The sequence below is a fragment of the Sodalis sp. RH19 genome (genome assembly GCF_047324215.1).
In the GTDB taxonomy this organism is placed as follows: domain Bacteria; phylum Pseudomonadota; class Gammaproteobacteria; order Enterobacterales; family Enterobacteriaceae; genus Acerihabitans.
In genome coordinates this window covers 344,215-401,696 of the sequence record NZ_CP178734.1, presented here as the reverse complement: position 1 = coordinate 401,696, position 57,482 = coordinate 344,215, and the positions used below count along the sequence as shown (strand labels likewise).

Below are 57,482 nucleotides of genomic sequence, written 5' to 3'. Positions count from 1 at the left end.
TGAAAATGGCCATTTCCCAGGGTTCGTCGCCGACGATGCATTCGATGTTGTCGATGGTGACCAGCGCCAGTTGCTCCATGCCGTCCATCACCTCCGGCACAAACCAGGTGCGCTTATCCAGCGGCACATACCCCACCGCCTCCCCCCGTTGGGAAAGTTCGGCGCAGGCGGCGTGCATCAGATGGCTGCGGCCTCCCCCCTTGCGTGACCAAAAGTAAAGGTAGCTGCCGTGTTCCTGCGCCAGCATGCTGTGCAGCGCCGCCAGCAACGACCTGTTTTCGCCCGGATAAAAGCTGGCGAAAGTTTCATCGTCGGGGAGATAAAGCGGTAAGGAAAGCTGTGCCGGCGTGTTCAGAAAGACCTCTATGCATACGGGCGGGAACCGATCTAGTTTATCATAGAATGGCCGCGGCGGCGTATTGCTTCACCGCCGGGCACCGGCCGCGGGTTATCCGTACACCCGTGGGCGCGAGGTTATTTTTCGGCGGATTCGGGAGCCGGGAGTTCGGTCGCCTCGATAATCACTTCTTCGCCGCGCACCAGGGTAATGACCCGGAACAGCAGGCTCAGGCCGATACCCACCACGGTGGCCAGCGCCATGCCTTTCAGTTCGGCGGCGCCCAGATGGATTTTGGCGCCGCTGACGCCGATGATAAGGATAACCGAGGTCAGGATCAGATTTTGCGGTTTATTATAATCCACCTTCGATTCGATCAGCACCCGGATGCCCGAGGCGGCAATCACCCCGTAGAGCAGCAGGGAAACGCCGCCCATTACCGGCACCGGCACCGCCTGGATGGCCGCCGCCAGCTTGCCGACGCAGGAAAGCAGGATGGCGAGGATAGCCGCGCCGCCGATAACCCAGGTACTGTAGACCTTGGTAATGGCCATCACGCCGATATTCTCGCCGTAGGTGGTATTGGGCGTCGATCCAAAAAATCCGGACAGCATGGTGGAAAAACCGTTGGCGAACAGCGAGCGATGCAGGCCGGGATCGCGCAACAGATCTTTTTTGACGATATTGGCCGTCACCACCAGGTGGCCGACGTGTTCGGCTATCACCACCAGCGCCGCCGGCAGGATGGTCAGGATGCCGATCCACTCAAAGCGCGGGGTATAAAAGGTCGGCAGCGCGAACCAATGGGCGGCGGCGACCGGGGATAAATCCACCACGCCCATCGCCCAGGCCAGCGCGTAGCCCACCAGCACCCCGATCAGGATCGGGATAATGGCCAGGAAGCCGCGAAACAGCACCGATCCCAGCACGGTAACACCCAGGGTCACCAGGGAAATAATAATGGTGGAACTCGCCACCGGCGCGCCTTCCGTCGGCAGCAGCCCCGCCATATTGGCCGCGACGCCGGCCAGTTCCAGGCCGATTACCGAGACGATGGCGCCCATGGCGGCCGGCGGAAACACCACGTCAATCCAGCCGATACCGGCGACCTTGACGATCAGCGCCACCACGCAAAACAGCGCGCCGCAGGCGATAAAGCCGCCCAGCGCCGCTTCATAGCCCAGCGGCAGCAACAACAGCACCGGCGATATAAAGGCAAAACTGGAACCCAGGTACGCCGGGATCTTGCCCTTGCAGATAAACAGGTACAGCAAGGTGCCGATGCCGTTAAACAGCAGGACGGTGGCCGGATTGATTTTAAATAAAATCGGCACCAGCACCGTGGCGCCGAACATGGCGAACAGATGCTGAAAGCTGAGCGGGATGGTTTGCAGTAGTGGCGGGCGTTCATCAACACCGATGGCGCGACGGGTCATGTTGAGTTTCCTTAAAGTGAGAAGCAAAAAAAAGCCGGCCTGCCGGCCGGCTTGATTTTATTTGGTGCCAAAGAGTTTATCGCCCGCATCGCCGAGGCCCGGCATAATATAGCCGTGCTCGTTAAGCCCCTTGTCGATGGCCGCGGTATACAGCTCGACGTCGGGATGGGCTTTTTCCAGCGCCGCGATACCTTCGGGCGCCGCCACCAGGACCAATATCTTGATACTCTTGCAGCCAGCCTTCTTCAGTAGGTCGATGGTGGCGATCATCGAGCCGCCGGTGGCCAGCATCGGATCGACCACCAGCGCCATGCGCTCGTCGATGCTCGAGGCCAGCTTCTGGAAATAAGGCACCGGCTCCAGGGTGGTTTCATCGCGATACATGCCGACCACGCTGATACGCGCGCTGGGCACGTTTTCCAGCACGCCGTCCATCATGCCCAGGCCCGCGCGCAGGATAGGCACCACGGTGATCTTCTTGCCCTTGATTTGTTCAATTTCCACCGGACCGCACCATCCCTCGATGGTGACCTTTTCAGTTTCCAGATCGGCGGTTGCTACGTAGGTCAGTAAACTTCCCACTTCAGAGGCCAATTCACGAAAACGCTTGGTGCTGATATCATTTTCACGCATCAAACCTAATTTATGTTTCACAAGCGGGTGCTTTACCTCAACGATCTTCATCATTATTCTCCCCAAGTAGCATTAATTGCGCAAAAAAATCGCGAGATTATAACCCCTTTTATTTACTGCGCCATACGAAAATAGCTGATCCTGATCAACCGTTAAGCGAAATAAAGGCTGGACAACAAAAGCCGGGAGGGCGTTTGACATCACCACTCGCAAACGATTGCCCACGCTGTTAGAATTGCCTGCGCCAGAATACAAGCCAACATACCATCTCCGTGGGGATCTTGCAGTGACCGATAAAACCTCTCTCAGCTATAAAGACGCAGGCGTGGATATTGATGCCGGCAACGCCTTAGTAGACCGCATCAAAGGTGTGGTGAAACAGACAAAACGTCCGGAAGTCATGGGCGGGCTGGGTGGGTTCGGCGCGCTATGCGCCCTGCCGCAGAAATACCGCGAACCCATCCTGGTATCCGGCACCGACGGCGTCGGCACCAAGCTGCGTCTGGCGATGGATTTAAAACGTCACGATACCATCGGCATCGATCTGGTGGCGATGTGTGTCAACGATCTGGTGGTGCAGGGCGCCGAGCCGCTGTTCTTCCTGGACTATTTCGCCACCGGCAAACTGGATGTGGATACCGCGGCGGCGGTGATTACCGGCATTGCCGAAGGCTGTAAACAGTCCGGCTGCGCCCTGGTCGGCGGCGAAACGGCGGAAATGCCCGGCATGTATCATGGCGAGGATTATGACGTGGCGGGTTTTTGCGTCGGCGTGGTGGAAAAATCGGAAATCATCGATGGCAGCAAGGTACAGGCCGGTGATACTCTGCTGGCCCTGGCCTCAAGCGGCCCGCACTCCAACGGGTATTCCCTGGTGCGTAAGATCCTTGAGTTCAGCCAGACCGACCCGCTCACCACCCAACTGGACGGCAAGCCCCTGGCCGATCACCTGCTTGAGCCGACGCGCATTTATGTTAAGGCGCTGCTGGAGCTTATCGCGCAAACCGAGATCCACGCCATCGCCCACCTCACCGGCGGCGGTTTTTGGGAAAACATCCCCCGGGTATTGCCGGCGGACACGCAGGCGGTCATCGACGAGGGCAGTTGGCAATGGCCGGCGGTATTCGGCTGGCTGCAGCAGGCCGGCAACGTCAGCCGCCATGAAATGTACCGCACCTTTAACTGCGGCGTCGGCATGATTGTCGTGGTGCCTGCGCACAGCGCCGATCGGGCGCTGTCGTTGCTGGCTGGCCTGGGCGAGACCGCCTGGAAGCTGGGCGAGATCCAGGCGCTGGCCGGCGGCGAACGGGTCATTATCCGTTAATGAAAAAGCTGGTGGTGCTGATCTCGGGCGAGGGCAGCAATCTGCAGGCGGTGATCGACGCCTGCCGGCAGGAAAGAATGCCGGCACGGGTCGCGGCGGTCTTCAGCAACCGGGCCGACGCGTTAGGACTCAGGCGCGCCGCCCGCGCCGATGTGCCCGCCCGCGCGCTGCTGCCCGGCGACTATCCCGACCGCGCGTCCTTCGACCGCGCCCTATGCGAGGCCATCGACCGCTATCAGCCGGACGCGGTGATCCTGGCCGGTTATATGCGCATCCTGTCGCCGGACTTTGTCAGCCATTACGCGGGACGGATGCTGAATATCCACCCTTCCCTGCTTCCCTTGTATCCGGGCCTGCATACCCATCGTCAGGCGTTGGCCAACGGCGATCGCGAACACGGCACCTCGGTGCATTTCGTGACGGAACAGCTGGACGGCGGCCCGGTCATCCTGCAGGCGAAAGTGCCGGTCTTCCCCGGCGACACCGAGGCCGACCTGATCGCCCGGATTAAAACCCAGGAGCATGACATCTACCCACTGGTGATAAGCTGGCTGCTGGACGGCCGGCTTACGCTGCGGGAAGGCGCCGCCTGGCTGGACGGCGCGCCCCTGCCGCCGGCGGGATACGCGGCGGAATAAACGCCGCCGCGCCGCGCCATAACGCCGTCGGCAGCCACGGCGCCCGGCCGGTAATGACGTTCACTGGGCGCCGACGCCCTTCGCCGGTAACATGGCCAGGCGAATTAGCGCAGGCGGCCGGTAATATATTCTTCGGTCTTACGCTGCGCGGGCGAGGTGAACAGCCGATCGGTGCCGGCGTATTCCACCAGCCTGCCCTGATGGATAAAGGCGGTATAATCCGATACCCGTGCGGCCTGCTGCATATTGTGGGTCACCAGCACCAGGGTGAAATGCGCTTTCAGCGAAATCATCAGTTCCTCGATGGTCAGCGTGGTGATGGGATCAAGCGCCGAGGTCGGTTCATCCAGCAGCAATACTTCCGGTTCAATGGCTATCGCCCTGGCGATGACCAGCCGCTGCTGCTGGCCGTTGGACAAGCGGAACGCATTCTCCTTCAGCCGATCTTTTACTTCATGCCATAGCGCCGCCGCGCGCAGCGCCTGCTCGGCCGCGTCGTCCAGCACCCGCCGGTCGCGAATGCCCAGCAGGCGCAGGCCGTATACCACGTTATCGTAGATGGATTTCGGAAAGGGATTGGGCCGCTGGAACACCATGCCCACCCGCCGCCGGAGCGCCACCACATCCTGCCGCGCGTCGTTGACATCCCGCCCCGACAGGCGCACCGCGCCTTCGACGCGGCAATCATCGTTCAAATCGTTCATGCGGTTAAAACAGCGCAGCAAGGTCGATTTGCCGCAGCCGGAGGGACCGATCAGCGCGGTAATACGCTGCCGCGGGATCCGCAGGGTGATATCCTCAAGCACCGTACGGCCGCCGTAGGAGACGCTAAGATGCTCGGTCTCCAGGACAGTCTGCTGCGGGGTAAAGCGCTGGACATCCGGCATCTGCGCAAAGAGATCGGGGGTTAGCAGGGACATAAATCACACTCCATTAAAGCGCCAGCGCGCGGTATTTTTCCCGCAGGCGGTGACGCAGGCCGATGGCCGCCAGGTTCAGCCCCACCACGATCACCACCAGCAACAGCGCCGTGGCGAAGACCAAAGGACCCGCCGCGTCGCTATCGGGACTTTGCAGCGCCATATCGTAAATCTGGAAGCCCAGATGCATAAATTTCCGCTCGGCGTGCAGATAGGGAAACACCCCGTCCAGCGGCAGCAGCGGCGCGGATTTAATGACCCCGACCAGCATCAACGGCGCGGTCTCGCCCGCCGCCCGCGCCACCGCCAGGATAAGCCCGGTGATCATCGCCGGGGCCGCGCCCGGCAGCACGACGCGCCACAGCGTTTCCGCCCGGGTGGCCCCCAGCGCCAGCGACCCATGGCGCAGCGACGGCGGAATGCGCGCCAGGCCTTCCTCGGTGGCGACGATCACCACCGGCAACGTCAGCAGGGCCAGCGTCAGCGCGGCCCACAGCAGCCCGGGGGTGCCGAAGGTCGGATTGGGCAACGCATCGGCATAAAACAGTTGGTCCAGCGTACCGCCAAGCACATAGACAAAAAAGCCCAGGCCGAACACGCCATACACAATAGAGGGCACCCCCGCCAGGTTGCCCACCGCAATACGGATTAGCCGGGTCAGCCAGCCGGACTTGGCATATTCATGCAGATACACCGCCGCCATCACCCCGAGCGGCATCACCATCACCGACATCAGCATCACCAGCAGCAGCGTGCCGACAATGGCCGGGAAAACCCCGGCCTGCGCCGGATAGTCATTGGCGTCGCGGGCGACAAAATGACCGATTTGCGTGGCCCAAAGCCTGACTTTTGCCATAAATCCCATTGCGTTGGGATACCAGGCGCGCTCGATTTCCCGCAGCGGTATCTCGCGGGTGGCGCCCCGGGCGTCACGCAGCAGCACCCGATCGCGGTCCATCTCTTTATCAATATCCGCCGCCTGGCGGGAGAGACTCTGCGCCTGGTGTTCGAGCTCACCCTGGCCGGCGCGGTACAGCGCCTGGTTGAGCGGCGTCCATAGCCCGTCTTTTTCCCATTGCTGCCGCCGGGCGGCTAACCGTTCGGCGCGCTGGCCAAGGTCGGCCTGCATCCTGGCGCGCAGTCCCGCGGCCAGCCGGCGCTGCGTGGCCATTGACGCCAGCCGCTGTTGCAGCGCCCGCGGCATATCGTCGGCGGTCAGGGGTTGCCCGTCCTCGGTCATGCCCTGCAGGAAACCATACTCCCTGCCATAGCCGCTGCGTTCCAGCACCACCAGATCCGGCGGGCGGGAGCGCGCCACCACCCGATCCGCCCGCACCCGATAAAAATCCCGGGCGGCTGAGGCGCCGCCGGTGCGGATAATATAAAATTTATCCCCCTCGCCGCCGGGCGGCGCGGCGCGTTTTTCGGCGTAGATTTCGCCGATCCACGTGTCCGGCTGGCCGGACGCCGTCTCCAATTGCAATTGATATACCGGCTGCGGCCAGAACAGGCGCATGCCCTGCAGGCTGAGCAACGCCACCAGCATCAGCATGGCCAGCAGGCTGACGCTGACCGAACCGGCCGTCAGCCAGACCCATGGGCGGCCGGATTGGAACCAGTGCTTCATCCCGTCTCCCCGTCCTGTTGGCGGTAATGGGCGCGCAGGCGCAGGCGCAGCGCTTCGGCCAGGGTGTTTATCAGGAACGTAAAGATAAACAGCACCAGGGCTGTCAGCAGCAATAACCGATAGTGCCCGCTGTTAAGCGACGCCTCGGGTATCTCGATGGCGATATTGGCCGCCAGCGCGCGCAGCCCCTGGAACACGTTGCCGTCCACGCGCGCCATGTTGCCGCTGGCCATCAGCACGATCATCGTCTCGCCGGTGGCGCGTCCGAGTCCCAGGATAAACGCCGAAAACAGGCCGGCGCCGGCGGACGGCAGGGTGACCCCCAGCAGCGTTTGCCAGGGGGTTGCGCCCAGCGCCAGCGATCCCTGGATCAACCGCGCCGGCACGTTGAACAGCGCGTCCTCCGCCAGAGAAAACATCACCGGCACCAGGGCGAAACCCATGGCGGTGCCGACCACCAGCGCGTTCAGCGGGTTAAAATCGTCTCCCAGCCAACCCGACAGGGGCTGGCCGAACAACGCCGCATCGATCCAGGGCGAAAGGCGGCACGCCAGCCAAACCACCAGCGCCACCACGGGCAGCAGCAGCAGACAGTCCCAGCCCGCGGAAAACCGGGCGCCGAGGCGGGCGGGCAACCGGCTGACCCCCCAGCCGGTCGCCAGTATCGCCAGCGGCAGCAAGAGCGGCAGCAGCAAAATGCCGCTCAGCACCCGGCTATAGTAGGGCGCCAGCCACAGAGCGGCGATCAGGCCGATAACGACGCTTGGCACCGCCCCCATGATTTCCATGGCCGGCTTGATCCACCGCCGCAGCGCCGGCGCCATAAACCAGGCGGTATACATTGCCGCCGCCAGCGCCAGCGGGGTGGCGAACAGCATGGCGTAACCGGCGGCCTTCAGGGTGCCGGCCAGCAGCGGCACCAGGCTGAATTTGCCGCCGTCCAGGCCGCCGGCGGCGGTGGATTGCCAGACCCAGGCCGGCGCGGGATAGTGGTGATAGGCTATTTTTTGCGTCAGCGTGCGCCAGCTGATATCGGGGAAGGCGGTATCGAGCCGCCAGATGCGCCAGCCGCCGGCATCCAGGGTGACGATGGCCTCATCCGCCCCGCCGCCGGGGCTGGGGCCGGGCTCACCGATTATCGGACTGAATACCGCGCGCAGGGCGGGCGCCAAACGCGTCTGCAGCAGGGGGACCTCCTGGCGGGCGCTGAACAGGGAGAACGTACCGTCCGGGGCCAGCACGCCGAACACCGCGCGCTGCGCCGACGCCAGGATCTGCGCGCCGGGCGGCAGCGGGGCGGCAAATTCCCGAATGCGCGCCAAATGATGTCCTTTATCATCGCTGACATCGAACCACAGGGCGAGCCGCTGGCCGGCGGCGCGCACCAGCAGGGAGCCGTCCGCGGGCAGCAGGGTAACCTGCGCCGGGCCCGCTGGCGCCAGCGCCTGCCGCTGGCGCAGCTGGATTTGACCGTCGTCGTTGAGCCGGTAGATGCTCAGCAGGTTTTCGGCCCGCAGATACAGCAGGCGGCCGTCCGGCGACAGCAGCACCTCATCGACGGTGCCGTCGTCCGGGGTCAGTTCGCTACGCGTCAAGCCGTCTGGCCCCAGGCGGGCGACCAGAATCCGGCCGGATGCCAGCTGCGCCGCCATGACCGCCTGCTTTTCCGCCGGCTGCGCCAGCGCCGCATGACGCAGCGGCTGGCCGTCGCCGCTTAACGGCAGCGGGTTTTCCCCGAACGGAAATACCCAGGAGAGCGCGGCGGCGCGGCCGTTCGGCTGCGCCAGACGGGCGTTGCCGCGGCGGTCAAGCAAGAGGTACAGCGGCTGGCCGCCGCTGGCCGCCGCCAGTCCGGCAAAATCCGCCATCAGGCCGGCCGCGGACGGCGCCGCGCCGCGCCGCGGCAGCAGATGTCCCTGCCCGCGCCCATCAATAACATAAGCGCTGGACAGGGAGGCGTCGATACCCATGGCCTGAATGGCGGCCACGCCAGCGCCGTCCGGCGGCGCGGCCGCCTGATCCCTTACCGCCTGACTCCAGGGGACGGCGCCAAGCGGCGTGACCGAGGGGGAACGAAACAGCGGCAATACCGCGTACAGCAGATAAAAAAACATGACCAACAGCGTTAACAGCACCAATGCCCCGCCGCCGCTGACGAGGCCGCGCGTCACGCGGTCGCTCCATCGACGGTAGGCGGCGGTTTTCGTATTGGATAGCCGTTTTATTGTCATATTCCTCTGTTATATAGAGTCAACCCTATGGTCGGTACTGATTAAGGAAGCCTATGTTGCCTGTAAGATATTAAGATGACAATCTTAAGAAGGTTGTTCTGATGGACTTTGCTCCCGTGGGGGCGATAATACTCTTAATACAGGATCCCCCCTTCCTGAACAAATTAACGGAGTGGCAATGGGTCAGGAAAAGCTTTACAGCGAAAAAGAACTGAGTTGGTTATCGTTTAATGAACGTGTTTTGCAGGAAGCCGCGGACAAATCCAATCCTCTCATTGAGCGGATGCGGTTTTTAGGCATTTATTCCAACAACCTGGACGAGTTTTATAAAGTCAGGTTCGCGGAATTAAAACGGCGCATCCTGATAAGCGAAGAACAAGGATCCAAGGTAACATCGCGCCATCTGCTCAATAAAATCCAGGCCAAGGTGCTCAATGCCGAGCAGGAGTTCGATAATCTCTATAACGATCTGCTGCTGGAAATGGCGCGCAACCAGATATTCCTGATTAACGAACGGCAATTATCCCCCAATCAGCAGGAGTGGCTGCGCGTATATTTCAAACAGCAGCTGCGCCAGCATATTACGCCGATCCTCATCCAGCATGACACGAATCTGGTGCAATTCCTAAAGGATGACTATACCTATCTGGCGGTGGAGATTATCCGCGGCCAGGAGACCAACTACGCCCTGCTGGAAATTCCGGCCGATAAAGTGCCGCGTTTTATCAATCTGCCCGCCGAGCCGCCACGCCGTCGCAAACCAATGATTTTGCTTGATAATATCCTGCGCTATTGTCTTGACGATATTTTTATCGGCTTTTTTGACTACGATACCCTGAACGCCTACTCCATGAAAATGACCCGTGACGCGGAGTATGACCTGGTCACGGAAATGGAGTCGAGCCTGCTGGAGCTGATGTCGTCAAGCCTTAAGCAGCGCCTGACCGCGGAGCCGGTACGGTTTGTCTACCAGCGCGATATGCCCAACAGCATGGTGGAAATGCTCAAGGATAAGCTGGGTATTTCATCCTATGACTCGGTCATCCCGGGCGGCCGTTACCATAATTTCAAGGATTTTATTACCTTCCCCAACGTCGGCAAGGCCAACCTGGTGAATAAACCGTTGCCGCGCCTGCGCCATACGTGGTTCGAACACTTCCGCAACGGATTCGACGCCATCCGGGAACGGGATATATTGCTGTATTACCCTTATCATACCTTCGAGCACGTCCTGGAGTTGTTGCGCCAGGCGTCCTTCGACCCCAACGTGCTGTCGATTAAAATCAATATTTACCGGGTGGCGAAAGATTCGCGCATTATCGACGCCATGATCCATGCCGCCCATAACGGCAAAAAAGTCACCGTGGTGGTGGAGTTGCAGGCGCGCTTTGATGAAGAAGCCAATATCCACTGGGCAAAACGGCTGACCGAGGCCGGCGTCCATGTGATTTTCTCCGCCCCTGGGCTTAAGATCCACGCCAAGCTGTTCCTGATATCGCGCATGGAAGGCGAGGAGATCATGCGCTATGCGCATATCGGCACCGGCAACTTCAATGAAAAAACCGCTCGCCTCTACACCGATTATTCTCTGATTACCGCCGACCCGCGCATTACCAACGAAGTGCGGCGGGTGTTTAATTTTATCGAAAATCCTTATCGTCCGGTCAGCTTCGATTATCTGATGGTATCGCCCCAGAATTCGCGCCATATGCTGTACCAGATGATCGATCAGGAAATCGCCAATGCCCAGGCCGGGCTTGCCTCGGGCATTACGCTTAAAATTAACAACCTGGTGGATCAGGGGCTTATCGACCGGCTGTACGCGGCCTCCGGCGTGGGGGTGCGCATCCGTATCCTGGTGCGCAGCATGTGCTCGCTGATCCCCAACCTGCCGGGCATCAGCGACAATATCCAGGTAACCAGCATCGTCGATCGGTACCTGGAGCACGATCGGGTCTATGTCTTTGAAAACGGCGGTGATAAAAAGGTATTCCTCTCCTCCGCCGACTGGATGACCCGCAATATCGATTACCGTATCGAAGTGGCGGTGGCGCTGCTGGACCCGCGCCTCAAGCAGCAGGTTCTGGATATTCTGGCATTACTGTTCAGCGATACGGTAAAAGCGCGCTATATTGATGCCGCCCTCAGTAATCGCTATGTCCCGCGCGGCAATCGTCGTAAGGTACGTGCGCAGATAGCCATCTATGATTATATTAAGCGACTTGAGCAATCCGGAGATCAGGCCTGACGTATGCCATTAAATAACTTAACCACGCCCAAACCCGAAGAATTCGCGGCCATCGATCTGGGATCGAACAGCTTCCATATGGTGGTCGCCCGGGTGGTCAACGGCGCGTTGCAAGTGCTGAGCCGGCTAAAGCAGCGGGTGCACCTGGCCGACGGGCTGGATGCCAATAATGTGTTAAGCGACGAGGCCATAGAGCGCGGGATAAACTGCCTGGCGCTGTTTGCCGAGCGCCTGCAGGGGTTTTCCCCGCTGCGGGTGACCATTGTCGGCACCCATGCCCTGCGCGAGGCGGTGAATGCCGAAAAGTTTCTCACCCTGGCGGCGCAGGTGATCCCTTACCCGATTGAAATTATTTCCGGCCATGAGGAAGCGCGGCTGATTTTTATGGGCGTGGAGCATACCCAATCCGAAAAAGGCCGCAAGCTGGTGATTGATATCGGCGGCGGCTCGACTGAGCTGGTGATTGGCGAAAATTTCGAGCCTATCCTGGTGGAAAGCCGCAGGATGGGGTGCGTGAGTTTCGGCAATCTGTTTTTCCCCGGCGGCGTCATCAGCCCGGCGCATTTCCGACGGGCCCGCCTCGCGGCGGCGCAAAAAGTGGAAACCCTGGCCTGGCAATACCGCATTCTCGGCTGGCAGGTGGCCCTGGGCGCGTCCGGCACCATCAAGGCGGCCTGTGAAGTGCTGCTGGCGCTGGGCGAAAAGGACGGCGCCATTACGCCTGAGCGTTTGCAACTGCTGCATGACAAAATCATGAAGTTTAAAAATTTCAGCGCCCTGAACCTGCCGGGACTGTCCGAGGAGCGAAAGAGCGTGTTCGTGCCCGGCCTGGCGATTCTGTGCGGCGTGGTGGATGCCCTGGCCATCAGTGAATTACAGCTTTCCGACTGCGCCCTGCGCGAAGGGGTGCTGTATGAGATGGAAGGCCGCTTCCGGCATCAGGATATTCGCTCGCGCACCGCCAGAAGCCTGGCGGAACACTACAATATCGACAGCGATCAGGCCAAACGCGTCTGCGACACCACCGACCATCTGTATCAGCAATGGTGCCGGCAGAACGAGGATTTGCAAAACCCGCAGCTGGAAGCGCTGTTGATCTGGGCCGCGCAGTTGCATGAAGTGGGCCTGGGTATTAACCATAGCGGTTTGCAGCGTCATTCGGCCTATATATTGCAGCAGACCAATATGCCGGGATTTAACCAGGAACAGCAGCTGTTGCTGGCGACATTGGTGCGTTTTCACCGCAAGGGCATCAAGCTCGACGACATGCCGCGCCTGACGCTGTTCAAGAAAAAGCATTTTCTGCCCTGCCTGCAGCTACTGCGGCTGGCCGTATTGCTGAATAACCAGCGCCAGGCCACTTCGCCGACGCAGCTGCGGCTGCTGACCCACGAGCATCATTGGACGCTGGTGTTCCCGGCCGGTTTTTTCGCCCAGAACAATCTGGTGCAGCTGGATCTGGAACGGGAGCAAGCATACTGGGCGGAAGTTCCCGGCTGGCGCCTTGATATCACCGAGGAAGCCGAGGCGGTGAGTTAACCGCGGCGCGCAGAGGCTCCCGGCGTAGGGGGCCATGGCGCGCTATGGCTTACGCCCCCAGGCCATTGTTACCGCCCCAGGCTCATGTGCGGCTTGTGTGCGGTTTGACATGGATGTATAACATTCCTATGACTGAAAAGCGTCCGGAGATCATACAATCGCTTCCCCAATGCGGTTATAATGACAACCGATGCCGTTATCCCATAACCTTGAAAGGACCCCTTTAGTGAAGTTGGCCTATCCTATGCGCAGACGACGAACCTCGGTGCGAATGACTCGCTGGATCCTGTTTATCAGCTTTATTTTTTTATTCGCCCGTCTGATCTTCGCCACACTTGGCGCCTGGGACCATCACCAGGATACCCTGTCGGAACCGGCCGGCCAGATCATCAATGTCGACAATAGCCACGACGATTAATCCCGCCCCCGCCGCCGTTCGCGTGTAGTCGGCTGTAAGCTGTTCCGGCACAGGCCCGCGCAATCCGCTGCGCCGCGACCGTTTTCCCCGTCGCTTTTATCGCGTCCGATCCTTCCCGCGCCCCGCTGTGCTATCTATACTGCTTGCGACGGTAACCGATTTATCCGCCCGCAGCCCATAGTCAAACACGGGGAACGCACGCTATGCCCGCCATCAAACAACACTCCCTGGAACTGACCGGCCTGCGCCGTCAGGTACTGGGTTTACTGCTGTCCAACCGGGCGCTGGTCGACAGCATCCTGGGAAGGCCGGCGCGCGATACCTCGGTCGCTCCCCAGCTCATTTCCGACCAGACCGGCCGGCTGGTGGCGATTCAACGGCACCTGCACGCGGCGGATCTGGCGGATTTGCTGGAAAGCCTGCCCCATGATGAGCGGCTGGCGCTCTGGCGGCTGGTGGGCAACGATAAGCGCGGCAAAACGCTGGTGGAAGCCTCTGAAAGCGTCTGGGAAAGCCTGATCGCCGGAATGAGCAACCGCGATATCCTCAATGCCATCAGGCCGCTGGATGTCGACGAGCAGGCCTACCTGGCCCGCTATCTGCCGCGGGATCTGGTCGGCCGCATGCTGACGTCCCTGGAACCGCACCAGCGCGCCCAGGTACGGGCAATGATGAATTTTGACCGGGATAGCGTTGGCCATCATATGGATTTCGAACTGGCGGCGATTCGTCCCGACGTAACGCTCGCCACGGTGCAACGCTACCTGCGCTTACGCAAAACGCTGCCGGCCAATACCGATAAACTCTTTGTCGTCGATCGCCACAATCTGCTGGTGGGGGAACTGGCCCTGTCCACGCTGCTGCTTAAGCCGCTGCAGAAAAAGGTCCTTGAGGTCATGGATCCCAATCCCACTACCTTTCATCCGGAAGATCGGGCGGAGGACGCGGCCGGCGCGTTTGAACGTTACGATTTGATTACCGCGCCGGTGGTCGATGTCAAAGGCAAGCTGATGGGCAGGCTGAGCATCGAACATATGGTCGATCTGTTTTTTGAGGAAAACGACAGCAACCTGCGTAACCTGGGTGGTTTAAGCCCCGCCGAGGATATTTTCGCCCCGGTGAGCAAAACGGTGCGCACCCGCTGGGCGTGGCTGGCGGTCAACCTGTGCACCGCGTTTATCGCCTCCAGGGTGATCGGACTGTTTGAAGGCACGATATCGCAACTGGTGTCGCTGGCGGCCCTGATGCCCATCGTCGCCGGCATCGGCGGCAATACCGGTAATCAAACCATCACCATGATTGTCCGCGCGCTGGCGCTGCATCAGTTGGAAAAAGGCAACGCGGTGTTTTTACTGCTGCGGGAATTGGGCGTGGCGTTGATCAACGGCCTGGTCTGGGGCGGCATTATGGGCATCGTCACCTGGCTGCTCTATCGCGACGCGGGCCTTGGCGGCGTCATGATGCTGGCCATGCTGCTTAACCTGGTGCTGGCGTCATTGATGGGGGTGCTGATTCCGCTCACCATGGTACGCTTCGGCCAGGATCCGGCGGTGGGATCAAGCGTGATGATTACCGCCGTGACCGATACCGGCGGTTTTTTTATTTTTCTCGGGCTGGCGACGCTGTTTTTAATGCATTAATACGCCCTTTTTCTGACCTCGGCGCGGTGCAAGGCGCAGACCACCAGACCTATTATGTCCTTTGCTTATGTATAAACGGCCAAAACACACTTTTATGCGGTTTCTGGACTATTCTAACTATAAGAAAGCCTAGGATTCTATTATGCATGCCAACGACGCAGCTTCCGCTTATAAGGTTAAAAAAACAGGGATATTTATTGCGGCGGTAGCGTTGCTGGTTTTCATCTTGTCCATGGCTTGCCTGCGCCTCAATCATTACGCCGAACCCTTGTCGCCCTTATGGCTTGTCACCGCCGTTATGCTGTCGGTGCTGTTTTCCTGCCCGTGGCGCCGCTGGCCGGCGATGATACTGTGCTGCGCACTGGCGGTCATTGCCGCCCATAGGCTGATGGCGGAGGATATGCCGGCCGCATTGCCCCTGATCGGCATTTCCTTTGCCGAGGCCGCCTGCGGCGCCTGGCTGCTGAAATGGACGTTAGATCCCCTCGATCCGCTGGACGGCATCGTGCCCTGGATGAAGTTTTTCCTGATTGCGGTTCTCCTGATCCCCTTTCTCGGCGCGCTGGCCGCGGGTTTCCTTGCCGCGCCCGCCCATATCGGTTTCATGGCGTTCGCGCCGCAGTGGTTTACCGCCGAGGCCATCGGCATCCTGGCGCTGACGCCGGTGGGCATGCTCTGCCGGCACCAGACGCTGCCGCTGATGCTAAAACAGCGGTCCTGGCTGGAACTGCTGCTGATGATCCTGCTGACGCTGGTCATCAGCTATTTTGCCCTGCGGTTTTTACCCTTCCCCTTTACCATTATTATTCTGCCGCTGCTGATGGGCGCCATACGCTTGCCGCGTTTTGAGGCCTTCGGCCTGTTTTTAGTCACCACCCTGGCATTATTCATTACGCTGGGTTCCGGGTTTATCAAGGTGGGTTTACCCACCAGCAATCACCTCGCCATTTTATTGCATATACCGCTGTTGATGATCCTGATCCCCGCCAATGCGATGGCCATGGTCATGTACGCCTTTCGCCTGGAACGCGGCCATATCATGCAAAGCGAGACCCGTTTTCGCAACGCCATGGAGTATTCCGCCATCGGCATGGCCTTGGTCTCGCTGGAAGGCACCTGGATGCAGGTGAATAAAGCGCTGTGCCGGTTCCTCGGCTATGAGGCCGCCGAACTGAAGAAGCTCAGTTTCCAGGAGATCACCTATCCGGCCGATCTCAGTTCCGATCTTATCCAACTCAACGATCTGGTTAACGGCCATATTGATAGCTATACGCTGGAAAAACGCTATATCCGCGGCGATGGGGAAATTGTCTGGGCGCTGCTGGCGGTATCCGTGGTGCGCGACCAGAAGAGCAAGCCGCTCTATTTTATTTCCCAAATAGAAGATATCAGCGAAATCAAACACAACAATATTATCAACCAGCGCCTGATGGAGCGCATTACCCTGGCCAACGAGGCGGGCGGCGTCGGTATCTGGGAGTGGGATGTCGAGGCGAAAATCATGAGCTGGGATAAGCGCATGATGGAAATTTACGCCATGCAATCCGGCGAAACCGTCAGCTATGACTATTGGCTGGCGCGCATTATCGATGAAGACCGGCCTTTGGCCCTGCAAACCCTGAACGAATCCCTGGAGGAAAATAAGCCGTTCCTGCTGACATTCCGCATTCGCCATCCCGGCGGGGAAATCCGCCATATCCGCGCCTACGCCAATATGCTGATGGATGAGAACGACCGGGTGGTGCGCATGCTGGGCGTCAATCTGGATATGACCAGCGAGGTCCGCCTCCGGGAGGCCCTGCACGAGGAAAAGGAACGGCTGCATATTACCCTCGATTCCATCGGCGACGCGGTGATTTCCGTAGACCAGGGGATGCGCGTCAATTTCATGAACCCGGTGGCGGAAAAGATGACCGGCTGGCGCCAGGAGAAAGCCCATGGCCGGCATATCGACAGCATTATGCATATCAGCCTCGGCGTCGATGGCCCGCGGGTGGGCATGTCGATGGACGATGTCAATACCGGGCCCCACGAGGGGTTGACCCTGCGCCAGGATCTGGTGCTCAACAACCGCAAAGGCACGCTGTTCGATATTCATTACAGCGCCACGCCGCTCAAGAACCTGAAGGGGGAAATCCTGGGCGCGGTGCTGGTTATCAAGGATGTCAGCGAGTCGCGCCAGTTGCTGTTGCAGCTCAGTTACAATGCGTCCCATGATGTCTTGACCGGCCTGCCGAACCGGGCCAGTTTCAAACAGCATCTTGATGCCGCGCTCCTGACGGCAACGCGCGAAAAACGCCGTCACGCCCTGGTCTTTATCGATCTGGACCGGTTCAAACAGATTAACGACACGGCCGGACACGCGGCGGGCGACGCCTTGCTGCTGGAGCTCGGCCTGCTGATGCAGGACAATATCCGGCAGTATGATTGCCTGGCGCGACTCGGCGGCGACGAGTTCGGCCTGCTCCTCACCGATTGTCCCTTACCCGAGGCACAGGGTCTGGCCCAGCGCGTCATCGATGCGGTTAACGCCTACCGCTTTTATTGGCAGGAGCAATTATTCCGTATCGGCGGCAGCGCCGGCGTCACGCTGATATCGGCGGATAATTGCGATCCCAAGGAAGTCATGGCCCAGGCCGACAGCGCCTGCTATGCGGCAAAACATAGCGGCCGCGGCCAGGTATTGTTATACGAGGCGCGGCAGGATCCCGCCGGCCCCGCGTCGGTAACACAGGATATCCTGAGCCGCGAGCGGCTGCTTGATATGATGGATAACGAGAGTCTCCACGTGCAGATCGAGGCGGTCGCGCCGCCCGATGCCAGGCTTGAGGTGGGTTTCTACCTGATAAGTTTCGTCATCCAGGGCCGGGACGCATTACTGGTCAGCCAGGAAGACTTTATGCGCGCGGCGCGGGCGCGTCATTTATCGCTGGCGGTGGATCGCTGGCTGCTAGGTCAGATCTTCACCGTCCATGGCGCCGCCATCGCCGCCCAGGGGATTTGCCTGGTACTCCCCCTGTCCATGGCAGGGCTGGCCGACGCAGACATGATGGATGAGCTGCTGTCTCTCGGCGAGCGCCATCCTTTACTGAACGCGCGCCGGCTGATTATCAGTCTCGACGGCGAGGATTTCATGGCCGCTTATCCCGCCGCCGGGCTGGCCGCGGACCGATTGCGCCAGTACGGCTACCCCATCATGCTTAATCAGTTCGGCGCCGATTTAGGCGCGTTTAACAAGCTGAAAGCGGGGCATATCGATTATATCAGGCTGCCTGACCCGTTTATCGCCAATGTTCATTGCAGCCAGATGGACGATATTATGGTCAGGGTGATCCACGGCCATATCCATCGCCTGCGGGCGCGCTCCCTGGCCGGTCCCGCCAACCAGCCCGCCACGCTCGCCGCCCTTGCCGCCATCGGCGTCGATTTCGCCGCCGGCGAAACCGTAGGCCAGAGCCTGCCGCTGTCCACCCTATTGAATAAAGGCTATTTCACTGTTCAATAATCGTCGCGCGCCGTTGCCTGCTCCCCGACATTGCTGTAAAGTTCCCCGCCTCATCGGCATGGGGAGGCAGCGATGTTTATTGGTTTTGACTACGGTACCGCGAACTGCTCGGTCGCGGTGATGGACGGCGACCGGCCGCGCTTATTGCCGCTGGACGGCGCGTCGCCCTATATGGCCTCTATGCTTTGCGCGCCGACGCGCGAGGCTGTCAGCGAATACCTGCATCAGTTCTGGCAGGTGCCCACCGGCAGTGATGAAAATCAACGGCTGCTGCGCCGGGCGATTAACGCCAACCGGGAAGAAGATATCGTCCTGACGGAGCAAAGCCTGCAGTTCGGCAGGCAGGCGCTGGCAAATTATATTGCCGATCCCGAAGAGGTTTATTTCGTCAAATCGCCTAAATCCTTCCTGGGCGCCAACGGTCTCAAGCCGCAGCAGATTGCGCTGTTCGAGGATCTGGTCTGCGCCATGATGCGTTATATCAAACGCCAGGCCGAGGCGGCCTTGTCCACGCCCATTACCCAGGCCATGATTGGCCGGCCGGTCAATTTCCAGGGCACCGGCGGCGAGGAAGCCAACCGTCAGGCCCAGGATATTTTGCAGCGGGCCGCCTCACGCGCCGGGTTTACCGATATCGACTTCCAGTTCGAGCCGGTGGCCGCGGGGCTGGATTTCGAAGCCACCCTCGATCGGGAAAAAATTGTCCTGGTGGTGGATATCGGCGGCGGCACCACCGACTGCTCGCTGCTGCTGATGGGGCCGGAATGGCTGAAGCAGCGGGATCGCCGGCAAAGCCTGCTGGGGCACAGCGGCTGCCGCGTCGGCGGCAACGATCTGGATATCATGCTCGCGTTTAAATCGCTGATGCCGGAGCTGGGCCTGGGCGGCATGACGGAAAAAGGCCTGGCGCTGCCCGCCCTGCCGTTCTGGCAGGCGGTGGCGATTAACGATATCCCGGCGCAGGGTGATTTTTACAGCAGCAATAACGGCCGGTTCCTGCGTGAACTGATCCGCGACGCCGCCGATCCCGAACGCGTCGGCGCCTTACTGCAGGTCTACCGGCAGCGGTTAAGCTATCGCCTGGTGAAGAGCGCGGAAGAGAGCAAAATCGCCCTGTCCAGCGAACCGGCGACCCGGGCGGGCCTGGAGTTTATCCGCCCCGGCATGCAGGTGCCCATCTGCCAGGCGGAACTGGAGGAGGCCATCAGGGCGCCGCTGGGCCGGATCCGGCAACAGGTGGACGACGTGCTGGCGCAGGGCGCCGCGCCGCGGCCGGATGTGGTCTATCTCACCGGCGGCAGCGCCCGCTCGCCGCTGTTGCGCCAGGCGCTTGAGCGCAGCCTGCCGGACATTCCGATCGCCGGCGGCGATGATTTCGGCTCGGTCACCGCCGGACTGGCGCGCTGGGCGCAGCGCCAGTTCATCGCCTGAAGCCGGGCGGCGGCCTTAGCGCCTGGCCGGCGGCTTAGCGCGGCAACCCGCCGTCGGTTTCCAGCAGGCCCTGGCGGATGATAAAGGCGATGAGCGTATCCAGGCCGTCGCCGGTTTTCAGGTTGGTGAACGCCCATGGGCGCGCTGGCCGCATCCGGTTGGTATCGCGCTCCATCACCTCCAGCGAGGCGCCGACGTAGGGCGCCAGATCGATTTTATTGATCACCAGGAAATCGGATTTGGTAATGCCCGGCCCGCCTTTGCGCGGGATCTTCTCCCCTTCCGCCACGTCAATCACGTAAACGGTCAGATCGGCCAGCTCCGGACTGAAGGTCGCGCTCAGGTTATCGCCGCCGCTTTCGATGAAAATAATGTCCAGATTGCCGAATTTGCGCGCCAGATCCTCCACCGCCGCCAGGTTCATGGACGCATCCTCGCGAATGGCGGTATGCGGGCAGCCGCCGGTTTCCACACCGACGATGCGATCGGCCGCCAGCGCGCCCGCCTCGGTGAGAATGCGCTGATCCTCCCTGGTATAAATATCGTTGGTCACCACCGCCAGTTGGTAGCGATCGCGCAGCGATTTACATAGCACCTCCAGCAGCGCGGTCTTGCCGGAACCCACCGGACCGCCGACGCCGACGCGTAAGGGTTGTTTATATTCTTGCATCTTAACTCCCGGATAACATCGCAAAATAGCGCATCGTCCCATGGCCCGTCCCGTGCCCAGGCCAGGGAGCGAAGCGTCCGCCGCTTGCGCCCGATAATGACATCATCAGGAACGAAACAGGCGTGAATACTGGGTTTCATGGCGGGACGACGCAATGGCCTGCAGCGGAAAACTGCCGCCCAGCGCATCGTCCTCCAGCCGCCCGGCGCGGGCGAATGCCGCCGGCAGCAGCGCGGACAGCTCACGTAACAGGCTTTGCGCCTTCTGCTGGCCGAACGGCACCAGCTTCAGCCCCGCCATGACGCCGCTTTCCAGCACGCTGTAGCCGTAGCCCATGGCCAGCGCCTCCAGAGGAATCGCCCATTGCCAGCCCAGCCAGGCCATACCCGCCAATTGGCTCTGGCGCAGCGCCGGCAGCCATGCGCCGTCCAGCGGCAGGTCCGGCCATTCCAGGATCAGCCGGCTTAACGCCTGGCCCCGCTGCTGTTCTTCGCGCCTGAGCTCGCAGGTCTCGCGCGCGGCCAGCAGAAAATCGCTCCAGCGGGCAAATTGTCCGCTGTCATCCGCCGCGCAGGCCCGGTACAGGCGGATCAATACCGGCCAGTCCAGGCCGCCTAAGGTGTCGGCGATAATCTGCCGCTGCCAGTCGGCAAAGGCGTCGCCTGACATAACCCAGCCCGCCTCCACCGCCCATTCCAGCCCCTGCGAATAGGTAAAGCCGCCCACCGGCAGGCTGGGGCTGATAAGCTGCATCAGGCGCAGCAGCGCGGTTTGCTCCAGCATATCAGTGCGGATGATGATGGCCATGGGGCGCGCTCTGGTACGCCCCGGCCTCGGGTTCGAACGCCGCCTGCTCGGTCCTGACCGCCGCGCCCAATCCCATCACCATGGCGTCCAGCACATGATCGTGCTGATAGCGCACCCAATCGCGCTCGATCTGCAACGGCACATGGCGGTTGCCCAGGTGATAGCAGACCCGCGCCAGCAGCAGCGTATCGCGCGCATACACCGTGGAGACGGTTTCAGGCGCGGCAATCACCCGCACGACTTCGTCGCCGTCTTCGGTGGCAAGCACGTCCCCGCCGCGGATCACTTGCCCGCGCGGCAACAGCAGGCCGGCCTCGCGGCCGTCGTCCAGCCGCACCTGGGCCCGGCTCTTGATGCGTGTATCCAGATCCAGCGTCACGGTGGCGGTAGCCGCCAAAGCCTTATCAAGGTGTTTCGTTAAAACAATCATCCTGATTCCCGACTCGGTTAAAAAAGAAAATAGCGCTGCGCCATCGGTAAAATATCGGCGGGCTCGCAGGTCAGGAGTTCGCCGTCGGCCCGGACCTGATAGGTCTGCGCGTCCACCTCGATGGTAGGCTGCCAGTGATTATGGATCATATCGGCCTTCCTGACGTGGCGGCAGTGCCTGACCTCGCCCAGCAGGCTTTGCAGGCCCAGCCGGCCGGCCAGGCCGTTGCCGTATGCCGCCTGGGACAAAAACGTCATGCGCGTGGCATGGCGCGCGCCGCCGAGCGCGCCGAACATCGGGCGGTAGTGGACCGGCTGCGGCGTGGGAATCGACGCGTTGGCATCGCCCATCGGCGCCATGGCGATCATGCCGCCCTTAATGATAAGCGCCGGCTTGACGCCGAAAAACGCCGGCGACCACAGCACCAGATCCGCCAGCTTGCCGCGCTCGATGGAGCCAACCTCATGGGATATGCCGTGGGTGATGGCCGGGTTGATGGTGTATTTGGCGATATAGCGCTTGACCCGGAAATTGTCGTTGCGCTCACCGTCCGGCGCGAGCGGGCCGCGCTGCACCTTCATTTTATGCGCCGCCTGCCAGGTGCGCAGGATCACCTCGCCCACCCGGCCCATCGCCTGCGAGTCGGACGACAGCATGGAGAAGGCGCCCAAATCGTGCAGGATATCCTCGGCGGCGATGGTTTCACGCCGGATGCGCGATTCGGCGAACGCCACGTCCTCGGCGATGCCGGCGTCAAGATGGTGGCAGACCATCAGCATATCCAGATGCTCGTCGATGGTGTTCACCGTATAAGGCATGGTGGGGTTGGTGGATGAGGGCAGGATGTTCGCGTGGCCGCACACCTTGATGATATCCGGCGCATGGCCGCCCCCCGCCCCTTCGGTATGATAGGTATGGATGGTGCGATCGCCGATGGCGGCCAGCGTATCCTCGACAAATCCCGCTTCGTTCAGGGTGTCGGTATGGATAGCCACCTGCACATCATACTTATCCGCCACGCCCAGGCAGCAATCGATGGCCGCCGGCGTGGTGCCCCAGTCCTCATGCAGCTTCAGGCCGATGGCCCCGGCTTCCACCTGTTCGGCCAGCGCTGCCGGCTGCGACGCGTTGCCCTTACCGGTAAAACCGATATTGACCGGCAGGGTTTCCGCCGCCTGCAGCATGCGCGCCAGATACCAGGGACCGGGGGTGCAGGTGGTGGCGTTGGTGCCCGCCGCGGGCCCGGTGCCGCCGCCGATCATGGTCGTTACGCCGGCGCAGATGGCTTCTTCCACCTGCTGCGGGCAGATAAAATGAATATGCGCGTCGATACCGCCGGCGGTGACGATTTTGCCCTCCGCCGCCACCACTTCAGTGCCGGGACCGATGGGGATGGTCACCCCGGGCTGGATGTCCGGATTGCCCGCCTTGCCGATGCCGACGATCCGTCCGTCCTTAACCCCGATATCCGCTTTAACGATACCCCAGTGATCGATAATCAGGGCGTTGGTCAGCACCAGATCGACACAAAACGCCGACGTCATCTGCCCCTGCCCCATGCCATCGCGGATCACTTTGCCGCCGCCGAACTTTACCTCTTCGCCATACAGGGTAAAGTCCTTTTCCACCTCGATCCACAGCTCGGTATCCGCCAGCCGCAGCCGGTCGCCCACCGTGGGGCCGAACATTTCCGCGTAGGCGCGGCGGGAAATTTTGCTCATGACGATGACTCCAGCTTGCCCATGATCTCGCCGCGAAAGCCGTAGACTTCGCGTTTGCCCGCATAGGCCACCAGGGTAACGTCCCGGGACTGCCCCGGCTCGAAGCGCACCGCCGTGCCGGCGGCGATATCCAGCCTGAACCCGCGCGCCGCCGCGCGATCGAACTTCAGCGCCGGATTAACTTCGAAAAAATGGTAATGCGATCCCACCTGTACCGGCCGGTCGCCATGGTTGGCGACGGTAACCGTCACGCGATCGCGGTCGGTGTTAAGCTCGATATCGCCCTCGGCGATACACATTTCACCAGGTATCATAACGCCTCGCTGCTTGTCAGATTATCGGATCGTGGACCGTCACCAGTTTGGTGCCGTCGGGGAAGGTCGCTTCCACCTGCACGTCGGGGATCATTTCCGGCACCCCTTCCATCACGTCATCGCGGGTTAATACCTCGCGGCCCAGGCTCATCAGTTCGGCCACCGTCAGCCCGTCGCGCGCGCCCTCCAAGATCGCGGCGCTTATCAGCGCCACCGCCTCCGGATAATTCAGCTTCAGCCCACGGGCCTGCCGCCGTTCCGCCAGAAGGGCGGCGGTAAACAGCAACAGCTTGTCTTTTTCTCTTGGCGACAATTCCATTCTTCAACTCCTCAGGTTGCCCAGATACGCGGGGGCGACGCTTCCAGCCCCAGCATCCCGGGCCGTAAACAGGCCCAGATCCGGTGCAGCAGATGCTGCAGCCGCTGGTTATCATTATCCAGCACCCGTACGACCAGCAATGAATCCAGCAGGCTGGCGCCGGCCGCCGGCGCATGGGCGGCGTCGAGCAGCAGACGCACCTCGGCCAGCATCTTCTCGGTGACGGGGGTGGCATAAAAGGTCGCGCTTAGCGGATGGCCGCCCAGTTTTTCCAGCCGGCCCGCGCTGATGCGCAACCGCTCGAACAGGCCCGGCGATCCCGGCAGGATAATGCGCAGGGACGCATCCAGGCTACCGGAGGTAAAGGCTTCGCCGGCCGCCGGCCGGCCAAGGCACAGGGTTTCAAAGCCCAGCAGGCGCGCGCCGGGGGCCAGCCGGAACTCGGTATCGATAGCCACCCTGGCGGCCGGGAACAGGATATTATCCTGCGGCAGCCATTCAAGTATGCTGTCCTCGCCGAGCGAAAATCGCTGCGACACCCGGGCCAGCTGGCCCGCGCTGCGGTAAAATTTGGTGGCGCCCGGCATGGTCAGCAGCGCATGACTCTGCGCCGCCATGGCGACCGATAATTCAAGCCGGTCGCCGCCGACCACGCCGCCCGGCGGATGCAGCAAATAGACGTGGGGGTGATCGGCCTGGGGATAAAACGCCCGCTGCACCCGGTAGGGTCCGCTATGCCGCCGGGTCGTCAGCAACGTCCGGCCGTGGCGCCGCTCGAATCCCAGCGCGAGCTTACCCAGCCAGCCCGCGGGCGGCGGCACGGGTAGAACAGTGTCGTTTGTCATAGCACCCTACTGCACGGCATACCATGGCCTTGTAGTGACAGGCCATGAGATAACAAGTCCAAAGCCTTTCCGTAGCAATATTTAAGCCAATTCTCAACCGGGGATTACCTGTGCTCACGCCCTCATGGCGCACCATATTGGTGCCATGCCTGCACCCCAACCGGTAACAGCGATAAAAATGCGCCATGCCGGTGCGCAAGGGTGAACGCGTTATAATGCCAACACCCCAACACCGCCTTCCCCGGCGGGAAAAGCAGGGTTACCCGCCGACCCGGGTTCAGCTATAGGGCGAGATAAAATTAACCGTTGGGCGCGTTAAGGCACCGGGGATTAGGGGGCTAAAATGGCGTTAAGCCAAGGCGCCAGAACCGCGCAACATGGCGTACAGGGCGGTATCCCAGCGCTCCCGGCCCACTTTGGCCGAGCTGCGGCGCACGCCTTCGCGGATAAAACCCAGTTTTTCATAGGTGTGGATTGCCGCCTGGTTAAAGGTGTAGACATTCAGTTCCAGACGCTCAATCAGCGGCTCGGCAAACACCCGCTGCACAATGGCGCTCAGGAAGGGGATGGCGATGCCCTGCCCCCGGTTGGCGGGGTTCACGGCCACCCGCCCCAGCAGGGCGACGCCGTTGCGCCAGTCAAAAGTCACCTGGGCGGTAGCGGTGGCCGCGCCGGGCTCCCCGGCGCAAAACAGCCATCTCCGGGGAGGCGTGCCGGCCGATTCGCCGAGCATTTCAGCTAATTGCGGCGGATCCAGGGGAAAACGCGGCAGGGGACCGCCCCATTGCGCCAGCTCTTTTTCGGTGTTAAACCAGCGGCAGATGCCGGGAAAATCAGCTTCCGCCATATGACGTATATTCATTCTACCCCGCCGTGTAAGGACATTAACCCGACCCTGGGATATCTGTCCCGAAATGGACCTCATCCCGGCCGCTTTTGGCCTGTACTATATCAATATATTTTGTTAAAAATCACAAGTTGCCGTCAAACTTTATTACGTGGGGAAAAGATGCTTGAATTACGCCCGAACTGCGAACTCTGTGATTGCGATTTACCCCCCGCAAGCCATCAGGCGCGCATCTGTTCTTATGAATGCACCTTCTGCGCCGACTGTGCCGCCAATGAACTTAATAATACCTGCCCCAACTGCGGCGGAGAATTAACTGCCAGGCCCATCCGTCCACCCCACCGGCTTAAACTGCATCCGGCCTCGACACGGCGTATTATTGCAAAACGTTAACTTTCAGCTATCGAATCCATCTATGAAAGCAGCTATCAAAGATAAGGCATTAACGTAATATGCTTTCATCGGCGACAAAGGAATGATGACCATTCGGTGCTGGCCGATAGATAAAGGATTAATACCCTTATCCGGCCCACTTTTTGTGCATAAAATTAACGTTATCCGAGGCAAAAAATGTATAATTTTTCACGTTTTCAGGCAAAAGAATTGGCATTGGCCTATATGAGCGGCAAGGCCACCGGCCTGACGCCGGAAGAATTTTTTCAACAGGTGATGAAAGCGGAAAAATCCTTTGATTCCCTGATCAGAACAGGAACCGCGCAGCCCGCCAAGGGTGTGCTGGTCAAATCCTTTTAACGCCCGCGGGCGGGAAAGTGAAGCCGCCCGCCCGGTATGATGCCCTACCCGGCGCGTGGCTCCTCCCGGCATGGCTGCGCGCCGCGGCCGCGAGGTTTATTTCCAGGCGCTGGCTTCATCCAGCACGCGGACATCCTCGGCGCTGAGCCGCAGTTCAAGCGCTTGCGCCAGTTCGTCAAGCTGTTCCACCGACGTTGCGCTGGCAATAGGCGCCGTGATGCCGGGCTGCTTGAGATTCCAGGCCAGCGCCACCTGGGTCGGCGTGACCTGGTGCTGCTCGCTGACGGCATCCAGCGCCTTCAGGATGCGCAGGCCGCGCGGGTTTAAGTATCCCTCGACCACGCTTTGCCCGCGCGGGCTTTTGGCGGCATCTTCGGTGGCGCGGTATTTACCGGTCAGGAAGCCGCTTGCCAGCGCGTAAAAGTTGATTACGCCAACGCCATGCGCGGTCACCACCGGCGCCAGGTTTTGCTCGTATTCCTGGCGATCGTAGAGATTAAACTTGGGCTGCAGCGTTTCATAACGCGCCAGGCCATTCTGTTCGCTGATGCGCAGCGCCTGCGCCAGGCGTGGACCTTCATAATTCGACGCCCCGATGGCCCGCACCTTGCCTGCTTTAATCAAGGCGTCGAACGCGGCCAGGGTCTCCTCCAGCGGTACGGACTTGTCGTCGTCGTGGGATTGATACAGATCGATATAATCGGTTTGCAGGCGCTTAAGCGACTCTTCCACCGCGCGTTTGATATACCCCGCCGACAGCCCCTTTTTATCGCCGCCCATGGGCTTGCCCACCTTGGTGGCGATAATCATCCCGTCCCGCCTGCCGCTTTTTTTCAGCCACTCGCCGATAATGGTTTCGGATTCGCCGCCCTGGTTGCCGTCAACCCAGGCCGAGTAGACGTCGGCCGTATCGATGAAATTCAGCCCGCGCTCCGCCAGGGCGTCAAGCAGGCGAAAAGACATCTGCCGGTCGATGGTCCAGCCAAATACATTGCCGCCGAATGCCAGCGGCGGCACGGTAATCCCGGAACGGCCCAGTGTTCTTGTTTCCATGGTGATACCCCCTTATTGCTGTTGAGCGTTACTATTTTGCCATGCTGACTACCTTAGCACTCCCCAGGTTACGCGCCAGCCTTTGCCGGCTCTCCCGCGCCTCCCGCTCCAGCCAGTGCTTGAACAGCGTAAGCGAAGGCGACAGGACCTTTTGCTCAGGATGAATCAGATAATAAGAGGCGCCGCTTTGTATGCACAGCGGAAACGGCGCCGTCAGGCGCCGGGCCTCAAGATCGAACTCCAGCAGGCAGAGATCGCCCATGGCGATGCCATATCCCTGCAGGGCCGCGGTCATGGCCAGATCCAGCGTGTCAAAATGCTGCGCCTTGGTCAGCGGCGCTACGTCGCAGCCCGCCGTCTTTAACCATAATAGCCAATCGCGGCGATCGCGGGTGGGATGAAGCAGGGTTTTATCCACCAGCCGGGCGACGTCGGCGTCAGGCGCGGTCCACAGTGCCGGGATGCACACCGGAGTGAGTATTTCATCAAACAGCGGGGTGGCCTGGATGCGTTTATTCTCCGGCCGGCCGAAGATCACCGCCGCGTCAAAATGTTCGCTGGCGAAATTAACGCCGTGCGAGAATGAGGTGGTCAGGGCGATATCGATTTCCGGATGCTGGTTTTGCAGTTGCATAATGCGCGGCAGCAGCCAGCGCATGGCGCAAGTGGGGCATTTTACCCGCAGCGTGCCCGTGCGCCTGGCGGCAAGGGCGAGCGTGGCGTCGATTTGCCCCAGCGCCTGCTGCAGCGGCGCCAGCAGGGCGGCGCCCTGCTCGGTCAGTTCCAGTCCCCGCGCCTGGCGAATAAACAGCGCGCAGCCCAGGTGCCGTTCCAGGCCGGCTATCTGGCGGCTGACGGCGCCCTGGGTGAGATGCATATGTCGCGCGGCATGAGTGAAATTTAGCCGCTCAGCGACTACGATAAAGGTTTTCAGCACGTCCAGCGAGGGCAGCGGATTCATGATTCGGCTCCGGATAACAGCAGGATTGATGAAACATCCACGGGCATGGCTCCAGTGGTAATAGGGCCGGCGAAGGCGGCTGCGCCGCGCTGATGAGATTATCGCCGCGCTCCAGGCATGTTCCCGGCGCATGGCATGCATGATAAAGGATCGGTTGTCGCGCGGCCGGATATGTTGCTTAATCATGATTCATCCAGCCTTACGTGTCACGGCTTTTGCGGTTTTAACCCTACCAGGAGGTTGTTCCCATGCAGAGCGTTATTCCCCCCAGGTCTAAGTTGCCCGATGTCGGCACCACGATCTTCACCACCATCGGACAGCTGAGCGCCGAGCACCAGGCCCTGAATTTGTCCTCGGGGGCGCCAAGCTTTGACTGCGATCCGCTGTTGATAGACGGCGTGGCGAAAGCCATGCGTGCCGGACATAACCAGTATGCGGCCATGCCTGGACTGATGGCCCTGCGCGAGGCGCTGGCGGATAAAGTCGAGCGCCTGTACGGCTGCCGGTATGATCCTGAAAGCGAAATCACCATACTCGCCAGCGCCAGCCAGGGGCTTTACAGCGCCATCAGCGCCCTGGTGCATCCGGGCGACGAGGTGATCTATTTTGAACCGGCGTTTGACAGCTATTCCCCCATCGCCCGCTTGCAGGGGGCGGTGCCGGTGCCGGTGAAAATCCCGCTGGAGCAGCACGCTATCGATTGGGACGCGGTGGCCGCGGCCGTGACGCCGCGCACGCGCATGATTATCGTCAACAGCCCGCATAACCCTACCGGCATGGTGTTCAGCGAAGAAGATATCCAACGGCTGACCGCCCTGACCGCCGGCACCGATATCCTGATCCTCTCCGACGAAGTGTATGAGCATATGGTGTTCGACGGCGCGCCTCACCGCAGCATGGCGGCGTATCCCGCCCTGGCCGAGCGCAGCGTGGTGGTTTCGTCCTTCGGTAAAACCTACAGCGTCACCGGCTGGCGCGTGGGGTATTGCCTGGCGCCGGCCGAACTGATGCTGGAAATCCGCAAGGTGCATCAGTTTATGGTTTTTGCCGCCGATACGCCGATGCAGTATGCGTTTGCCGAAGCGTTGGGCAAGCCGGAAAGTTATCTCGGCCTGGCGGCTTTTTACCAGCAAAAGCGCGATATACTGACCCGCGCCCTGCGCGATTCGCCGTTTAAACTGTTGCCCAGCGCGGGCGGATTTTTCCTGTTGGCGCAGTTCAGCCATTTCTCGGCGGACAGCGATAACGATATGGTTATAAAATTAATCCGCGATGCCAAAGTCTCGTCGATACCCCTGTCGGCGTTTTACAGCGACGGCACCGAAACCGGCATGATCAGGCTCAGTTTCGCCAAAGATGAAGCCACGCTGCGCGAAGGCGCGCGCCGGCTTTGCGCATGGCGCCAGGCGTAAGTGGCCGGGATGGCCGTATTTTTTTGACGTTCACACACTACCTATGACGGGACACGACAATGAAAAAAATAGCGACACTGTTGATATTGGCCTGCGGCATGGCCGCGCTGCCGGCCATGGCGGCCGAGGGCAAAATCCGTTTTGGCCTGGAAGCGCTTTACCCGCCGTTTGAATCCAAATCGCCGAGCGGTGAATTGCAGGGGTTCGATATCGATTTGGGCAACGCCGTGTGCCAGGCCGCCGGCGTCAAATGCGAATGGCTGGATACCTCATTCGATGGTTTAATCCCGGCGCTGCAGGGACGCAAATTCGACGCCATCAACTCGGCGATGAATGTCACCGAGAAGCGCCGCCAGGCCATCGATTTCACCCAGGTGATCTATCGGGTGCCCACCAAACTTATCGCCCGCGCCGACGCGGGGCTGCAGCCGACCCCGGACGCGCTGAAAGGTAAAAGCATCGGCGTGCTGCAAGGCTCCATCCAGGAATCCTACGCCAACGCCCACTGGGCCGGCCAGGGCGTGAATGTGGTGGCCTACCAGGATCAAAACCAGATCTATATGGATTTGACCTCCGGCCGCCTCGATGGCACGCTGGTGCTGGCGCCGGCCGGGCAGTCCGGTTTCCTGTCCCAGCCCCAGGGCAAGGGTTTTGCGTTTAGCGGACCCGCGGTCAGCGATGACGCCATCCTCGGCAGCGGCATCGCCTTCGGCATTCGCAAAGGCGACGACGCCCTGAAAAAACAGCTGGACGACGCCATCGCCAAGGTGAAGGCCCAGGGAACCATCGGCACCCTGGCGAAAAAATATTTCGGCGATATCGACGTGTCCGCCCCCAACTGATGCGTCCGCAGGCCCCGGAAAGCACTTTTCGGGGCAATATTCATACCAGAACGACAAACCCTGACAATACCTCCACACTTCCTCCATTTTTACCCGCGTTTTTTTGGCTAAACTGGGTATATCATTCTTATTTTATGCGGGAACGTGCGATTCTGATGCCTTGTCCGCATGATTACAGGTATAGCGATACATGAAGGGTAAACGCAATGGACGCTTATTGCTCCTGATAACGACACTGCTGATCCTCCTTATCGGCGCGTTTTTCATATGGCGGCATGTCCGGGAACAGCCCGCCGCCGAACCCACCGCCGCCGCCCGGCCGGGCGCGGCCCGCCCCGAGACCGGGCGGCGTGGCGGCCGCGCCGGGCGCCACGCGCAAACGCTGTCGCCGGTGCAGGCGGCCACCGCGCAGTCCCGATCGGTGCCGCGGTTTCTCACGGGCCTGGGCACGGTGACCGCCGCCGGCACCGTCACCGTAAGGAGCCGGGTGGACGGCCAGCTGATGGCGCTGCATTTCGCCGAGGGCCAATGGGTCAAGGCGGGGACGTTATTGGCGCAAATCGATCCGCGGCCGTTTGAGGTGGCGCTGCTGCAGGCCAAGGGGCAGTTGGCGAAGGACCAGGCGACGCTCGCCAACGCCCGGCAGGATATGGCGCGCTACCAGCAGTTGGTCAAAACCAGCCTGGTCTCCCGTCAGCAGCTCGACACCCAGCAATCATTGGTGCGCGAGGCCGAGGGCACTTTGCTGGTGGACCAGGCGGCGGTGGCCAGCGCCGAGCTGCAACTGGCCTACAGCCGCATTACCGCGCCGATGGACGGCCGGGTCGGCCTGCGCCAGGTGGATGTGGGTAATTTTATCACCAGCGGCGATACCACGGGCATCGTGGTGCTGACCCAGACGCGGCCGATCGATGTGCTCTTTACGCTGCCGGAAAGCGATATTCCAAGCGTTATCGCCGCGCAGAAAACCGGCAACGCGCCCCTGATTGAAGTGTGGGATCGCACCAATAAAACCAAGCTGACCGAGGGCGCGCTGCTCAGCCTGGACAATCAAATCGACGCCACCACCGGCACGGTAAGGCTTAAGGGCCGCTTTGCCAATGCCGACGACAGCCTGTTTCCCAATCAGTTCGTCAATATCCGCATGAAGGTCGACACCTTGCAAAACGCGGTGGTGATCCCCCCCGCCGCGGTACAGATGAGCAACGACGGCCATTTTGTCTGGGTCCTGAACGATGACGACCAGGTGAGCCAGCACCGGGTCACCACCGGCATGGAAGACAGCCAGCAGGTGGTGATCACCGCCGGCCTGCAGGCGGGGCAGCGGGTGGTTACCGACGGTCTTGACCGGCTGACCGAAGGGGTCAAGGTCGAGGTTATCGCCCCCGCCAGCACGCAGCCCGCCGCAGGCCCCCGCGCCCCCGCGCGCCGCGGGGAAAAATCCTGATGGAGTTGCTGCCGTCCAGCCATAGCGGCGGCCCCTCGCGCCTGTTTATCCTGCGGCCGGTCGCCACGACGCTGCTGATGATCGCCATCCTGCTGGCCGGTATCCTCGGCTACCGGACGCTGCCGGTGTCGGCGCTGCCCGAGGTGGATTATCCCACGATCCAGGTGGTGACGCTGTATCCCGGCGCCAGCCCGGACGTGGTCACCTCCGCCATCACCGCGCCGCTGGAGCGGCAGTTCGGCCAGATGTCGGGATTAAAGCAAATGGCGTCGCAAAGCTCGGGTGGCGCGTCGGTGGTTACGCTGCAGTTCCAACTGTCGCTGCCGCTTGACGTGGCGGAACAGGAAGTGCAGGCGGCCATCAATAACGCCACCAACCTGCTGCCGGACGATCTGCCCAATCCGCCGGTATACAGCAAGGTCAATCCCGCCGATCCGCCCATTATGACGCTTGCGGTCACGTCGACATCCATGTCGATGATCCAGGTGGAAGATATGGTGGAAACACGGGTGGCGCAGAAAATTTCCCAGGTCAGCGGCGTGGGGCTGGTCTCGATTTCCGGCGGCCAGCGCCCGGCGGTGCGGGTCAAGCTTAACGCCCCCGCCCTGGCGGCCTATGGCCTGGACAGTGAAAGCGTACGCACCGCCATCGACGCCGCCAACGTCAATTCCGCCAAGGGCAGCCTGGATGGCCCGCAGCGTTCGGTAACCCTGTCGGCCAACGATCAGATGAAATCCGCCGAGGATTACCGCCGGCTTATCGTCACCTGGCAAAACGGCGCGCCGGTGCGGCTGCGCGATGTGGCGACCATTGAACAGGGCGCCGAGAACAACCGCCTGGGCGCCTGGGCCAACCGTCAGCCGGCCATTGTCATGAATATCCAGCGCCAGCCCGGCGCCAATGTCATTACCACCGCCGACAGCATCCGCGCCCTGTTGCCTTCGTTAACCGCCAGCCTGCCGAAGTCGGTCACCGTCTCGCTGCTGGCCGACCGTACCGACAATATCCGCGCCTCGGTCAGCGATGTGCAGTTTGAACTGTTGCTGTCCATTGCGCTGGTGGTGATGGTGATTTACCTGTTCCTGCGCAATGCCGCTGCCACCATTATCCCCGCCGTGGCCGTGCCGCTGTCGCTGGTGGGCACCTTCGGGGTGATGTATCTGCTCGGATTTTCCGTCAATAACCTGACCCTGATGGCGCTGACCATCGCCACCGGTTTTGTGGTGGACGACGCCATCGTGGTGATCGAGAACATCTCCCGTTATATCGAACAGGGGGAAAAACCCCTGGCGGCGGCGCTGAAGGGCGCCGGCGAGATAGGCTTTACCATTATTTCCCTCACCGTGTCGTTGATCGCGGTGTTAATCCCGCTGCTGTTCATGGGCGATATCGTCGGGCGGCTGTTCCGGGAATTTGCGGTGACCCTGGCGATAGCCATCCTGATTTCGGCGGTGGTGTCCCTGACCCTGACGCCGATGATGTGCGCGCGCATGCTGAGCTACGAATCCCTGCGCCGGCAGAACCGCTTTACCCGCGCCAGCGAAAGGCTGTTCGAACAACTGGTGGCCGGCTACGGCCGCTGGCTGCGCAAAGTGCTGTTTCATCCCTGGCTGACGCTGTCGGTGGCGATTGCCATGCTGGCGCTGACCATTGTCCTGTATCTGGTTATCCCGAAAGGATTTTTCCCCACTCAGGACAACAGCGTGATCCAGGGCACGGTGCAGGCGGCGCAAAGCGTGTCGTTCAGCAATATGGCCCAGCGCCAGCAGGAGGTGCTGTCGGTCGTCATGCGCGATCCGGCGGTACAAAGCGTATCCTCGCTGATTGGCGTGGACGGCGCCAACGCCACGCTGAACAGCGGACGGCTGCAGATCAACCTCAAGCCGCTGGATAAGCGCCAGGACAGGATCGGCGTGGTGATCGAACGCCTACAGCGGGCCACCGCCGGCCTGACCGGCATCCAGCTTTACCTGCAGCCGGTGCAGGACCTGACCATCGATACCCAGCTCAGCCATACCCAGTATCAGTTTACCCTGCAGTCCCTGTCCCTGACCGATTTGGGTAAATGGATACCGCCGCTGCTCACCCGGTTGCAAAGCCTGCCTCAGCTGCGGGATGTCAGCAGCGATTTGCAGGATCGCGGCCTGGAAGCCTATATCAAGGTGGACCGGGACAGCGCCAGCCGCCTGGGCGTCAGCATGGCCGATGTGGCGAACGCGCTGTATAACGCCTTTGGCCAGCGCTTGGTTTCCACCATCTATACCCAGGCCAACCAATACCGCGTGGTGCTGGAGCAGGATACCGACACCCTTTCCGGGCTCGCGGCGCTCGACGATATCCGCATCAGGGGCGCCGACGGCAATATGGTGCCGCTAAGCGCCATCAGCAGCGTACAGCAGCGCCTGGGCGCCTTGTCCATCAACCATCTCGAGCAATTCCCCGCCGCCACCGTCTCGTTCAATCTCGCCCCCGGGTATTCGCTGGGCCAAGCGGTGCAGGCCATTACCCAGGCGGAACAGGATCTGGATGTGCCCGACTCCGTGGCCACCCGGTTCCAGGGCAGTACGCTGGCGTTCCAATCGGCGCTGGAGAGCACCGTATGGCTTATCGTGGCGGCCATCGTGGCGGTGTATATCGTGCTGGGCGTGCTGTATGAAAGCTTTATCCATCCGGTCACCATCCTGTCCACCCTGCCCACCGCCGGGGTGGGCGCGCTGCTGGCGCTGATCCTGTCCGGCCACGAGCTGGACGTGATAGCCATAATCGGCATTATCCTGCTGATCGGCATCGTCAAGAAAAACGCCATCATGATGATCGACTTTGCCCTGGCCGCCGAACGGGAAAAAGGCATGACGCCCTATGACGCCATTTTCCAGGCGTGCCTGCTGCGCTTTCGCCCGATCCTGATGACCACCCTTGCCGCGCTGTTCGGCGCCCTGCCGCTGATGTTCAGCACCGGGGTCGGGGCGGAGTTGCGCCGGCCGCTGGGAATTTGCATGGTGGGCGGGCTGGTGGTGAGCCAGGTGCTGACATTGTTCACCACCCCGGTGATCTATCTGCTGTTCGACCGTCTGTCGCGCCGCGGCCGGGCCGTTGTCGATAAGCCGGAAACGACATGAAATTCTTCGCCCTGTTTATCTACCGCCCGGTGGCCACGCTGCTGCTGACGCTGGCGATTGCCCTGTGCGGGGTGATAGGCTTTCGCCTGCTGCCGGTGGCGCCGCTGCCGCAGGTGGATTTTCCGGTGCTGCTGGTCACGGCGTCCCTGCCCGGCGCCTCCCCCGAGACCATGGCCTCGTCGGTGGCCACGCCGCTTGAGCGGGCGCTGGGCCATGTGGCCGGCGTCAACGAGATGACGTCCACCAGCGCCCTGGGCACCACGCGCATTATCCTGCAGTTTGATTTTGACCGCGATATCAACGGCGCCGCGCGCGATGTCCAGGCGGCGCTGAACGCGGCGCAAAGCCTGCTGCCCAGCGGCATGCCCAACCGGCCGCAGTACCGCAAGGTGAATCCGTCCGACGCGCCGATCGTGATCCTGACCCTGACCTCGGACACCTACAGCCAGGGCCAGCTTTACGATATCGCGTCCACCCAGCTGGCGCAGAATATTTCCCAGATGGACGGCGTCGGCAATGTCACGGTCGGCGGCGGCTCGCTGCCGGCGGTGCGGGTCGAGCTCAATCCCCAGGCGTTGTTCAACCAGGGCGTGTCGCTTGACGAAGTGCGCGAGGCCATCAGCCAGGCGAACGTGCGCCGCCCGCAGGGGGCGCTGGAGGACAACCAGTCCCGCTGGCAAATCCGCACCAACGACGCCCTGTCTACTGCGCGGGAATACCAGCCGCTGATTGTGCACTACCAAAACGGCGGCGTGGTGCGGCTGCAGGACGTGGCCGACGTGCGCGATGCGGTACAGGATGTGCGCAACGCCGGCATGGTCAACAGCAAGCCGGCCATTTTGATCGTGATTTTCCGCTCCCCCGACGCCAATATCATTTCCACGGTGCAAAGCATCCGGGCGGCCATCCCCGCCCTGCGCGCCTCGATACCGGCCGGCATCGAGATGAACGTGGCGCAGGATCGCTCGCCGACTATCCGCGCCTCCCTCGACGAAGTGGAACAGTCGCTGGTGATTGCGGTGGCGCTGGTGATCCTGGTGGTCCTGCTGTTCCTGCGCTCCTGGCGCGCGACGCTGATTCCGGCGCTGGCCGTGCCGGTGTCGCTGATCGGCACCTTCGCCGCCATGTACCTGTGCGGGTTCAGCCTGAATAATATCTCGCTGATGGCGCTGACCATCGCCACCGGTTTCGTGGTGGATGACGCCATCGTGGTGGTGGAGAATATCGCCCGTCACGTGGAATCCGGTATGAATCCCCTGGCGGCGTCCCTGCTGGGGGTGCGTGAAGTGGGTTTTACCGTACTGTCGATGAGCCTGTCCCTGGTGGCGGTATTTATTCCGCTGCTGCTGATGAGCGGCCTGCCGGGCCGGCTGTTCCGCGAGTTCGCCGTGACGCTGTCGGTGGCTATCATGATTTCCCTGGTGGTGTCGCTGACGCTCACGCCCATGCTTTGCGCCCGCCTGCTGGGCAGGGATACCGCGCGCGCCGCTAAAAAAACCGATCGGTTTACCGCCCTGCTGCTGCGGCTGCAGGGCGGCTACGCCCGTTCGCTGCGCTGGGTGCTTAATCATGCCGGCTGGGTGCTGGTGCTGTTTTTGGCCACCCTGGCGCTGAATGTATGGCTGTATATCGCCATACCCAAAACCCTGATGCCGGAGCAGGATACCGGGCGGATACAAGGGTTTATCCAGGCCGATCAGAGTATTTCCTTCCAGGCGATGCGCGGCAAGCTGCAGGACTTTATGAAAATCGTGGCGGCCGATCCGGCGGTGGACAATGTCACCGGGTATACCGGCGGCTCGCGCACCAATGCCGGCTCGATGTACATCTCCCTGAAGCCGTTATCCGAACGCCGGGAAAACTCGCAGGAAATTATCGCCCGCCTGCGCGCCAAGCTTGCCCGGGAGCCGGGCGCCGATCTGTATTTGTCGGCGGTGCAGGATATCCGCGTCGGCGGGCGGGAGTCCAACGCCGCCTACCAGTACACGCTGCTGGCGGACGATCTGGCGGATCTGCGCGCCTGGGAACCCAAGGTGCGCCTGGCGCTGGCGGCGCTGCCCGAACTGGCCGATGTGAACTCCGACCAGCAGGATAAAGGGGCGGAGCTGGGATTGATCTATAATCGCGACGTGCTGTCCAGCCTGGGTCTGGCGGTCTCGGACGTCAATAATCTGCTTAACAATGCGTTCGGCCAGCGCCAGATATCCACCATCTACCAGCCCCTGAATCAATATAAAGTGGTGATGGAAGTGGCGCCGGCCTATACCCAGGACCCCAGCGCGCTGGACCACATGTTTTTGATCAACAGCGCCGGCCAGCCGATCCCGCTGTCGGCGTTTGCCCAATGGCAACCGGCCAACGCCCCGCTGTCGGTTAACCACCAGGGACTGTCCGCTGCCTCGACCATCTCCTTTAACCTGCCGGAAGGCGTGGCGCTGTCCACCGCCTCCGGCGCCATCGAACGCGCCATGACGGAATTGGGCGTGCCCGCCAGCGTGCGCGGCACCTTCGCCGGCACGGCCAAGGTCTTCCAGCAGACCCAGCAATCCCAACTGTGGCTTATCATCGCCGCCATCGCCACGGTGTATATCGTGCTGGGGATCCTCTATGAAAGCTATGTTCATCCGCTGACCATCCTGTCCACCCTGCCCTCGGCGGGCATCGGCGCGCTGCTGGCCCTGGAGGCGTTCAGCGCCCCGTTCAGCCTGATTGCCATGATAGGCATCCTGCTGCTGATAGGCATCGTCAAAAAGAACGCCATTATGATGGTGGACTTCGCCCTGACCGCCCAGCGGCAAAGCGGCATCAGCGCGGCGGATGCCATTTTTCAGGCCTGCCAGCTGCGCTTTAGGCCCATTCTCATGACCACCCTGGCCGCGCTGTTCGGCGCGCTGCCGCTGGTGATCGGCAGCGGCGACGGCGCCGAGCTGCGCCAGCCCCTGGGCATTACCATCGTCGGCGGGCTGGTGGTCAGCCAGCTGATGACCCTGTACACCACGCCGGTGATTTATCTGTTTTTTGATAAATTGCGTCTGAAAGGGCGTCCGTCCCGCGCCGGCATCGTTATCCCCGAGCAAGAGTAACCGCGATATGCAATGGCATCCCTTTCATCATAACACCGCCCCCGCCGACCCCCGGCCCTCCGCTTCTGTGCACTGGCAGCTGTGGACGGTGGCCTTTGGCTTTTTTATGCAAACGCTGGACACCACCATCGTCAATACCGCCTTGCCCTCGATGGCCCATAGCCTGAAGGAAAACCCGCTGCATATGCATTCGGTTATCGTCTCCTATGTGCTGACGGTGGCGGTGATGCTGCCGGCCAGCGGCTGGCTGGCGGACCGGTTCGGGGTGAAAAAGGTTTTTTTCAGCGCCATCGTGCTGTTTACCCTGGGTTCCCTGCTGTGCGCGCGGGCCGGGTCGCTGCAGGAACTGGTGCTGTCACGGGTGGTGCAGGGCATCGGCGGCGCGATGATGGTGCCGGTGGGCCGCCTGACGGTGATGAAAATCGTGCCGCGTTCGCAGTATATGGCGGCGATGGCGTTTGTCACCATGCCGGGACAGATCGGGCCGCTGATCGGGCCCGCCCTGGGCGGCTTCCTGGTGCAATACGCCAGCTGGCACTGGATCTTCCTGATTAACCTGCCGGTGGGGATTGTCGGCGCCCTGATCACCTGGCTGCTGATGCCGAACTACAAAATGGAAACCCGCGGCTTTGATATCGGCGGATTTTTCCTGCTGGCGGTGGGCATGGCCACCATGACCCTGGGGCTGGAGGGCCATAAAGGGCTGAATATCCCCCCGGCGTATATCGCCGCCCTGATGCTGACCGGCCTGCTGGCGCTGTTGGGCTACTGGCTGCACGCCAGGCGCAATGAAAACGCGTTGTTTAACCTGCGGCTGTTTGAAACGCCCACCTTCGCCATCGGCCTGCTCGGCAGCCTGCTGGGCCGCATCGGCAGCGGCATGCTGCCATTTATGACGCCGCTGTTTTTACAGCTCGGCATGGGCTACACCCCTTTCCACGCCGGGCTGATGATGATCCCGATGGTGATAGGCAGCATGGGCACCAAACGCATTATCGTGCAGTTGGTCAACCGCGCCGGTTATCGGAACGTCCTGACCGGCGCCACGCTCGGGCTGGCGGCGGTGAGCCTGGTGTTTCCGCTGGTGGCGCTGGCGGGCTGGACTTACGTCATCCCGGTGGTACTGTTTTTCCAGGGGGTGGTTAACGCCATGCGTTTCACCTCGATGAACACCCTGACGCTCAAGGATCTGCCCGATCCGCTGGCCAGCGGCGGCAACAGCCTGTTGTCGATGGTGATGCAGCTGTCCATGAGCCTGGGCGTGACCACGGTGGGCATCCTGTTGGGCTTGTTTGCCGGCGGTCAGGCGCCGCTGGCGACAGGCGATATCCACGGCGTGTTTATCGCCACCTATTTATGCATGGCGGTGGTGATTGCCCTGCCGGCGCTGGTATTTATGCGCGTACCGCCGGACACCTCGCCCAATGGGCTATTATCCCAAAGCGACCCGAAGGGCCAATAAGGCGTAAGAAGATGAAATTCGGCATTACCGCAAAGCTGTTCCTCGCCATTTTCGCCACCTGCATGCTGGTGGTGATTACCATGCACTGGGGCGTGCGCGTCAGCTTTGAGCGCGGTTTTATCGATTATATTAAACGTAGCAATAACCAGCGCATCGAGCTGTTAAGCACCGCGCTGGCCGAACAGTACCAGCTGCACGGCGACTGGCGTTTCCTGCGCAATAACGATCGTTTTGTCTATCAGCTGCTGCGTTCCTTTGAACAAAACCTGGACGAGGGCAAGAACCTGCCGCCCCACGGCCTGCGCACCCAGATCTGGGTGGTGGACGCGCAGCGGCAAAAGCTGGTCGGGCCGGGCGGCCCCCTGCCGGATGAAGGCCCGCGCCGTGCGATCAACGTGAACGGCACCCTGGTCGGCTGGGTGATGTCGACGCCGGTCGAGCGCCTGACACGCGATGCGGATATCAATTTCGACGCCCAGCAGCGGCGCACCAGCTGGCTGATTGTCGCGCTGGCGGGACTGCTGGCGGCGGCGGTTACCTGGCTGACCGCGCGCGGCCTGCTGGCGCCGGTCAAACGGCTGGTGAGCGGGACCCATCAGCTGGCCGCCGGCAACTTTTCAACCCGGGTGGAGACCGGCACCCAGGATGAGCTGGGGCGGCTGGCCAATGACTTTAACCAACTGGCCATGTCGCTGGAAAAAAACGACGCCATGCGCCGCGCGTTCATGGCCGATATTTCCCACGAGCTGCGCACGCCGCTGTCGATACTGCGCGGCGAGCTGGAAGCGCTGCAGGACGGGGTGCGCCAGCCCACCGGCGAATCCCTCGCGTCCCTGCAGGCGGAGGTCGCCATCCTGACCAAGCTCGTGGATGATTTACATCAGCTTTCCCTCTCCGACTCAGGCGCGCTGGCCTATCGCAAGGACCGGGTGGACGCCATCCATATCCTGGCTATCGCCGCGGCCTCGTTTCGGGAACGTTTTGTGCTCAAAGGGCTGGACCTGACCCTGGCGCTGCCCGACAAGGCATGGATATTCGGCGATGCGGATCGCCTGACGCAGCTGTTCCTCAACCTGCTGGAAAACAGTTTGCGTTATACCGACGCCCCGGGCAGCGTGGCCGTCGAGGGATGGATACGGGAAGACAGCCTGACGCTGCGCTGGCGGGACAGCACGCCCGGGGTCGAGGATGACCAGCTTACGCAGATTTTTGAACGTTTCTACCGTACCGAGGGCTCACGCAATCGCGCCAGCGGCGGCTCGGGGCTCGGGCTGCCTATTTGCCAGAATATCGTCGAGGCGCACGGGGGACGCATATCGGCCGCGCATTCGGCTTCTGGCGGCCTGCAAATCACGGTACAATTACCCCTCGATCAACGGGCACCCAGGACTCTATGAGCGAACTCGACAGCGCGCCGCTAACCATCCTTATCGTCGAGGATGAGCCCAAGCTTGGGCAATTACTGGTGGATTACCTCCAGGCGGCGGATTATCGCACCCATTGGCTGACGCGGGGCGACGAAGTGGCCGACTATCTGCTGAAGACGCCGGCCGCGCTGGTGCTGCTGGATTTGATGCTGCCGGGCCGCGACGGCTTGTCGGTGTGCCGCGATATCCGGCGCTTTTCCGATGTGCCGATTATCATGATGACCGCCAAGACCGATGAGATCGACCGCCTGCTGGGCCTTGAAATCGGCGCGGATGATTATATCTGCAAACCTTACAGCCCGCGGGAAGTGGTGGCCCGGGTCAAGGCCATCATGCGCCGCTGCTATCGTCCGCAGGCCTGCGCGCCGCAGCCCAGTCCGTTAAAAATCGACGAGAACAGGTTCAAGGCCAGCTACCGCGATCTGGCGCTGGATTTAACCCCGGCGGAATTCCGCCTGCTGAAAATACTGGCCGGCGCGCCCGGCCAGGTCTTCTCGCGCGAAGCCCTGCTCAACCAGCTGTATGACGATTACCGCGTGGTGACCGACCGCACCATAGACAGCCATATCAAGAACTTACGCCGCAAGCTGGAAGCCCTGGCCGACGATGTGGTGTTTATCCGCGCCGTCTACGGCATGGGCTATCGCTGGGAAGCCGAGCCCGGAGATTTAATTTAACCGATTCAGCCACGGTGACAGCCGCGATCGTCTCCTATACTTCATTTAGCGCGAAGGCGCCGTGCAACGTTGAGGAGGAGCCGACATGGCAACCGTACATTATGAGCTGGAAAAAGTGAAGAACGGGCATTTCATATTCAAATTAAAGGGTAATAACGACGAAATCATTTTATCCAGCGCCACCTTTTGCAGCAAGGCGTCAGCGGAAAATGCCATTCGTTTCGCCCGTTACAATGCCCCCGACGAGAATAACTACGAGCTGAAAAGCAGCCGGGACCGGCATGCGTATTTTATTCTGCGGGGCGGCAATTATCAAATCCTCGGCCAAAGCGGTCCTTACAATTCCGAAACCGCCGCCCGACGAGGCATCAAAGCCGCGATGGAATGCGCCGCCACGAAAGAGATCATGGATTTGACGGCCTGATCCGTTCCGCCGGGGGCGCATCCGGTGTCCCCGTTGCGATGAATTAACCCTGCCTGTTAGCGGTTTTTGCTGATCTTTTCCCCGCCAGGGGCTAAAATCCCGTGCTGCACTGCCCCCGCAGGGGCAGCCTGACTTGACATCAGACGAGATTTATCATGTTTACTCCGGAATTACTCTCACCCGCCGGTTCGTTAAAAAATATGCGTTACGCTTTTGCCTACGGCGCCGACGCGGTCTATGCCGGCCAGCCGCGCTATAGCCTGCGGGTACGCAATAACGAATTCAACCACGAAAACCTGTCCGCGGGCATTCAGGAAGCCCATAGCCTGGGTAAGAAATTCTATGTGGTGGTGAATATCGCCCCGCACAACGCCAAGCTGAAAACCTTTATCCGCGATCTCACGCCGGTGGTCGAGATGGGTCCCGACGCGCTGATCATGTCCGATCCCGGCCTGATTATGCTGGTGCGCCAGGCGTTTCCGGCCATGCCCATCCATCTGTCGGTCCAGGCCAACGCGGTAAACTGGGCAACGGTAAAATTCTGGCAGCAGGCCGGACTGACCCGGGTGATCCTTTCCCGGGAACTGTCGCTGGAGGAGATTGCGGAAATCCGGGCGCAGGTACCGGAAATCGAGCTGGAAGTGTTTGTCCACGGCGCCCTGTGCATGGCCTATTCCGGCCGCTGCCTGCTGTCGGGATACCTCAATAAGCGCGACCCCAACCAGGGCGCCTGCACCAATGCCTGTCGCTGGGAATATAACGTGCAGGAGGGCAAGGAAGACGAGGTAGGCAATATCGTTCATCAGCATGAGCCGATCGCCGTTACCCAAGTTGAGCCGACGCTCGGCATCGGCGCGCCGACCGGCAAGGTGTTCATGCTGGAAGAGGCCCAGCGCCCCGGCGAATATATGAGCGCGTTCGAGGATGAACACGGCACCTATATCATGAATTCAAAGGATCTGCGCGCCGTCGCGCACGTGGAACGCCTGACGGCGATGGGCGTGCATTCCCTGAAAATAGAAGGCCGCACCAAATCTTTTTATTATTGCGCGCGCACCGCCCAGGTCTATCGCCGGGCGATTGACGACGCCGTAGCCGGCAAGCCGTTTGACGTCTCCCTGCTCAAAACGCTTGAGGGCCTGGCGCACCGGGGTTATACCGAAGGCTTCCTGCGCCGCCATGTCCATGAGGATCAGCAGAATTACGATTACGGTTATTCTGTTTCAGACCGCCAGCAGTTCGTCGGCGAATTTACCGGCGCCCGGCGCGACGGGCTGGCCGAAGTGGACGTGAAAAACAAATTCTCCCGCGGCGACAGCGTGGAACTGATGACCCCACAAGGCAATATCAGCTTTACCCTGGAACGCATCGTCACCGGCAAAGGCGCCGACGCCGACGTGGCGCCGGGCAACGGCCATAGGGTCTACCTGCCGATCCCGGAGGCTATCGACGTGCGCTTCGCCATATTGTTGCGAAACCTGCCGGGCACCACCACGCGTAATCCGCACGGCAGCGTCGCGGCGGCGGACACCACCGCGGGCTGATCGTTCAGAGAAATTCAGCATTGGTCATCCGGAAATTAGAATTGGGTCACAATACGTACCGGGGGCAAAGCGTATAATGCGCTTGCTGAATCAAAATGCAAAACAATGACCCAGCCTCACCAGGAACCACCTCTTTCGCCAGCTCATCCTCCCTTGAGCTGGCTTTTTATTTGGCGAAAAGCCCCTTCATGACGCATTATCATTTCTGTATGAAAACCCCTACTTCAAGGAAAGGCATTGATGCAATCAGCCATGGCAACCACTCCCGCCTCACTGCTTATCGTGAACGGCAAAAGCGCGGGTAACGAAGAGCTCAGACTGGCGGTGGAGCAGCAACGCGAAGCCGGTTTTCCGCTGCACGTGCGCGTTACCTGGGAGCATGGAGACGCGCAGCGCTACGTCGAGGAAGCCGTTCGCCTGCGGGTGGACACGGTCATCGCCGGCGGCGGCGATGGCACCATTAACGAAATCGCCAGCGCCCTGGCGCTGCTGCCGGCGGCGCGCCGCCCTTGCCTGGGTATCCTGCCGCTGGGCACCGCCAACGATTTTGCCCTCAGCTGCGCCATTCCCCAGGAGCTGGATAAAGCGCTGATGCTGGCCATTAACGGCAAGGCGGTGGATATCGACATCGCCCAGGTTAATCACGATCGTTATTTCATCAATATGGCCACCGGCGGCTTCGGCACCCGCATCACCGCCGAGACGCCGGCCAAGCTGAAATCCGCCCTGGGCGGCGCATCCTATTTTATCCATGGCCTGCTGCGCATGGATACCCTGAAAGCCGACAGCTGCGCAATCCGCGGCCCGGGCTTTAACTGGGCGGGCGAGGCGCTGGTTATCGGTATCGGCAACGGCCGCCAGGCCGGCGGCGGGCAGGCGCTTTGCCCGGACGCGCTGATCAACGACGGCCTGCTGCAGCTGCGCGTTTTCGCCTCGGAGGCGCTGCTGCCGATCCTCCTCAACAGCCTGACCAGCGATGAGCAAAACCCCCATGTCATCGCCGCTTCTCTGCCCTGGCTTGAAATCGAGGCGCCGCATGAGGTCACCTTCAACCTCGACGGTGAGCCGCTGAAGGGAAAAAAATTCCTGATTACCATCTTGCCGGCGGCGCTGGCATGCCGTCTGCCGCCCCTTTGTCCGCTGCTGGCCTAGGGGAACCGGCCATGTCGCCGCCAGTGATTTGATCTTACGCACATTTTCGACAGTCCGGGACGACACGCGCAAGAATTTGTATAACAACTTAGGGTAATCTATAGGCTATGTAGCTGTTTCAGGAAGTTATCATGCAAGCATTTTCACCCGCCCTGCCCGCGCCGCAAACGCTTTACTACAGCGCCGGGGAAGCCCATCCCCTGGAGACGCTGACGGAAAAAAGCCTGTGCGGCATGGTCGAGGATATGAAAGTCACCCAGAGTGACAAAGAACATTATATTACCGGCTGGATGGGGTCCCACAGCGTGGTGGTTATCCATAACTACCGCGAAAAGCGCGGCACCTCCAACGGTTTTGTGTTGACCAAAGAGAACCAGTACCGGCTCAGCGTGCAATCCATTGAGTTCCGCATCCCGAAATTAATCCTTTGGCTGTCGCTGCGCCGCAATCCGCGCACCATGACGCTGATTACCTACAATACGCTGGGCGATATGGTCAGCCCGCTGATGCAGTTTCGCAATATGACCGATAAGCCGGTCAAGCGCATGCTGGAGCAGGACTGGCAGGCGCTTAACGACTATATCGGCATGGCCTGCTGGCAGTTGGAAAACGGCAATCCGCTGTGGCATCAGCTGCTGCAGACGTTAACGCCCGACCAGCTATCAGGCTTGATCAACGCGCCGGTGTTCAGCGAAAAACGACTGCAAAAAGACGGCGAGTACGAAGGTTTCTGGGCCGGGAATGTCTTTATCGGCCGCTGTCTCGGCCCTTATCCGGCGCTGCAATTATTATGGCGCGATGAAGACAACCAGATGCAGCCGGGGTATATCTATACGGCGGTACCGGAATACCGGGGCGGCACTCCCCTGCCGTCATTGCGCATCCGCCCGCACCGCGGCGAGAACAGTTATTTGCTCAACGCCTTCGACGCCCGGCATCTGCACGACGCCCGCTCGCTGCTTAACTTTGCCCAGGGCATTCTCACCGGAATGTCACCACCACTGGTGGAAATGATGGACCGGCCCGATCCCCTGCCCGACCTGTAGATCATCCGCATGCAGCAGCGCCTGCTGCAGCCAGGCTTTGGCCGCCGCGAGCGTTTGCGCCCAGTCGTCATGCAGCGGACGCAGGGCCGCCAGCGCGGCGGAGAGCGTGCAACCGGTGCCATGGGTATGCCGGGTGTTCACCCTGACGGCGTCGAAACGCCGTTCGTCCGTGGCGGTGATAAGCCAGTCGGGACTGGAGTCGCCATGCAGGTGGCCGCCCTTCATCACCACCGCCTGGCAGCCGTAGGCCAGGAGTTCCCGGCCCTGCCGGCGCATTTCCTCCTCGCTGGCGGCGGCGCGGCAGCCCAGCAGCGCCGCCGCTTCCGGCAAATTAGGGGTGATGATGGACGCCAGCGGCAATAAGACATCCCGCACGGCGCTCACGGCATCCGGCGACAGCAGGAAATCGCCGCTTTTCGCCACCATCACGGTATCGAGCACCACATAGGGTATGGGATATTGCCGCAGTTTTGCCGCCACCGTCCGCACGATGTCCGCCTGCCCGAGCATGCCGATTTTAGCGCTGTCGATACGCAGGTCACCGAGCACGGAATCCAGCTGGGCGGCGACGAATTCAGCGCTGATAGGATAGATGGACTGCACGCCGCGGGTATTTTGCGCCACCAGCGCGGTGATGACCGTGGCGCCATAGGCGCCAAGCGCCGAGAAGGTTTTTAAATCAGCCTGGATACCGGCGCCGCCGCTGGGATCGGTGCCGGCGATACTGAGCAGGTTATGGCAGCGCTTCATTGTATATCCTCCTCCTGCAGGCCGTACAGCCGGTCGAGGAAGCCGACGGCAAAGCTGCCCGGACCCGCCGCGTCCCGGGCGGTTAACCGCCCGGCCCGCGCCATGATCCTGCAGGCGGCGGCCAGATGCTGCAACCGATCGCCCGGCAGGGCGCAAAACGCCGCCGCCACGGCCGATAAGGCGCAGCCGGTACCGGTGACGCGCGTCATCATGGCGTCGCCGTCGGTTACGGACCAGACCCGATCGCCGTCGGTGATAAAATCCACCCGGCCGGTAACCGCGACCAGGGTGCCATAGTCCGCGGCCAGCTGGCGGGCAAAAGGCAGGGCGTAGCGGGAGTCGTCGGCGCTGTCCACGCCGCGGCCCAGGGCCGGCTGCCCGGCCAGCGCCAGGATTTCCGAGGCATTGGCGCGAATGGCGGCGGGTTTTAACGTCAATATGCCCCGGGCAAATTCAGTACGGAAGGTTAATGCGCCCACGGCCACCGGATCCAGCACCCATGGCGTGCCGGCCTGATTGGCCGACGTAATGGCGGCCATCATCGCCTCGGCCCGCGGCGCGGTCAGCGTGCCGATATTCACCAGCAGCGCATCGGCCATGGCGGCGAACTGAACCGCCTCACGGGGTTCGATCACCATGGCCGGGGCGGCGCCGACGGCCAGGAGCGCATTGGCGGTAAACGCCTGTACCACGTCATTGGTCATACAATGGACTAATGGCTTGCGCTGGCGCAGCAGGGTAAGGGAAGACGCGGCGGCTAAGCCGGGCAGTTCGGCAGGTTCGGTAATCATAGCGCTCCCAGCCGGCGCTGAGGAAGACGGACCCGGCGGGACAACAGGCCGTGACTTCCCTACGCTGGCATTATCCAGATCAGGTCATACGGGTAAAATCTCAGTCCGGCGCACAGCGGCGGACACCCCGAGTCAAGTGGCATGATTATCCGGCGGGCGGGAGAAAAGATCAATGGTGAGTTTGCCGGCGGAGCCTGGTCCCTCCGCCGGCGTCGATCTCATAAACACAATTATCAGCAGACTTAATAATAAGGCTATGAGCAGGGCCGCTGGGGACTGACCAACATCCGGCCGTAACAAACGTCCCCGCAGAATTGCGCACCCGTGGCACCGGTGGGCGTCAACCACCACTGCGCACTGTCCCCGGCCCCCTCCAGGCGGGCAAATCCCGCCTCGGCCAGCGCGCTTAACCGCCCGGCCAGCCAGGGATCGTCTTTTATCGGCGGGGAAAAGCGCCAACGGGGCTCAGCATGACAAAACATTGGCTTATTATTCATGAGATCGATTAAAATTATTTTATGGAGATGCTCAGAGGAATATGCCGTTAATGAAAACAAAGCTAATAAATTAAAAAGACAGAATCTAATCATGCCTACCTTCAACAGCCAGAAGAATCACCGGGCAATGATAGCATCAAATTTCTCGCGGCAACGCCTGCATCTTAAACACTATATAAATGATTGCAAATATATTGGCAACGCTGTCCATTTTAAGCCGACAGCATAATAAAACTCCCACAGATGGACAGGGTTGTGATCACGTTGCGCGAAATGATAAATGGATAGTTAACCAAATAATTTAAGTTCCGTGGCCCGGCTGATGGCATGTTTTGCATTCGTAACGCCTAGCTTATCAATAATATTTCTGATATGAAATTTTACCGTTCCCTCGCGTATTGCCAGGATGGTCGCGACCTCGCCATAGGTTTTTCCGACACTGGCCCAGAATAATACTTCTTTTTCCCGGGGAGACAGCGCCTGGACGTGTGATCTCTCGCCATGGGACGTGGCGTTGGGCAACGTATTTTGCATAAAGTTCAATACCTTATCATGAGTGCTAATCAGCAGCATCTGCAGTCTTTCTTTGTTTTGCTCAATAAAATGATAAAAGTCCTCCTTTCCCTGGCGGTTGCTGATGCTTAATGTAGCCAGGTTGTTATCGCAATCATGCAACGTAAAAGTGTAGCCGCTGTCAAGCCGGTAATATTTTGACAGCCTGAAAAAGCTATGCTCTTGTATTATCGACGGATTATCAGGCCAAAAAAAAGGGGTGAATTTCCGGCAGGCGATGAGCATCACCGGGTCGATTTTTTGATAACCGTAACTGCGGTATTGATTCAGCCAGCCGCTGGGGTAGTCGGATATTATATAGGCTGGGAAGTTATCGCTTTTATTCATCATAAAGTAGGCAAAACAGAACGCGTTGGCGTTCTTGAATATCTGCTGAAGATAAAGTTTGATTTCTATTTTCATCGTTTGGATAAAGAAATCTTGATTATTCTCTAAGGGTTTTTCCATAAAATATGCCTGCCATATTAACTAACACTCATCATTTATTATCCATAAGGGGTAATAAAGAGCAGTTTCAACATGTAATACCGGTGGGATTTTGGATAATATAAGAGGCAGGCTATGGATGCAACCTCTAACAGTTTTATCAATCATTGCGGCGCTAATGACTGCCGCCCAGGGCTTGCGCTACCCTCATACCGGTGTTTAAGACGGTTTATCCTCAGCGGCATCCCGCGTTTATATTAATCTAGTTTAAGCTTCAGCTAGATGCGACCGGATAATAATCGCGATCGCCTGCCGGCGGACCGCACCGCGCCGGCACCGCATCCTATACCGCCTGGAAATAATAAGCACAATATTATTTATTCCATCTATAAGTTAAACTTGATACTGAGAAGGTAACAAATCAATAAGTTAACTAAGGTTTCAGATGAAAAAAGAGGATGTGGTTGTCAGGGATTACCGGGAAGCGGATCGTCCTTTTCTGCGTACTCTCTATCTGTCGGCACGCAAGGCCGGCTGGACCTGGCTTGATAACCGGCAGTGGCGGCTGGAGGATTTTGACGGCGCCACGTTCGATGAAAAGATCATCGTCGCCGAAATACAGGGCCATATTGCCGGTTTTGCCTCGCTTTGGCTGCCGGACAGCTTTTTGCATAATTTGTTTGTCGATCCTGCCTGGCAGCGCCGCGGGGTAGCCACCGCGCTGCTGACGGCGTGCTATCCGCTCTGCCGCGGCACCATGGCGCTTAAATGCCTGCAGGAGAATGTGGGCGCGCAGCAATTCTATCTGCGTCACGGCTGGACGATTATCTCATCCGGTGTTTCCGAGCACGGCAAATATTATCTGATGCACCGCAGGATACGGCAGCAGTAGCCAGGCGCGCCCGCGCCGCGTTTTCGTGGCCGCTGCCCCCGTCTTGGGGTTACAGGACGATGCGCGGGCGTCTGTTGCCGTGACGATTTATTCTTCCGTGCGGCTTTTCCTGGCGGCCATGTATGTGCATAATACACATATTATCCATTTGAACCCGGTTGCCATCGGGGATGGCCGGATTCGCGCCCAGGGGTGAAACGGAATGAAAGCAGCGATCGTAACAACGGCGGGCCAGCCCCCCGTCTACGGAGACTTCAGTGAACCAGCGCCCGCGCCGGGCAAAAGCCTGATCCGCGTCAGCGCGTCGTCGCTGAGCCACATCACCAGGAATCGCGCGTCGGGCGCGCATTACAGCGCCGACAGCGCGCTGCCGTTTATTCCCGGCATCGATGGCACCGGCATCACGCAAGACGGCCGGCGCGTCTATTTTCTGTTGCCGGAGCAGCCTTACGGCGCCATGGCCGAGCAATGCCTGGTGGACGCGGGCCATTGCATCGCCCTGCCGGACGACCTGGACGAGGTTTCCGCCGCCGCCATGGCCATACCGGGCATGTCGTCATGGGCGGCCCTGGTGGAACGCGCCCGGCTGCGCGGGGGTGAAACGGTGCTGATTAACGGCGCCGCCGGCACGTCCGGCCGCCTGGCAATCCAGATTGCCCGGCATCTCGGCGCCGGGAAAATCATTGCGACGGGACGCCGGACCGCATCGTTCGGCGATCTCCGCCGTCTTGGCGCCGACGTGACGATTCCGCTGGTCCAGGATTTGAACGCCCAGGAGCAGGCCTTTACGCACGAATTTCGCCAGGGCGTCGATATCGTGCTGGATTATTTATGGGGGGTTAGCGCGCAAACGCTGGCTATAGCCGCCGCCAAGGCCGGTCCTGAGGGCGTGCCGATTCGTTTTGTGCAAATCGGCTCGTTAAGCGGGGCCGATATCACCCTGCCGGGGGCGGCGCTGCGGTCGTCCGCGTTGCAGTTGATGGGCAGCGGCATCGGCAGCGTGCCGTTTCCGCGCATGCTGGCGGCCATCCAGGGCGTGCTGGCGGCGGCCCCGGAGGCCGGTTTTGCCATCGCGGCGCAATCCATGCCGCTGGCGGAGGTCGCGCGGGCCTGGGCCGCTGATAACGACGGCGCGCGCATCGTATTGCGGCCCTGAAAGCCCGTTCAGGGTCATTGCCGAACCTGTTAGTCGATATACCCGTATAACGTCACTACTTTACCCATACGGCCGGAAAGCCGATAGTAGCTCTTCGCCCATACCTCTCTGGAGAAGCTATCATGCGTGTCTTTGTTACCGGCGCTACGGGGTTTATCGGCTCCGCCATTGTCAGGGAACTGATCGCCGCCGGCCATCAGGTGCTCGGTCTCGCCCGTTCGGAGGCCTCCGCCGGGTCGCTTATCGCCGCCGGCGCCCAGGCGCATCGCGGCAGCCTGGAAGATCTGGACAGCCTGCGCGCCGGGGCGTCCCTGTCCGACGGCGTCATTCATACCGCCTTTATCCACGAATTCACCAAAATGAAGGAAAATTGCGCGATAGACCGGCGCGCCATCGAGGCGCTCGGCGCCGCGGTCTCCGGCAGCGGCCGCCCCCTGGTGGTCACCTCCGCCACCGGGTTGATGTCGCTCGGCCGTAGCGCCACCGAGGACGATGTCCCGGCGGCCGGCCCCGATGCGATACCCCGGGTCGCCTCGGATAACGCGGTGGCCGCGCTGGCGGCGCAGGGCGTGCGCGTCTCGCTGGTACGCCTGCCGCCTTCGGTCCATGGTGAGGGCGATCATGGCTTTGTGCCGCTGCTGATCGGCATCGCGCGCGAACGGGGCGTTTCAGCGTATGTGGACGAGGGCCTTAATCTTTGGCCCGCCGTGCACCGGCTCGACGCGGCGCGTTTGTTCCGGCTGGTGCTTGAACAAGGCGCTGCGGGCGCCCGCTATCATGCCGTCGCAGAAGAAGGGGTGCCGTTTCGCGCGATCGCCGAGGTTATCGGCCGCCGCCTGGGCCTGCCGGTCGTCGCCAAGACCGCCGGTGAAGCCGCCGCACACTTCGGTTGGTTCGCGCACTTCGCCGCGCTTAACAGCCCGGCCCTGAGCCGGCAGACCCGCGAACAGCTGGGCTGGCGGCCGGAGCAGCCTGGACTGATTGCCGATCTCGACCACCCACGCTATTTTTCCTGACCGGCACGGCGGTTTTCGGCCGGTGATCAGGAAGAAGCCGGTATGTTTTGGGCTTCGCCGGCGAGCAGATGGCGCCTGGCGCTCGCCATAATCTCATCCGCGAGCGCCTGCCCTTTTGTGGCCCGGGCCAGTACCAGCGCCCCGACCAGGGTGGCCATCTCAGCCAGTGCGGCTTCCCGCGCAGCGCCGGCATCGCCCTCTTCCCGCCCATCGGCAAGCAGGGCAATCAGTTTTTCCAGCCCCTGGAGAAACGCCAGGCGCACGGGCTTGTCTTGCGGCTCACGGGCGACATCGGTGGCCAAGGCGGCCAGCGGGCACCCCGTTGCCACCGCCGTCAGGTTCTGCGGCGCGAGATATCCCTCAATCAGCGCGGCGTGCGCCGCGGCGGGGTCCCCGGTTCCGTCCATGCGCGCATGCCAGCGCTCAACCGAATCCCCGAAGGCCTTGGCGCAGGCAATGGCGGCCAGTTCATCCTTCGACGCAAAATGCCCGTAGAACCCGCCATGCGTCAAGCCCACCGCGCCCATCAGATCGGCGACGCTGACGCGCAGGCCCTGTTCACGGAACAAACGTGACGAGGCGTCTACAATGGCGACGCGGTTGCGTTCGGTTTCGGCTCTTGATACCCGCGGCATGGCAACTCCCACTATGGCATATACATTATCAGCATCATCTATTATAGCCCTGGCAGCTATCCGGCGCTACACTGTTTGCCCCTGCCCGCGTGTTTCACTGTGAAGGAGAGAGCCCATGCCTTATCTGCAACTTGATGTAAACGGCCATTATGCCACGCCGGATAAGCAGCGCCTGGCCGCCAAACTCTGCGCCACCTATGCCGATATGATGTCCGTCGATATCCGGCGTATCAGCATCGCCATCCGGGAATTGGGCGCAGGCGGCGTCTGGCGTATTACGGCGGCCGATAGCGCGCCGGAGCCGGTTTCGGTGCTGATGCTGGACATCCGCAAAGGCCGGTCGGCCGACCAGCGCATGGCGGTGGCCAAGGCGCTTTGCGCGCACTGTGTCGAAATACTGGGACTGCGCGCGGATCGGCTCAACGTCGAGTTTACCCAGCATGACGGCGACGAGATGTATCACCCGCAGCTGGGCGGCTACAGCCCGGATTGGGAGCCAGGCCAACGCTAGGCGGCAGACAATTTGTCGGCGCTATTGCGCAGCGCCCGCGCAAAGACGCGCCAGAACGCCTGGGGATATTGCGGCGAAGGCTTTCCGCAAGCTGGCGCCGTTGGCCGGGCGCTACATTTCCATAACGATCTTGCCGAAAGCGCCGCGGTCGAGATGATCGAGCGCCGCGGCAAGATCAGCCAGCGGATAGCGGGTATCGATCACCGGTTTCAGGCCCGTCCGGTCGACGGCCCGGACCAGATCCTCCAGCGCGCGGCGATGGCCGGTGCCTATACCCTGGATGCTGACATCCTTAAGCATCAGCGGCATGGCCTGAGCCGACACCTCGAACCCCTCCAGCGCGCCAATCTGATAGATGCGCCCGCCGACAGCCGCCGTCTGGACGGCCTTGCCGAGGTGCGGTCCGCCGACCAGCTCGAGAATATGATCGGCGCCGCGGTCGCCGGTGATGCGCAGTACCGCGTCCACCCAATCTGCGTGCCGGCGATCGATGCCATGATCCGCGCCCAGCGCCATGGCGCGCGCCAGCTTGTCGGCACTGGCGGAGACAATGGCTTCGGCCCCATGCGCCTTGGCGATCTGCAGGCCGAACAGCGCAACGCCGCCCGTTCCCTCGATCAGCACCGTCTCGCCGGCGCGCAGGCGGCCGCGCTCGACAAGCGCGAACCAGGCGGTAAGCCCGGCGCAGGGCAATGTACTGGCTTGCGCATCATCCAGCGTATGCGGCGCCCGCACGAACCAGTCTTCCGGGAACGCCACATAGTCCGCCAGCACGCCGGGATAAAAACCGCCCAGGGTACGATAGGACGGTGTGCGGGCGTCACCGCGCCGGACGCCGTCGATCCAGCCGGGCGTGAAGGTCGAGATGACGCGCTCGCCGGTGCTGAAGCGGGCGGCATCCGCGCCCGCGGCGATCACCGTTCCCGCGAGATCGGAACCGGGGGTGAAGGGAAATGCGATGGGTAAACCCCGGCCGCTTTCGGTTACCATCTTGTCGCGATAATTGAGCGAGACGGCGGCCACCTTCACCAGGACTTCGCCCCGCCCCGGCGCCGGAATCGGCACCTCCCGCAGCGCCAGCCGGTCCCGGCCTATGGCGTCCATCTCCCAACGTCTCATGGTTTTTGTCATCACGTACTCCGTTGCATCTTGGCGGAAAGGGCGTCCCGCGCGATCATCCGCCCGGCAGAGGCCCTTGAGGTTAGGGTCCGCACAGTATCGCATCCTGGATAGTGCATGATAATGCGCTATAATCGGCACAATCTGTTGAATGTGAGGCAACTGTATGAAAGGCGCGGAATTCGCCGAGCTGCTGGCTTTTATGGCCGTCGCGGAAGAAAGAAGCTTCCGTCGCGCCGCCCGGCGGCTGGGCCTGTCGCCCTCCGCCCTCAGCCACACCATCCGCTCGCTTGAGGAGCGCCTGGGCGCCAGGTTGCTTAACCGCACTACCCGCAGCGTGGCGCCAACCCAAGCCGGCAGCGACCTGGCCAATCGCCTGCGCCCCGCGGTCGCCGATATGGAGGGGGCCGTCAGGGACGTCGGCGCCTGCCAGCTGCAGCCGCGCGGCGTGGTGCGCGTGAACCTGCCGCGTATTGCCGCCCGCCTGGTGGTGACGCCTGTCCTGGCGGCGTTCCAGGCGCTTTATCCTGACGTATGGCTTGACCTGGTGATTGATGACAGCCTTACCGATGTCGTGGCCAGGGGGTTTGACGCGGGGATCCGTTCGGGGGAGCTGGTGCAGCAGGATATGGTGGCGGTCAGGCTGACGCCGGACCTGAAGATGGCGGTCGTCGGGTCACCCGCCTATTTCGCTGGCCGAACGGCGCCCCTGGCGCCACGGGAGCTGCGCGATCACCGGTGCGTCACCTACCGCTGGCACGAGACCGGCGCGCTGTACCGCTGGAGCTTCCAGGGTCCGGACGGCTCCCTGGCCGTCGACGTCGACAGCGCCATTACCGCCAACGACACGGATCTGCTCCTTGCGGCGGCGCTGCAAGGCGCCGGCCTCGCGTTCCTGCCCGAAAGCTTTGTTGCGCCCTATATTGACCGCGGGGAGCTGATCCATGTATTGGAAGAATGGTGCAAACCCTTTCCGGGCTTTTATCTCTATTATCCCAACAAGCCCCATATGCCGGCGGCGCTCAGGGCGTTCGTCGACTTTATCAAGCTGCCGATCCCCTCGCTTGGCGCGCGGGTTTAGCGCGCCAGGGCGTCCTGCCCGGCTATGTCGTTAAAGATCCGCCATGCCGCCTGGGCGCGCTCAGCATTCGGATAGTTGCGGTTGGCCAGCATCACGATGCCCATTTTTTTCTCGGGGATAAAGGCCACATAGGCGCCAAAGCCGTTGGTGGCGCCGGTTTTATTCAGGAAAACGGCCTGATTGGGCGGCGTGGGAGGGGTATGGATTGTTACCGGCTGGATAGCATACGTCATATCATCCGCATTCCCGTCGATAACCGTCTGCAGCGCCACCGGCCAGGGGTATTGCTCCCAAATCATATCCTGGGTGTATTTCGTGGTTGAGAAATAGCCGCGATGGGTTGCGGTCACGGCTTGCTGCACAGGCGATCCCTCGCCATTGCCCAGCATATTGGCGTCGACAAAGCGGATCATATCGGCGGCGGTGGATTTTACGCCATAGGCCTCTTCGCCCAGCAGGCCGGGAGTGACGCGTACCGGCTTATTCTGCTTATCATACCCCCAGGCATAGTTTTTCATCTCCTGTTCCGGCACGGTAATCCAGGTATGGCGCATGTCCAGCCCCGGCAGGATGACGTCCCGCAGCAGATTAGCATAGGTTCCTCCCATTGCCCGGGCGGAGATAAGTCCCAGGACGCCGATACTGATATTGGAATAAGAGCGCCCCTGCCCGGCGCCCTGCGCGGAACGCCAGGCGCGCAGGTAGTCCATCAGCCGCGCCTCGCTGGTTACGGCATCGGGAACCTGCAGCGGCAGCCCGCCGCTGGTATGGGTGGCCAAATTGATAAGCGTCAGGTTGCCGAAAGGGGTATCCCGCAAGACGGGCAGGTATTGCCCGACCTTGTCGGATAAGGCCAATTTATTGTGCTGTGCGGCATAGGCGGCCAGCGCCACGTTAAACGTTTTACTCACCGACCCGAGCTCAAACAGGGTATCGGACGTCACTTTTTTTGCCGGTGCCCGTTGCGCCAGCCCGTAGTTATAGAAATAGTGCCTGCCGTCCACCGTAAGGGCCACGGCCATGCCGGGAATCTGGTGCTTTTTCATCATCGGCAGGATGGCGCGATCGACGTCGGCGCGATAGGCATCCGGCGCTGCGTCGGCAGCCCGGACGCTTAGGGTGATGGCAAGCAGGGACAGGGCGATAAAGGGAAATGGCTTTGTTTTATACATAAAACGCTCATTACGATGGATGATAGGCACTGGTGCAGTCATTAACCTGTATGACGGTTAAAACAGCGTGGGTGCATGCGATGTTGTCTTCGCCAACGGATAACATGATCATCTCCACTGATTCAATATCTGATAAACCGGCCATGATTAGGTCGTATTTGCCCGCCGCGAATCCGCTGCTTAATGTCAAAAATACCCCCGCCGGGTACCGCCGCTCAGCGGCAAAATACGATGCCTACCCTTTATTGCCCGGTAATGCCGATGCCTTAGAAGATAACCCGCGCGCGCTATGCATCGGCCTGATTGTCGGACGCAGAGCGTTCAAGATCGTGCGCAAACCGGCACGCCAGCCGCACCAGTTCGTCAAATTCCGCCGGATCCCAATGCGAAAAAATCGCCCGTCCCCTCCGCTCCCGCGCGGCATCCACGGCATCGGTCATTAATTTTCCCTTCGGCGTTACCTCCGCTTCCCGCAGGCGGCGATCGATCATCCCGGGCCGACGCGTCACCAAACCCAGGCTCTCAAGCTTGGCAACCTGGCGGCTGACCGTGGTGTGGTCGCGCCCGACGCGATCGGCAAG

The 57,482-nt window shown here is 61.1% G+C and carries 49 protein-coding genes, 1 pseudogene and 1 riboswitch (2 of these 51 only partly in view); of the genes and pseudogenes, 27 read left to right on the top strand and 23 right to left on the bottom strand.

What is annotated here, in order from left to right; genetic code table 11:
• From hda to upp, 3 genes are all read right to left on the bottom strand, one after another.
• Positions 1–367: the 5' portion of a DnaA inactivator Hda gene (hda, locus tag ACL2XF_RS01855; protein WP_410016754.1), read on the bottom strand. It extends 347 nt beyond the left edge of the window; 367 of the gene's 714 nt are visible here — the first part of the coding sequence; the start codon lies at positions 365–367; its stop codon lies off the left edge, out of view.
• Between the two features lie 107 nt (positions 368–474).
• Positions 475–1,773: a uracil permease gene (gene uraA, locus ACL2XF_RS01850; RefSeq protein WP_410014084.1), complete on the bottom strand. Its 1,299-nt coding sequence runs from the start codon at positions 1,771–1,773 to the stop codon at positions 475–477.
• 57 nt (positions 1,774–1,830) lie between these two features.
• A complete protein-coding gene (upp, locus tag ACL2XF_RS01845) occupies positions 1,831–2,457 on the bottom strand; it encodes a uracil phosphoribosyltransferase (RefSeq protein ID WP_162368174.1) in 627 nt (208 codons plus the stop codon).
• Between the two features lie 235 nt (positions 2,458–2,692).
• Here upp and purM point away from each other — a divergent pair, with 235 nt between their 5' ends.
• Both purM and purN read left to right on the top strand, forming a co-directional pair.
• Positions 2,693–3,730 (top strand): phosphoribosylformylglycinamidine cyclo-ligase, encoded by a 1,038-nt coding sequence (gene purM / locus ACL2XF_RS01840; protein ID WP_413727894.1) that lies wholly within the window; start codon positions 2,693–2,695, stop codon positions 3,728–3,730.
• Entirely contained in the window at positions 3,730–4,368 is a 639-nt protein-coding gene (gene purN / locus ACL2XF_RS01835; RefSeq protein ID WP_410014082.1) for a phosphoribosylglycinamide formyltransferase, read from the top strand. The genes purM and purN overlap by 1 nt, the downstream gene beginning before the upstream one ends.
• 104 nt (positions 4,369–4,472) lie before the next feature.
• On the opposite strand, the gene pstB is transcribed toward purN, so the two are convergent.
• Genes pstB through ACL2XF_RS01820 form a run of 3 tightly spaced genes read right to left on the bottom strand, consistent with a single transcriptional unit; the run spans position 4,473 to position 9,146 of the window.
• Positions 4,473–5,288: a phosphate ABC transporter ATP-binding protein PstB gene (gene pstB, locus ACL2XF_RS01830; protein WP_413727893.1), complete on the bottom strand. Its 816-nt coding sequence runs from the start codon at positions 5,286–5,288 to the stop codon at positions 4,473–4,475.
• Between the two features lie 13 nt (positions 5,289–5,301).
• On the bottom strand, positions 5,302–6,915 hold the full coding sequence (pstA, locus tag ACL2XF_RS01825) for a phosphate ABC transporter permease PstA (protein WP_413727892.1): 1,614 nt from the start codon (positions 6,913–6,915) through the stop codon (positions 5,302–5,304).
• Positions 6,912–9,146, bottom strand: a complete 2,235-nt coding sequence (locus tag ACL2XF_RS01820) for a phosphate ABC transporter permease (RefSeq protein ID WP_413727891.1) — start codon at positions 9,144–9,146, stop codon at positions 6,912–6,914. The genes pstA and ACL2XF_RS01820 overlap by 4 nt, the downstream gene beginning before the upstream one ends.
• Positions 9,147–9,324: 178 nt before the next feature.
• Here ACL2XF_RS01820 and ppk1 point away from each other — a divergent pair, with 178 nt between their 5' ends.
• From ppk1 to yegD, 6 genes and pseudogenes are all read left to right on the top strand, one after another.
• Entirely contained in the window at positions 9,325–11,394 is a 2,070-nt protein-coding gene (ppk1, locus tag ACL2XF_RS01815; RefSeq protein WP_410014078.1) for a polyphosphate kinase 1, read from the top strand.
• A gap of 3 nt (positions 11,395–11,397) precedes the next feature.
• The gene (ppx, locus tag ACL2XF_RS01810; RefSeq protein WP_410014077.1) at positions 11,398–12,933 is read left to right on the top strand and encodes an exopolyphosphatase; all 1,536 of its coding nucleotides are present in this window, start codon (positions 11,398–11,400) and stop codon (positions 12,931–12,933) included.
• Between the two features lie 271 nt (positions 12,934–13,204).
• Positions 13,205–13,351, top strand: a complete 147-nt coding sequence (locus ACL2XF_RS01805; protein WP_410014076.1) for a YfgG family protein — start codon at positions 13,205–13,207, stop codon at positions 13,349–13,351.
• Between the two features lie 380 nt (positions 13,352–13,731).
• Positions 13,732–14,991: pseudogene (locus tag ACL2XF_RS01800) on the top strand (magnesium transporter); the annotation flags it as partial.
• 142 nt (positions 14,992–15,133) lie between these two features.
• Complete coding sequence (locus tag ACL2XF_RS01795) at positions 15,134–18,496, top strand: diguanylate cyclase (protein WP_413727890.1); 3,363 nt, start codon at positions 15,134–15,136, stop codon at positions 18,494–18,496.
• A 72-nt stretch (positions 18,497–18,568) separates the two neighbouring features.
• The gene (yegD, locus tag ACL2XF_RS01790) at positions 18,569–19,927 is read left to right on the top strand and encodes a molecular chaperone (protein WP_413723400.1); all 1,359 of its coding nucleotides are present in this window, start codon (positions 18,569–18,571) and stop codon (positions 19,925–19,927) included.
• Between the two features lie 34 nt (positions 19,928–19,961).
• Here yegD and ureG read toward each other — a convergent pair whose 3' ends face one another.
• The 8 genes from ureG to ACL2XF_RS01750 form a co-directional block, all read right to left on the bottom strand.
• Complete coding sequence (gene ureG / locus ACL2XF_RS01785; RefSeq protein ID WP_413723401.1) at positions 19,962–20,597, bottom strand: urease accessory protein UreG; 636 nt, start codon at positions 20,595–20,597, stop codon at positions 19,962–19,964.
• 105 nt (positions 20,598–20,702) lie between these two features.
• Positions 20,703–21,380, bottom strand: a complete 678-nt coding sequence (locus ACL2XF_RS01780; RefSeq protein ID WP_410016753.1) for an urease accessory protein UreF — start codon at positions 21,378–21,380, stop codon at positions 20,703–20,705.
• A gap of 1 nt (position 21,381) precedes the next feature.
• Positions 21,382–21,834 (bottom strand): urease accessory protein UreE, encoded by a 453-nt coding sequence (gene ureE, locus ACL2XF_RS01775; RefSeq protein ID WP_413727889.1) that lies wholly within the window; start codon positions 21,832–21,834, stop codon positions 21,382–21,384.
• A 17-nt stretch (positions 21,835–21,851) separates the two neighbouring features.
• Complete coding sequence (gene ureC / locus ACL2XF_RS01770; RefSeq protein WP_410014071.1) at positions 21,852–23,555, bottom strand: urease subunit alpha; 1,704 nt, start codon at positions 23,553–23,555, stop codon at positions 21,852–21,854.
• Positions 23,552–23,869: an urease subunit beta gene (locus ACL2XF_RS01765; RefSeq protein WP_410014070.1), complete on the bottom strand. Its 318-nt coding sequence runs from the start codon at positions 23,867–23,869 to the stop codon at positions 23,552–23,554. The genes ureC and ACL2XF_RS01765 overlap by 4 nt, the downstream gene beginning before the upstream one ends.
• Positions 23,870–23,885: 16 nt before the next feature.
• Positions 23,886–24,188, bottom strand: coding sequence for an urease subunit gamma (locus ACL2XF_RS01760; protein ID WP_323476240.1), 303 nt, complete (start codon positions 24,186–24,188; stop codon positions 23,886–23,888).
• Positions 24,189–24,199: 11 nt separating this feature from the next.
• Positions 24,200–25,033, bottom strand: coding sequence for an urease accessory protein UreD (locus ACL2XF_RS01755; RefSeq protein WP_410014069.1), 834 nt, complete (start codon positions 25,031–25,033; stop codon positions 24,200–24,202).
• A gap of 349 nt (positions 25,034–25,382) precedes the next feature.
• Positions 25,383–25,895 (bottom strand): GNAT family N-acetyltransferase, encoded by a 513-nt coding sequence (locus tag ACL2XF_RS01750; protein ID WP_413723403.1) that lies wholly within the window; start codon positions 25,893–25,895, stop codon positions 25,383–25,385.
• A gap of 147 nt (positions 25,896–26,042) precedes the next feature.
• Here ACL2XF_RS01750 and ACL2XF_RS01745 point away from each other — a divergent pair, with 147 nt between their 5' ends.
• On the top strand, positions 26,043–26,273 hold the full coding sequence (locus ACL2XF_RS01745) for a DUF1272 domain-containing protein (RefSeq protein WP_413727888.1): 231 nt from the start codon (positions 26,043–26,045) through the stop codon (positions 26,271–26,273).
• Between the two features lie 177 nt (positions 26,274–26,450).
• A complete protein-coding gene (locus ACL2XF_RS01740) occupies positions 26,451–26,633 on the top strand; it encodes a hypothetical protein (RefSeq protein ID WP_410014066.1) in 183 nt (60 codons plus the stop codon).
• 96 nt (positions 26,634–26,729) lie between these two features.
• On the opposite strand, the gene ACL2XF_RS01735 is transcribed toward ACL2XF_RS01740, so the two are convergent.
• Together ACL2XF_RS01735 and ACL2XF_RS01730 are read right to left on the bottom strand one after the other, a co-directional pair.
• Positions 26,730–27,686, bottom strand: coding sequence for an aldo/keto reductase (locus tag ACL2XF_RS01735; protein ID WP_413723404.1), 957 nt, complete (start codon positions 27,684–27,686; stop codon positions 26,730–26,732).
• Positions 27,687–27,717: 31 nt separating this feature from the next.
• Positions 27,718–28,647 (bottom strand): LysR substrate-binding domain-containing protein, encoded by a 930-nt coding sequence (locus ACL2XF_RS01730; RefSeq protein WP_413727887.1) that lies wholly within the window; start codon positions 28,645–28,647, stop codon positions 27,718–27,720.
• A 248-nt stretch (positions 28,648–28,895) separates the two neighbouring features.
• Between ACL2XF_RS01730 and ACL2XF_RS01725 the strand changes: the two genes are divergently transcribed.
• The 12 genes from ACL2XF_RS01725 to ACL2XF_RS01670 all read left to right on the top strand — a co-directional run bounded on the left by ACL2XF_RS01725 (position 28,896) and on the right by ACL2XF_RS01670 (position 46,282).
• Positions 28,896–30,059 carry a methionine aminotransferase gene (locus ACL2XF_RS01725; RefSeq protein WP_410014063.1) on the top strand — a complete coding sequence of 388 codons (1,164 nt, stop codon included), beginning with the start codon at positions 28,896–28,898 and terminating at the stop codon, positions 30,057–30,059.
• 59 nt (positions 30,060–30,118) lie between these two features.
• Positions 30,119–30,901, top strand: coding sequence for an ABC transporter substrate-binding protein (locus tag ACL2XF_RS01720; protein WP_410014062.1), 783 nt, complete (start codon positions 30,119–30,121; stop codon positions 30,899–30,901).
• 190 nt (positions 30,902–31,091) lie between these two features.
• Positions 31,092–32,348 carry an MdtA/MuxA family multidrug efflux RND transporter periplasmic adaptor subunit gene (locus ACL2XF_RS01715; protein WP_410014061.1) on the top strand — a complete coding sequence of 419 codons (1,257 nt, stop codon included), beginning with the start codon at positions 31,092–31,094 and terminating at the stop codon, positions 32,346–32,348.
• Positions 32,348–35,467: an MdtB/MuxB family multidrug efflux RND transporter permease subunit gene (locus tag ACL2XF_RS01710; RefSeq protein ID WP_413727886.1), complete on the top strand. Its 3,120-nt coding sequence runs from the start codon at positions 32,348–32,350 to the stop codon at positions 35,465–35,467. Before ACL2XF_RS01715 ends, ACL2XF_RS01710 begins: the two co-directional genes overlap by 1 nt.
• Complete coding sequence (gene mdtC, locus ACL2XF_RS01705) at positions 35,464–38,550, top strand: multidrug efflux RND transporter permease subunit MdtC (protein WP_413721145.1); 3,087 nt, start codon at positions 35,464–35,466, stop codon at positions 38,548–38,550. Before ACL2XF_RS01710 ends, mdtC begins: the two co-directional genes overlap by 4 nt.
• Positions 38,551–38,557: 7 nt before the next feature.
• On the top strand, positions 38,558–40,012 hold the full coding sequence (gene mdtD / locus ACL2XF_RS01700; RefSeq protein ID WP_413727885.1) for a multidrug transporter subunit MdtD: 1,455 nt from the start codon (positions 38,558–38,560) through the stop codon (positions 40,010–40,012).
• Between the two features lie 11 nt (positions 40,013–40,023).
• A complete protein-coding gene (gene baeS, locus ACL2XF_RS01695; RefSeq protein ID WP_413727884.1) occupies positions 40,024–41,409 on the top strand; it encodes a two-component system sensor histidine kinase BaeS in 1,386 nt (461 codons plus the stop codon).
• A complete protein-coding gene (baeR, locus tag ACL2XF_RS01690) occupies positions 41,406–42,116 on the top strand; it encodes a two-component system response regulator BaeR (RefSeq protein ID WP_410014056.1) in 711 nt (236 codons plus the stop codon). Before baeS ends, baeR begins: the two co-directional genes overlap by 4 nt.
• Before the next feature lie 85 nt (positions 42,117–42,201).
• Entirely contained in the window at positions 42,202–42,540 is a 339-nt protein-coding gene (locus ACL2XF_RS01685) for a YegP family protein (RefSeq protein ID WP_410014055.1), read from the top strand.
• A gap of 155 nt (positions 42,541–42,695) precedes the next feature.
• Positions 42,696–44,084, top strand: coding sequence for a tRNA 5-hydroxyuridine modification protein YegQ (gene yegQ, locus ACL2XF_RS01680; RefSeq protein ID WP_413727883.1), 1,389 nt, complete (start codon positions 42,696–42,698; stop codon positions 44,082–44,084).
• A gap of 252 nt (positions 44,085–44,336) precedes the next feature.
• Entirely contained in the window at positions 44,337–45,236 is a 900-nt protein-coding gene (gene yegS / locus ACL2XF_RS01675; RefSeq protein ID WP_410016752.1) for a lipid kinase YegS, read from the top strand.
• A 131-nt stretch (positions 45,237–45,367) separates the two neighbouring features.
• Entirely contained in the window at positions 45,368–46,282 is a 915-nt protein-coding gene (locus ACL2XF_RS01670; protein ID WP_413727882.1) for a hypothetical protein, read from the top strand.
• Here ACL2XF_RS01670 and thiD read toward each other — a convergent pair.
• The 3 genes from thiD to ACL2XF_RS01655 form a co-directional block, all read right to left on the bottom strand.
• Entirely contained in the window at positions 46,229–47,032 is an 804-nt protein-coding gene (gene thiD, locus ACL2XF_RS01665) for a bifunctional hydroxymethylpyrimidine kinase/phosphomethylpyrimidine kinase (RefSeq protein WP_410014052.1), read from the bottom strand. The genes ACL2XF_RS01670 and thiD overlap by 54 nt on opposite strands.
• Positions 47,029–47,823 (bottom strand): hydroxyethylthiazole kinase, encoded by a 795-nt coding sequence (gene thiM, locus ACL2XF_RS01660; protein ID WP_413727881.1) that lies wholly within the window; start codon positions 47,821–47,823, stop codon positions 47,029–47,031. The genes thiD and thiM overlap by 4 nt, the downstream gene beginning before the upstream one ends.
• A 39-nt stretch (positions 47,824–47,862) precedes the next feature.
• A riboswitch (TPP riboswitch) is annotated at positions 47,863–47,963 on the bottom strand.
• A 645-nt stretch (positions 47,964–48,608) separates the two neighbouring features.
• Positions 48,609–49,340 carry a helix-turn-helix transcriptional regulator gene (locus ACL2XF_RS01655; RefSeq protein ID WP_410014049.1) on the bottom strand — a complete coding sequence of 244 codons (732 nt, stop codon included), beginning with the start codon at positions 49,338–49,340 and terminating at the stop codon, positions 48,609–48,611.
• 424 nt (positions 49,341–49,764) lie between these two features.
• On the opposite strand from ACL2XF_RS01655, the gene ACL2XF_RS01650 reads away from it, so the two are divergent.
• The 3 genes from ACL2XF_RS01650 to ACL2XF_RS01640 all read left to right on the top strand — a co-directional run bounded on the left by ACL2XF_RS01650 (position 49,765) and on the right by ACL2XF_RS01640 (position 52,383).
• Entirely contained in the window at positions 49,765–50,211 is a 447-nt protein-coding gene (locus ACL2XF_RS01650; protein WP_410014048.1) for an N-acetyltransferase family protein, read from the top strand.
• 202 nt (positions 50,212–50,413) lie between these two features.
• Positions 50,414–51,367 (top strand): quinone oxidoreductase family protein, encoded by a 954-nt coding sequence (locus tag ACL2XF_RS01645; RefSeq protein ID WP_413727880.1) that lies wholly within the window; start codon positions 50,414–50,416, stop codon positions 51,365–51,367.
• A gap of 122 nt (positions 51,368–51,489) precedes the next feature.
• Positions 51,490–52,383: an SDR family oxidoreductase gene (locus tag ACL2XF_RS01640; RefSeq protein WP_413727879.1), complete on the top strand. Its 894-nt coding sequence runs from the start codon at positions 51,490–51,492 to the stop codon at positions 52,381–52,383.
• 26 nt (positions 52,384–52,409) lie between these two features.
• On the opposite strand, the gene ACL2XF_RS01635 is transcribed toward ACL2XF_RS01640, so the two are convergent.
• The gene (locus ACL2XF_RS01635) at positions 52,410–53,018 is read right to left on the bottom strand and encodes a TetR/AcrR family transcriptional regulator (RefSeq protein WP_413727878.1); all 609 of its coding nucleotides are present in this window, start codon (positions 53,016–53,018) and stop codon (positions 52,410–52,412) included.
• A 115-nt stretch (positions 53,019–53,133) separates the two neighbouring features.
• Here ACL2XF_RS01635 and ACL2XF_RS01630 point away from each other — a divergent pair, with 115 nt between their 5' ends.
• Positions 53,134–53,529 (top strand): hypothetical protein, encoded by a 396-nt coding sequence (locus ACL2XF_RS01630; RefSeq protein WP_413721156.1) that lies wholly within the window; start codon positions 53,134–53,136, stop codon positions 53,527–53,529.
• A 111-nt stretch (positions 53,530–53,640) separates the two neighbouring features.
• Here the strand turns inward: ACL2XF_RS01630 and ACL2XF_RS01625 are convergent, their stop codons facing one another.
• Positions 53,641–54,660 (bottom strand): zinc-dependent alcohol dehydrogenase family protein, encoded by a 1,020-nt coding sequence (locus tag ACL2XF_RS01625; protein ID WP_413727877.1) that lies wholly within the window; start codon positions 54,658–54,660, stop codon positions 53,641–53,643.
• A gap of 154 nt (positions 54,661–54,814) precedes the next feature.
• On the opposite strand from ACL2XF_RS01625, the gene ACL2XF_RS01620 reads away from it, so the two are divergent.
• Entirely contained in the window at positions 54,815–55,729 is a 915-nt protein-coding gene (locus ACL2XF_RS01620) for a LysR family transcriptional regulator (RefSeq protein ID WP_410014042.1), read from the top strand.
• Here the strand turns inward: ACL2XF_RS01620 and ampC are convergent.
• Together ampC and ACL2XF_RS01610 are read right to left on the bottom strand one after the other, a co-directional pair.
• Positions 55,726–56,901 (bottom strand): class C beta-lactamase, encoded by a 1,176-nt coding sequence (ampC, locus tag ACL2XF_RS01615; RefSeq protein ID WP_413727876.1) that lies wholly within the window; start codon positions 56,899–56,901, stop codon positions 55,726–55,728. The two genes, ACL2XF_RS01620 and ampC, sit on opposite strands and share 4 nt — an antisense overlap.
• A gap of 287 nt (positions 56,902–57,188) precedes the next feature.
• On the bottom strand, positions 57,189–57,482 hold the 3' portion of the coding sequence (locus ACL2XF_RS01610) for a MarR family winged helix-turn-helix transcriptional regulator (protein ID WP_413728751.1). Its footprint extends 204 nt past the window's final position; 294 of the gene's 498 nt are visible here — the last part of the coding sequence; its start codon lies off the right edge, out of view; the stop codon is at positions 57,189–57,191.

What these genes read in the sequence shown, in the direction of transcription:
- uraA (WP_410014084.1), bottom strand. Translation starts at nt 1,773, where the DNA reads ATGACCCGTCGCGCCATCGGTGTTGATGAACGCCCGCCACTACTGCAA.
- upp (WP_162368174.1), bottom strand. Translation starts at nt 2,457, where the DNA reads ATGAAGATCGTTGAGGTAAAGCACCCGCTTGTGAAACATAAATTAGGT.
- purN (WP_410014082.1), top strand. Translation starts at nt 3,730, where the DNA reads ATGAAAAAGCTGGTGGTGCTGATCTCGGGCGAGGGCAGCAATCTGCAG.
- pstB (WP_413727893.1), bottom strand. Translation starts at nt 5,288, where the DNA reads ATGTCCCTGCTAACCCCCGATCTCTTTGCGCAGATGCCGGATGTCCAG.
- pstA (WP_413727892.1), bottom strand. Translation starts at nt 6,915, where the DNA reads ATGAAGCACTGGTTCCAATCCGGCCGCCCATGGGTCTGGCTGACGGCC.
- ACL2XF_RS01820 (WP_413727891.1), bottom strand. Translation starts at nt 9,146, where the DNA reads ATGACAATAAAACGGCTATCCAATACGAAAACCGCCGCCTACCGTCGA.
- ppk1 (WP_410014078.1), top strand. Translation starts at nt 9,325, where the DNA reads ATGGGTCAGGAAAAGCTTTACAGCGAAAAAGAACTGAGTTGGTTATCG.
- ppx (WP_410014077.1), top strand. Translation starts at nt 11,398, where the DNA reads ATGCCATTAAATAACTTAACCACGCCCAAACCCGAAGAATTCGCGGCC.
- ACL2XF_RS01805 (WP_410014076.1), top strand. Translation starts at nt 13,205, where the DNA reads ATGACTCGCTGGATCCTGTTTATCAGCTTTATTTTTTTATTCGCCCGT.
- ACL2XF_RS01795 (WP_413727890.1), top strand. Translation starts at nt 15,134, where the DNA reads ATGCATGCCAACGACGCAGCTTCCGCTTATAAGGTTAAAAAAACAGGG.
- yegD (WP_413723400.1), top strand. Translation starts at nt 18,569, where the DNA reads ATGTTTATTGGTTTTGACTACGGTACCGCGAACTGCTCGGTCGCGGTG.
- ureG (WP_413723401.1), bottom strand. Translation starts at nt 20,597, where the DNA reads ATGCAAGAATATAAACAACCCTTACGCGTCGGCGTCGGCGGTCCGGTG.
- ACL2XF_RS01780 (WP_410016753.1), bottom strand. Translation starts at nt 21,380, where the DNA reads ATGCTGGAGCAAACCGCGCTGCTGCGCCTGATGCAGCTTATCAGCCCC.
- ureE (WP_413727889.1), bottom strand. Translation starts at nt 21,834, where the DNA reads ATGATTGTTTTAACGAAACACCTTGATAAGGCTTTGGCGGCTACCGCC.
- ureC (WP_410014071.1), bottom strand. Translation starts at nt 23,555, where the DNA reads ATGAGCAAAATTTCCCGCCGCGCCTACGCGGAAATGTTCGGCCCCACG.
- ACL2XF_RS01765 (WP_410014070.1), bottom strand. Translation starts at nt 23,869, where the DNA reads ATGATACCTGGTGAAATGTGTATCGCCGAGGGCGATATCGAGCTTAAC.
- ACL2XF_RS01760 (WP_323476240.1), bottom strand. Translation starts at nt 24,188, where the DNA reads ATGGAATTGTCGCCAAGAGAAAAAGACAAGCTGTTGCTGTTTACCGCC.
- ACL2XF_RS01755 (WP_410014069.1), bottom strand. Translation starts at nt 25,033, where the DNA reads ATGACAAACGACACTGTTCTACCCGTGCCGCCGCCCGCGGGCTGGCTG.
- ACL2XF_RS01750 (WP_413723403.1), bottom strand. Translation starts at nt 25,895, where the DNA reads ATGAATATACGTCATATGGCGGAAGCTGATTTTCCCGGCATCTGCCGC.
- ACL2XF_RS01745 (WP_413727888.1), top strand. Translation starts at nt 26,043, where the DNA reads ATGCTTGAATTACGCCCGAACTGCGAACTCTGTGATTGCGATTTACCC.
- ACL2XF_RS01740 (WP_410014066.1), top strand. Translation starts at nt 26,451, where the DNA reads ATGTATAATTTTTCACGTTTTCAGGCAAAAGAATTGGCATTGGCCTAT.
- ACL2XF_RS01735 (WP_413723404.1), bottom strand. Translation starts at nt 27,686, where the DNA reads ATGGAAACAAGAACACTGGGCCGTTCCGGGATTACCGTGCCGCCGCTG.
- ACL2XF_RS01730 (WP_413727887.1), bottom strand. Translation starts at nt 28,647, where the DNA reads ATGAATCCGCTGCCCTCGCTGGACGTGCTGAAAACCTTTATCGTAGTC.
- ACL2XF_RS01725 (WP_410014063.1), top strand. Translation starts at nt 28,896, where the DNA reads ATGCAGAGCGTTATTCCCCCCAGGTCTAAGTTGCCCGATGTCGGCACC.
- ACL2XF_RS01720 (WP_410014062.1), top strand. Translation starts at nt 30,119, where the DNA reads ATGAAAAAAATAGCGACACTGTTGATATTGGCCTGCGGCATGGCCGCG.
- ACL2XF_RS01715 (WP_410014061.1), top strand. Translation starts at nt 31,092, where the DNA reads ATGAAGGGTAAACGCAATGGACGCTTATTGCTCCTGATAACGACACTG.
- ACL2XF_RS01710 (WP_413727886.1), top strand. Translation starts at nt 32,348, where the DNA reads ATGGAGTTGCTGCCGTCCAGCCATAGCGGCGGCCCCTCGCGCCTGTTT.
- mdtC (WP_413721145.1), top strand. Translation starts at nt 35,464, where the DNA reads ATGAAATTCTTCGCCCTGTTTATCTACCGCCCGGTGGCCACGCTGCTG.
- mdtD (WP_413727885.1), top strand. Translation starts at nt 38,558, where the DNA reads ATGCAATGGCATCCCTTTCATCATAACACCGCCCCCGCCGACCCCCGG.
- baeS (WP_413727884.1), top strand. Translation starts at nt 40,024, where the DNA reads ATGAAATTCGGCATTACCGCAAAGCTGTTCCTCGCCATTTTCGCCACC.
- baeR (WP_410014056.1), top strand. Translation starts at nt 41,406, where the DNA reads ATGAGCGAACTCGACAGCGCGCCGCTAACCATCCTTATCGTCGAGGAT.
- ACL2XF_RS01685 (WP_410014055.1), top strand. Translation starts at nt 42,202, where the DNA reads ATGGCAACCGTACATTATGAGCTGGAAAAAGTGAAGAACGGGCATTTC.
- yegQ (WP_413727883.1), top strand. Translation starts at nt 42,696, where the DNA reads ATGTTTACTCCGGAATTACTCTCACCCGCCGGTTCGTTAAAAAATATG.
- yegS (WP_410016752.1), top strand. Translation starts at nt 44,337, where the DNA reads ATGGCAACCACTCCCGCCTCACTGCTTATCGTGAACGGCAAAAGCGCG.
- ACL2XF_RS01670 (WP_413727882.1), top strand. Translation starts at nt 45,368, where the DNA reads ATGCAAGCATTTTCACCCGCCCTGCCCGCGCCGCAAACGCTTTACTAC.
- thiD (WP_410014052.1), bottom strand. Translation starts at nt 47,032, where the DNA reads ATGAAGCGCTGCCATAACCTGCTCAGTATCGCCGGCACCGATCCCAGC.
- thiM (WP_413727881.1), bottom strand. Translation starts at nt 47,823, where the DNA reads ATGATTACCGAACCTGCCGAACTGCCCGGCTTAGCCGCCGCGTCTTCC.
- ACL2XF_RS01655 (WP_410014049.1), bottom strand. Translation starts at nt 49,340, where the DNA reads ATGGAAAAACCCTTAGAGAATAATCAAGATTTCTTTATCCAAACGATG.
- ACL2XF_RS01650 (WP_410014048.1), top strand. Translation starts at nt 49,765, where the DNA reads ATGAAAAAAGAGGATGTGGTTGTCAGGGATTACCGGGAAGCGGATCGT.
- ACL2XF_RS01645 (WP_413727880.1), top strand. Translation starts at nt 50,414, where the DNA reads ATGAAAGCAGCGATCGTAACAACGGCGGGCCAGCCCCCCGTCTACGGA.
- ACL2XF_RS01640 (WP_413727879.1), top strand. Translation starts at nt 51,490, where the DNA reads ATGCGTGTCTTTGTTACCGGCGCTACGGGGTTTATCGGCTCCGCCATT.
- ACL2XF_RS01635 (WP_413727878.1), bottom strand. Translation starts at nt 53,018, where the DNA reads ATGCCGCGGGTATCAAGAGCCGAAACCGAACGCAACCGCGTCGCCATT.
- ACL2XF_RS01630 (WP_413721156.1), top strand. Translation starts at nt 53,134, where the DNA reads ATGCCTTATCTGCAACTTGATGTAAACGGCCATTATGCCACGCCGGAT.
- ACL2XF_RS01625 (WP_413727877.1), bottom strand. Translation starts at nt 54,660, where the DNA reads ATGACAAAAACCATGAGACGTTGGGAGATGGACGCCATAGGCCGGGAC.
- ACL2XF_RS01620 (WP_410014042.1), top strand. Translation starts at nt 54,815, where the DNA reads ATGAAAGGCGCGGAATTCGCCGAGCTGCTGGCTTTTATGGCCGTCGCG.
- ampC (WP_413727876.1), bottom strand. Translation starts at nt 56,901, where the DNA reads ATGTATAAAACAAAGCCATTTCCCTTTATCGCCCTGTCCCTGCTTGCC.